Origin of the sequence: Streptomyces sp. NPDC057287 (assembly GCF_042667905.1) — a bacterium.
GTDB lineage: Bacteria > Actinomycetota > Actinomycetes > Streptomycetales > Streptomycetaceae > Streptomyces.
This window is the reverse complement of the sequence record NZ_JBHUYV010000012.1, coordinates 68963-126471: the sequence shown is the minus strand read 5'-3', so window position 1 is coordinate 126471 and position 57509 is coordinate 68963. Positions and strand designations below refer to the sequence as shown.

The following is a 57509-nucleotide window of genomic DNA, read 5'->3' as shown; positions in this document are numbered from 1 at the left end:
TCGATGACGTACGCCGTGACGTCCGTGCCCGCGGCGTCCGGGTAGGTGTACGCGTCGTCGCCGGCGGTCCCGGCCTGGTCGATCCGGTCCAGACCCCAGGACGGCGGGTTGTCCTGGGTGGCGTCGATGTGGAACTTCTTGTTCTGGACGACCTTCGAGACGGCCGGGTCGGCTGCGAGCCGCTTGGCCTCGGTCTCCGAAAGCCCGTCGGCCGAGAAGCCGTTGACGGCGGAGCGGTAGTTCCGCCGGAGCGTGCCGCCGTACTCCTCGGCCAGGTCGGCCTTGTCGGCCTTCCCGTCGAGCATGACGATGTAGCTGCCGGAGACGGCGGTCGCCGCGTCCGTGCCGTAGACGGTGCCCATCGCGGGCGCCGGGGCTGCTCCCGCGAAGGGAGTGGTGAGCAGGGTGACGCCGGCGGCGGCAGCCACCGCGGTTATCGCTGCGGTGAGCTTGACCGAACGGACACGCTTGTGAATTGCCATGAAGAGGGGGTCTCCTCGTCATTCTTTGTGGGGGGATTGACCCTCGGCCGGAATATCTCCGGGGGTTGCCTCGAAACCCTGCTCGATTGACGCGCCCAGATCAAGACCTTCATGCAGCCGTCACCCAGTCGGCAAACTTTCGTCACAGCGGACCGTCACATTCCGCCTGCAAGGCGGGATATCGCCCGGCTCCACCTGCGCATTAGGACGCACAGGGGTTCCGGACGGGTGAACTCGGCCCGACCGGACGCGGGTGCTTCCGTCCGTTACGACGGAACAGAGAAACGGAATGGCATGTTTCGTTCGTGCACATCGCCAGCAATACACCCCATGCCTCTCACCAGGACACGTGGCGGACCGCCCGTTCGACGGCCCGGGACGACGATGCGCCGGGCGGCGCCGACACCCACGCGGCCGCGCCGTCCCCGGAGCCCACGACCGCCGCGACCCTGCCTGCCCAGAGCCAGCACGAGCGCCGTGCCCACGTCGCCGTCATCGGCATGGGATATGTGGGACTTCCCACCGCCCTCTCCCTGCACGCCGCGGGCCACACCGTCATCGGCATGGACACGAGCGAGGCCCGGCTGGGCGACATCCGGTCCGGCCGGGTCGATCTGCTGCCCTCCCAGCACAGCCGGCTGACGACGGCGCTCCTCGACCCGGCCTTCCGGCTGACGGCCGACCCGGCGGCGGTCATGGACGCGGACGCGGTGATCATCTGCGTGCCGACCCCGGTCGACGGACTGCTCCGGCCGGACCTGCGCGCGCTCACCGCCGCCTGCGCGTCGGTGGTGGGCCACGCGCGCCCCGGGCAGCTCCTGGTGCTCACCTCGACCAGCTACGTCGGCACCACGCGTGACCTGCTCGTCGAGCCGCTCGCCGCACGGGGGCTGCGGCCGGGCGAGGACGTCTTCGTGGCGTTCGCCCCCGAGCGGATCGACCCCGGGAACCCCTCCCACTCCCCCGACCGGACCCCGCGAGTCATCGGCGGCCTCACCCCGCGCAGCACCGAGCTCGCCGCCTCGCTGCTGGCCGGCACCGCTCCCTCCGTCCACCGGGTGGACAGCCCCGAGGCCGCCGAGATGAGCAAGCTCTGGGAGAACACCTTCCGGGCCGTCAACATCGCGTTGGCAAACGAACTGAGCGAGAGCTGCCTGGAGTTCGCCCTCGAACCCCGGCAGGTCATCGACGCCGCGGCCACCAAGCCGTACGGGTTCATGCCCTTCTACCCGGGCGCCGGCGTCGGAGGGCACTGCATCCCCTGCGACCCGCACTACCTGCTGTGGCAGCTGCGCGCGAGGAAGGTGGCGTCCCCGCTCGTGGACGCGGCCATGACGGCCATCGCCGAGCGCCCGGCCCGGGTGGCCGCGAAGGCCCGGGAGGCCTTGGCGGCACGGGGGCTGACGACCGCCGGTGCCCGCGTGCTGATCCTGGGCATCGCCTACAAGCCCGGTGTGGCCGACCTCCGCGAGAGTCCCGCGCTGGAGATCATGGATCTGCTCACCGCCTGGGGCGCCGCCGTCGGGTACACCGACGCCCTGGTGCCGTGCCTGGACCGGCACGGCGTCGTGCGCCACAGCGTCGGAGTCCCCGGCGCACCGGACTGGGACCTCGTCGTCGTGCACACCGTGCACCCGGGAACCGATCTGGACTGGCTGGACGACGGCCCCGCCGTCCTGGACGTCACCCACCGCCTTCCCAGGGCCACCACCGGTGCCGCCGTATGAGGAGGGACCCCGCCACGGCGGGTGGCCGCACGCCGAGCCGACGGGCCCTGCTCGCCGCGGCGGTCGCCACGCCGGCCGCCGGGTTCGCCGCCGCCCTCACCGCCGACACCCCTGACACGGGGCCGGCGGGGCGGGCCGCGGACGGGAAGGCCCCGGGCGGCCCGGCCTCCGCGAGCGGGACGCCGTGGCCCCCGGAGTTCGACGGCGGCCCGGCGGACGTCTTCCGTCCGGTCTTCCCCGTGGAGGGGCTGGTCACCAACGAGTACGCCCACAGCCACCCGGACTCCGGCGACGCCCGTCTTTCGGACGACTGGGCCGTCACCAGCGGATCCCTCTTCGCACACTGGGCGTTCGGGTGGACGGGAGTGCCCGACGGGGGCTCCCCCGGCCCCGGGTCCTCCCCGTACACCGGGTCCTCGGTCTTCCGGCTCGTCACCCGCCGCCGGGACTTCGGCGACGCGACCGTGCGGTGCTGGGTGTTCCTGAAGCCGCCGGGTACCACCGGGCGCACCCCCGCACAGGACTGGGACGGCGGGCACCTCTGGCTCCGCTACCACAGCGCGCAGGAGCTGTACGCCCTGAGCTTCCGCCGCCGCGACGGGGCGGTCGTTCTCAAGCGCAAACTCCCTGCGCCCGGCCGGCCCGAGGATGAGGAGGGCGTCTACACCACCCTCGCCACCCGTGAGTACGCCGTCGAGTACGGCCGATGGCACCAGGTCTCAGCCACCGTGCGCGGCTGCACCGACGATCGCGTACGGATCACGCTCGCGCTGAACGGGCGGACGGTGCTGGACGCGCAGGACAGGGAACCGGGCAGGCTGGCCGCGCCCGGCGGCCTCGGACTGCGCGGGGACAACACCGAGATGGCCTTCTTCGGCTTCACGGCCAGGGGCGGTCCCGGGCGACGGCAGTGCGCGGACTCCCTGGACGGAGGCGACCGCCCGTGACGACCCTCCACCGGCCGGCCGCCGGCCCCCTCCCCCGCCCGTCGGACACCGCCCCCGGCGACGGCCCGCCCCGCCGCCCGCGTGGGCTCGCGCGCCGTGCGGCACCCGCCGATCCCGCACTCAGGCACGGGGTGCGCCGGCTGCTCGTCCTCCTCTGCCTGATGCCCCTGCTGATCGTCCTGGCCCATCAGGCCGCACGGCTGCCGCGCCTGAACCTGCCGGTCTGCTACGGACTCGTCGTGCTGGCCGGCACGATCGCCATGCTCTACGTCGCCTACAGCCGGTACGAGGACCCGGCCGAGGGCGAACTGCGGGTGCGGCCCGGCCCGGAGGAGTCCTTCCCCCGGCTGACCGCGAACCCCAGCGTCTCCTTCCTGCTCGCCGTCAAGGACGAGGTGGACGGCATCGAGGCGTGCGTGCGCTCCATGGCGGCCTCCGACTGCCCCGGGGTGCGGATCATCGTGGTCGACGACCACTCCCAGGACGGTACGGGCGAGGTTCTGAACCGGCTCCGGGACGAGATCGGGATCACGGTCATCCACCTGGACGCCAACGTCGGGAAGAAGAACGCGCTGGTCCGTGCCTGCGAGCTCGCCGACACCGAGATCATCGCCTTCACCGACTCCGACTGCGTGCTCGCCCCCGACGCGCTGCGCCGCTGCGTGCGCGCGCTGGTCACCCACCCCGAACTGGGCGCCGTCAGCGGTCACTGCCGTGCGCTCAACACGGACGCCGGTCTGCTGGCACGGGTCCAGGACGTCTGGTACGAGGGCCAGTTCAGGGTGGCCAAGGCCGCCGAGGCGTCCTTCGGCTCGGTCTCCTGCGTCTCGGGCCCCCTGGCCGTCTTCCGCCGGGACGCCGTCTACAACTACCTCCCCGCCTGGGCCGACGACCGCTTCATGGGCGCCCCGTTCCGCTTCGCGACGGACCGCCAGCTGACCGGATACGTCCTCGGGCAGGCCTGGACGGGCAGGGCGCTCAAACGCCGCTACGCCGGATCCCCCTTCGTCGAGGAGGACTTCGCCGAGCGCCGCTGGCGCGTCGGGTACGTGCGCTCCGCGAAGGTGTGGACCGATGTGCCCGCCCGGTTCGGGCCGTTGCTCCGCCAGCAGATCCGCTGGAAGAAGAGCTTCATCCGGAACCTGTTCTTCACCGGCTCCTTCATGTGGCGCCGCGGCCCCGGGCCCGCCGCCCTCTACTACGGACACGCGCTGTGGGTCCTGGCCGCACCGGTGATGGCGTTCCGGCATCTGGTCTGGGCGCCGCTGCACGGCGCCCTCTTCCTGACCCTGCTCTACTTCTGCGGCGTGGTCCTCAAGGGCTGCGTCTGGGGGCTCGCGTACAAGATCGACCATCCCGGCGACACGCGCTGGCGCTACCGGCCGCTCATGAGCCTGTTCTCCTCGGTGCTGCTCGCCTGGCTGCTGCCGTACTCCCTGCTCACCGTCCGGCGTGGCGTGTGGTCCAGGGGTGCGTCATGAGGGATCTGGCCCGTCTGGCGTCCAGGGCGCTGGCCGCACTGCTCAGCGCGGCGGCCGTCATCGCCGTGTACCTTCTCGTGCTCTCCCGGGGGACCCTTCCGTGACCCACTCCGCACCCAAGCGGGCGCTGCTCGGGCTGCTGGCCCTGACGATGGTCTGCGTACCCTTCTACGGCGCCTGGCGCTACGAGGAGTCCCGCAGGGCGGTGACCGCCCAGGAGGCCCCTCCCGGTTCGCGGTCCGGCGGGGCCGCGGCCGTGGGCGGCACCCCCGCGGGACGGCGGGCACGTGGCACCGCCCCCGTCGTGCTGGCGTACCACGACATCGCCCGGGACCATCGCAGCCGCAGCCGCTACACGGTCACCCCCGAGGCGTTCGACGCACAGCTGGCCGCCCTCTCCGCGGCCGGCTACCGCACCCTGGGCTCCGAGGAGTTCGTCGCGTACCTCCGAGGGGGGCCGGCACCCGGCCCCCGTTCGGTCTTCCTGACCTTCGACGACGGGACGCACGGCCTCTGGGTGCACGCCGACCGCATCCTGGCCAAGTACCGCATGCGGGCGGCCGCCTTCCTCATCACCCGCGCGGTCGGGAGCCACCGCCCGTACTACCTCTCCTGGGACGAGGTCGGCCGGATGCACCGGTCGGGGCGCTGGGACTTCCAGAACCACACCCGCGACCTGCACCGCCGTGCGGCCGTGGACGCGTCGGGCCGCAGGTCCTCCGTCCTCGCCGGCCGGCTGTGGCTGCCCGGCGAGGAGCGGCGCGAGTCGGAGCGGGAGTACCGGCGGCGCGTGGAGGCGGATCTCGACCGGGCGAACGACGACATCACCCGCCACGGCCTCCCCGCGCCCGACCTGTTCGCCTATCCGTTCTCCGAGGCGGACGGACACATCTCGGTGGGGCCGACCAACCGGATCCTGCGTGCGGCGCTCGCGTCGCGGTTCGCCGCGGCCCTGACCAACAGCTCCGCCCGGCCGCTTCCGGCCGGACGGAGGGCGGCGGAGGCCCGTGAGGTACGACGGGTGGAGATCACCGCGGGCACCGCGGTCGGGGACCTCATGGCCGACGTCGAACGCTGGACGGCCGTCACCCCGGCCGCGTGCCCCGCCCCTCTCACACAGCCGGCGCTCTGGCAGCACGAGGACCGTGCCGGCACCACCGGAGTGGGGGTGTTCACCGGCGCCGGGCCCTACCCCCGCGCCACGGGGTACATCGCTGCCGCGTACCGGCCGGAGAGTTCTGCCGACTGGAGCGGCTACACCGTGGACGCCAGGGCCGGCGGGCTGCGCGACGCCCGGAACAACGTCCGTCTGATCGTGCGCGACGGCAGTCTCGCCCCCGTCGCGGTCGGACTCAGCTACAGCTACGTGCGTCTGCTGGAGTTCCGGGGCGGCCGCTGGCACGAGACCGCCCGCCGCAGGCTGAACGACTCCGCCGGGCACCGGGTGCGCATCACCGTGGAGGAGGACCGGACCGTGGCCGTCGTGGACGGCAGGACGCGGATCGAGCAGGCCGTGCGCGCTGCCGGGGGCGACGCGACCGGAGGTCTCCGCGTGAGCGTGCGCAACGGCGGCCCCGGCGGCGCCTGGCCACGCTTCACCTCACTGGCAGTTCGGCCTCGATGAGGTCGGCCGCCCGCGCCGTGCCGCCCTCGCCCGCCATCCGCTCCCGGATCCGTGCCAGCCGGGCCGCGACGTCGGGGTCGCCCGTCAGGGCGAGGACGGCGGCGCGCAGGGACGCGGCGTCGGCCTCCTCCTTCGGCAGGTGCCGGGCCACACCGAGCGACTGGAGCATGTCGGCGTTGCCGAACTGGTCGACGGCCTGCGGGACCGCGACCATCGGCGTGCCGGTGGCGAGCCCTTCCTGGCTGCCGCCCGCGCCGGCATGGGTGATGAAGGCGTCCGCCTGCTTCAGCACGGACAGCTGCGGGACCCAGGAGTGCACCTCGACGTTGTCCGGCACGTCCCCGAGTGCGCGGGGGTCGACGTGCGTGCCGATCTGCAGCACCACGTGCCAGCCCGGGAGACCGCCGAACGCCTCGACGCACGCGCGGTAGAAGGCGGGCTCGTCGGTGTACGAGGATCCGAGGGAGACCAGGAGGACCTTCTCGGCGTCGGCCGGCCGCTTCCACTCGCCCTGGTCGGACCGCTCGCCCTGGCAGGCGCCGACGAAGGTGAACCTGTCGTGGTCCACCCGGTCGGCGTTCGGCTGGAGGGCCTCGGGGATCAGCACCAGGCCGCGGCGCGGGCGGGCCACGAAGTCGTCCGACGAGAGGTCGCCCAGACCGTTCTCGGAGAGCCAGGCCGCGAAGCGCGCGTAGTACGCCCGGCCCCGTTCGGTCTGCTTCAGGCCGGCGGTCGCGGGGTCCCCCACCTCCTTCTCGTACCCCTCCCACGGGACCAGGTTGGGCCAGAGCTGGACGGCCGGCACGCCCCACCGGTGGGCGAGGACGCGGGCCGGGTAGGAGGTGATGTCGTGCAGGACGAGGTCCGGCTCGTCCCCCTCGAAGGCGTCGGCGAGCTGCGGCAGGGCCTGGACGGCGTCCCTCAGGAACGGCTCGATGTTGTCGATGAGTTCGGTCCCCCACTCCTCCGGGTTGTCGGCGGTGGGCAGTACCGAGGTGTAGATCACCGGCTCGGCACCGGTGGCGGCGACCGTCCCGGCGAACGAGGCCGGAATGGCGTAACTGACACGGTGCCCACGGGCGACGAGCTCCCGGATCACTTCGAGGCTCGGGTTCACGTGCCCGTGGGCGGCGATGGAGAACATGGCGATGTGGGCACGCGGGGTCGCTGTCATGCCACCACCGTAAGCGAGACGATACGTCTCGTCCAGCCATTTTCCGGTTCCGGTGCCGCGACCGGATCAGCGCTGATAGCGGGCCAGAACCCGGTTCCCGTCGTCGACCAGGCGTTTCTTCAGCTCCTCGGTGTCGATGGCCCCGCTGTAGTACTCCTGCAGCGCGGGCGTGGCGACCTTGTCCTTCCACTCGGGATAGCCGCGGACCGACTGCGCGGGGGCGGGGCGCAGGTCCCGGGCGAGGGCGGTGCCCGCCGCCCAGCCGTTCTCCTCGGTGTGCAGCGCGGGATCGGCCAGCGCCTCGGTGCCGGTCGGCAGCATCCAGTCCCCCCTGGCAAGCCGCACCATGTTCGCGGGGCGCAGCAGGAAGTCGATGAACCGCACGGCCTCCTTCTTGTGCGGGCTGTCCTCGGCGACCGAGAGGGTCTGCGGGCTGACGCCCTGGGCGAGCCCACCGCTGCCGGCCGGGGCGGGCAGCACCGTCCACCCGAAGCCCTCGGGCGCCTGCTCGACGACCTGCTGGCGGTAGGAGAAGCCCAGCGGGACCATGGCGTACTTGCCGCCGAAGAAGCCCGGGAGCGTGTCCGAACCCCCCATGCCGAGCGCCGAACGCGCCGCACTGCCGTCCGCGCCGACCTGGTCCCGGACGGTTCCGGGCATGACCCCGTCGCCCTCGTCGAAGCGGATGGTCACCTTGCCGTCCGCACCGCGGTGGAAGAGCTGCCCGCCCGCGGACAGGCCGAGGTTGAGCGTGACGGAGACCGGCTCCTTGAGGGGCCAGGCCACCCCGTAGGTGCCCTTCTTGGTCAGCTTCGCGGTGACCTTCCGGAACTCGGGCCAGCTCCAGGGTTTCTCCGGGGTCGGGATCCGTACGCCCGAGGACTCGAGGATCTCCGTGTTGGCGATCAGGACCTTGGGTTCCTGGAGGAACGGGACGCCGTAGACGCCGTCGCCGAAGGTGGTCGTCTCCCAGGACCGCCGCGGGATGTCCCCGGTCAGCCGCTCGGGCAGCAGGGTCCGCAGATCGGCGAGGTATCCCCCGCAGGCGAAGTCGGCGAGGTCGTCGGAGGCGTCGTGGATGATGTCGGGCGCCTCTCCGCCCTCGAAGGAGGTGAGCAGCTGGTCGTGGACGTTGTCCCAGCTGCCCTGGACGTAGTCCACCTGGACGTCCGGGTGAGCGGCGTTCCACTCGCGCACGAGCTGCTTGTTGGCGTCGACGGACTCCTTCTGCCAGGCGAGCGACTGGAAGCTGAGCCGGATCGTGCCGTCCGCGTCCGTGCCGCGGTCGCCCTCCCCCGAGCAGCCGGCCAGCAGGAGGACGAGCGCGGTCAGCGCGGCGGCCGTCGCGGTGAGGCGGCGGGGCATCAGTGCTTCACCGCCCCGGCCGTCAGACCGCCCGTGATGCGCTTCTGGATGACCGCGAAGAGCACGAGCGAGGGAAGGGTCGCGAGGAAGGCGGCGGCGGCGAGCGGTCCGAGGTCGGCCACGCCCTCCGCGCCGAGGAAGTGGGTGAGTACGACCGGCAAGGTCTGCTTCTCCGGTGTCTTGAGCAGGACGAGCGCGAAGAAGAACTCGTTCCATGCGGTGATGAACGCGAAGAGTGCGGTGGCGACGATCCCGGGGGCCAGCAGCGGCGCGACGACCGACACGAGGATGCGCGCCCTCCCGGCGCCGTCCACCGCTGCGGCCTCCTCCAGTTCGGGCGGGACGGCCCTCACGTACCCGGCGAGCATCCAGAGCGCGAAGGGCAGCGACCAGACGACGTACACCAGGATCAGCCCCCACAGCGAGTTGATCAGATGCAGGTGCTTGAGGACCAGGAACAGCGGAATGATCACCAGGACGAAGGGGAACGCCTGGCTGACCACGACCCACCCGGTGGCGGCCGTGGAGAGCCTGCCCCGGTGGCGCGCCATCACATAGGCCATGGGCGTGGCGATGACGACGGCGATCAGGGCGGCGCAGAGCGCGGCGGTGAGCGAGTTGGCCGCCGCCCGGAGCAGCGGCTGCTCGTCGAAGGCCTGCCGGAAGTTGTCCAGCGTCGGGTCCTCGGGAATCCACGTGGGGTGCAGCGAGCCCAGCTCACGGGCCGGCTTGAAGGCGGTGGAGATCAGCCAGAGGAAGGGGAACGCCAGGAAGACGAGGTAGCACAGGAGGGCGGCGTACTGCCCGGCGCGTGCGGTTCTGCCCGTACGGAGGCTCATGCGTCCTCGCCTCCCCTGAGCCGGCCGGCGAGGTAGAGGGCGAGAAGCACCGAGATGACGGCGACCATCACGCAGCCCATCGCGGCGGCGTATCCGAACTGTCCGTACCGGAAGGCCTCTTCGTAGGCGAAGAGCATGGGCAGCCGGGTGCGGCCGCCCGGTCCGCCGCTGGTCAGGACGTAGACCAGGGCGAAGGAGTTGAAGTTCCAGATGAAGTTGAGGGCGCTGATGGCGAGGGCCACGGGCCTGATGGCGGGCCAGGTGACCGTACGGAAACGGCGCCAGGCTCCCGCGCCGTCGAGGGCGGCCGCCTCGTGGAGTTCGTGCGGGGTGTTCTGCAGGCCCGCCAGCAGCGCCACGGTGGTCTGCGGCATACCGGCCCAGACGCCGACGACTATCACCGCGGGCAGCGCGGTGGCGAGTCCGGTCAGCCAGTCCCTGCCGTCACCGAGCCCGAGGTCGCGGACGGTCTCGTTGAGGATGCCGGCGTCGGGGTTGTAGACCAGGCGCCACATGATCCCGACGACGACCTCGGGCATGGCCCAGGGGATGATCGCCAGCGCCCTGGCGAGCCAGCGCATCCGCAGGTTCGCGTCGAGCAGCAAGGCGAGGCCGAGGGCGAGCACGAACTGCGGCACCGTGACCCCGACCGCCCACAGCAGACCGATCCGGAACGAGTCCCAGAAGAGGGTGTCGTGCAGGAGGTCCTGGAAGTTGAGGACACCGATCCACTGGGTGGAGCGGGTGCGGCCCGACTGCGCGTCGGTGAAGGCCAGCGCGATGCCGTACAGCAGGGGGCCGACACTCAGGATCAGGATCGGGATCAGTGCCGGCAGCACCAGGAACCAGGCCGATCCGTCCCGTGGGCGGCCTTCACCCCGTCGACTCCGAGGGGCTTTTCGCCCGGACCGCGCCGTCGCGGTCGCCAGTGTCATGAATTCGACCCCTTTACCTGATTGGATCGGTTTCATTCCCCTATGGCCGCCCGGGCGGCCCCCGTCATCGTGCTGACGGGTCGCCCGTTCGTCAAGGTGGCCTGCGGGGATGAGAAAATCGGGCCATGGACGAAATGCGCGCGCGCGAGGTACTGACGGCCGCCGGACTGCCCGGTGGCGCGGAGCTCCTCGCGCTGGGCGAGAACGCGGTGTTCGCCGTCGGCGACGTGGTGGCCAAGGTCGGCCGGGACGCGACCCACCACCCGGAGCTGCGGGAGCGTGCCGAGCGCGAGGTGGCCGTCGCCCGGTGGCTCGCAGCCTCGGGCGTACCCGCGGTACAGGCCGCCGAACCCCTGGCCCGCCTCGTGGAGGGGCATCCGGTGACCCTGTGGCACAGGTTGCCCGAGGCCGTGCGGCCGTCCGAACCGCGCGATCTGGCCCCGCTGCTCACCCAGGTGCACGCGCTCCCCGCCCCGGAGGACTTCACGCTGCCGCGCCGCGAGCTGCTCGGCGGTGTCGAGCGGTGGCTGCGGCTCGCCGGCGACGCGATCGATCCCGCCGACGCCGACTACCTGCGAGGCCGGCGCGACGGCTTCGCGAAGGCCGCGGCGGCCCTTGCCCCGCATCTGGCACCGGGGCCCGTCCACGGCGACGCGCTGCCCCGCAACGTCCACGTCGGCCCGGACGGTCCGGTGCTGGTCGACCTGGAGACCTTCTCCGCGGATCTGCGCGAACACGACCTGGTGGTCCTCGCCCTCTCCCGCGACCGGTACGGCCTGCCCGCCCCCGCCTACGACGCGTTCACCGAGGCGTACGGATGGGACGTGCGCACCTGGGAAGGGTGCGCGGTGTTGCGCGGCGCGCGCGAGACGGCGAGCTGCGCCTGGGTCTCCCAGCACGCACCGGAGAACCCGAAGGCCCTGGCGGAATTCCGGCGCAGGGTCGCCTCACTGCGCGAGGACGACTCCGAGGTGCGCTGGTACCCCTTCTGAACAGGCCTGCGCAGGAGGAGAGCGAGACCTCCACCAGGTGAATCGCACACTCCCCCGTGCGGCGCACTTACGGGACTTCGTGCGCACGGTCCGCCCGGACACCGGCGGGACCCCGTGACGGGTCGCACGGAGACCGCCTGCCTTGCACCGGCAATCCGACCCCTCATAGGTTGACCTCATGGGACTCTTCGACACGCTGACCGGAACCAGGCGCCCCGAGGACGACGTCGAGACGCGCCCGGCCGAGGAGGTGCGGACCACCCTCCTCGGGCTCAACAGCCCGGATGTCCCGTACGTCGTCCGCGACGGGGCGGAGTACGACGCCGACCTGGTCGCGGAGTGGCGGATCGCCGAACCCGCGTGGCAGAACTTCTTCCTCTCCTCCCAGCTGACGCATGCCATCCGGATCCGTATGCGCCTGGCCGAAGAGGGCTCTGAGGTACGCGCCGTGGAGGAGCAGTGGGAGTTGACCCGCGTCGGTAACCCCCCGCGCTTCCGGACGTCGGCGGAGTACTCGCGCGGCGCGGGCAGGACCGTCTCCCGCCGCTACACGCTCAAGCGCGGGGAGAGCGGGCGCCTCGAGGCGACGGAGACGTTCAGCTTCGACAGCGCGCAGCTCACCGAACCCCTGCGGAACGCCGCTCTCACGTCGGGCTGGACCTGGCGTGGAGTGATCTTCGGTAAACTCTGACGTCGACGGGGCCCGACGAGGCGTGTCGGCCCGCGACTTCCCCCACCGCTTGCCGGACCCGTCCGCCCTGACAGGGATCTTCCCGGCATGGCCCCCACCTGCTGCCGTACGCTGTCCGGCTCCTTCCGGCAGGATCTCCGGCGCACGGCGCCACGTAGGCTACCGGCGTCCTCCTTGATCATTCGGAATTGGAGCCCCCATGGCCATATCCCGCTCGACCGCGGTGAAGTGGAGTCTCACGGCCGTGACCGCAGGTGCGCTGCTCGCCGGCTGCTCGGCGTCGGTCAACGTCGGAACCTCCGAGCCGAAGCTGTCGGCGGAGAAGCTGGCCACCACGGTCTCCGAGAAGCTCGCCCGGACGACGGGCCGGCCGAAGCCGGACATCAGCTGCCCCGAGGACCTCGCCGGGAGGGTCGGCACCAAGACCCGGTGCAAGCTCACGGCGGACGACGGCAGCACCCTCGGTGTGACGGTCACCGTCAGCTCGGTCGAGGGAGAGCAGATCAACTTCGACATCAAGGCCGACGAGACGGCATCGCCGGCTCCCGACTGATGCCCCGGATCAGCCCCTTCCGCCCGCCGGCTCCCGCCTCCGGGGGATGAGCGGCCAGGCGGGCTCGACGACGGCCGCCGGGTCCGCGGTGCGCCGTAGGTAGGCCTGCAGGGAGAGCGACTGCTCGGCGGCCGCGTGCACCTGAAGACCGTGCAGGTCGTCCAGCGGCATCACGCCGACGGGCTGGTGCCTCTCCCCCATGCGCCGCACCACGAGGGCGGCGGCCAAGGCGTCCGCCCTCGCGTCGTGGGCGTCCTCGAGCGACACCCCGTAGTGGGCGCACAGCGCGTGGAGGGCCCGCTTCCCCTTGCGGTACTTGTCGACGTGCTTGTCGATCACGAGCGGATCGATGACGGGCGAAGGCGCGTCACCCAGCCTCTCGCTGACCGACTCGACCCCGTACCTCCGGCACTCACGGTCGAGCAGCGACAGGTCGTAGCGTGCGTTCATCACCACCAGGGGCGTGCCCGAGCGCAGCCCTTCGGCGACCGCCCGGGTGATCTCCTCGATCGCCGCGGCGGCCGGCAGGCCGTGCTCGCGGGCGCGGTCCGTCGAGATGCCGTGGATCGCCGAGGCCTGTTCCGGTATGGCCACACCGGGATCCAGCAGCCAGGTCCGCTCCTCCGAGACGGATCCGTCCGCTTCCAGCCGGACGACCGCTGCCGTCACGATCCGGTCGGTCTCGACGTCCGTGCCCGTGGTCTCCAGGTCGAACGCCAGCAGCGGCCCGCTCATCCAGCTCATCCCGTACCTCCTCCTGTGGTGCTTTCCCCCAAGTGACGACCACCTTCGCACGCACCACTGACAACGCGGGAAGAGGCGTCAGGAGACGGGCCGGGAGTCCGTCCAGACCGACTCGAACTCCTCGCGGTACGTCTCGAAGAGGCCGTGCTCACTGTCCTGCCCCGCCCTGACCACCGCACGCCCTCCGCCGCGCAGCACCAGCACGGGTGCCTCCATGCCGCGTGCGCGCCGGAGATACGGCTGGACGACCCCGACCGCGTCGGACCCGTCGCCGTCCACCAGGTAGGCGGTGAAGCGCGGTGTCTCGTCGAAGACGTGGATCTGGAAGGCGCCCGGGTCGCGGAGCTTGGAGCGGACCCGGCGCATGTGGAGGATGTTCATCTCCACGGAGCGGCTCAGTTCGCCCTTCTTGAGACCCAGTTCGCGCTCGCGCCGTTTCACCGCGCTGCTCGCGGGGTTGATGAACAGCAGCCGGACGCGGCACCCCGACTCGGCGAGGCGGACCAGGCGGCGCCCCGAGAAGTTCTGCGTGAGGAGGTTGAGCCCTATGCCGATCGCGTCCAGCCGGCGCGCACCGCCGAACAGGTCCTCGGCGGGCAGCTGGCGCTGCAGCCGCACCCGGTCCGGATGGACGGAGACGACGTCGGCGTAGCGGTCGCCGACCAGCTCCTCCACCGCGTCCACGGGCAGCCGGTCGGCGGACGGGACCGCGGCACCGCTGCCGAGGATCTCCAGGAGCCGTGCGGAGGCCCGCTCGGCCTGCGCCAGGACCGCCTCGTTCAGCGCGCGGTTGCGGGAGACGACGTTGCGCGCGACCTCCAGCTCGTCCAGGGCGAGCTCCACCTCGCGGCGGTCGTCGAAGTACGGCTCGAAGCACGGCCAGTGCTGGACCATCAGCTCGCGCAGTTGCGGCAGCGTCAGGAAGCTCAGGACGTTGTCGTCGGCCGGGTCGAGCAGATAGCCCTTGCGGCGCGAGACCTCCCGGACCGCGACGGCGCGCTGCACCCACTCCTGGCCGGCGGGCCCCGCGGCGGCCACCACCCAGTCCTCGCCGTGCACCGGCTCGTAGATCGGCCGGATCACGGCGGAGACCACGGCGCGCAGCCGCTGTTCCACGAGATTCAGCCAGATGTACGCACGCCCCGCCCGCTGGGCCCGTGTGCGGACCTCGTTCCAGGCGTCCGCTCCCCAGTCCAGCTCAGCACCGATCTCCATGGGCTGCGCGAGGGAGACAGCGCCCGGCGGGGCATCGGTCGATTCCCCCTCGTGACCTGCGTCACCTGGGGGCAGCTCGAATCCTCCCGAGCTCACCCGTGTACCGCCTTCCACTCCCCCACCAACGATCAAGGAAGGGTACTCCGGCAGCGGGAGCCGGTGCAGCCGGATGCACAGGCTCCTTACTCAACTCCCCTATGTCGCAGGCCCGTTCCTTGCGGTGAGATCGGGTGGAGTGAGATGGTTCATAGCGATTGTTCACCCTCTCGCATGCCGCATACCGGACGGAGGAGCTGTCGGGAGGCCCGTGACGCCTGTCCGGGCGACACCGAGGTGTCCCAGGTTGACCGGCCCGGTGGGACCGCGTCGACGGGACCCGGCCGCACCGGCCGACGTACTAGGTACAGGACCGTCTTTCGGGGAGTATCGGGTCGAAATCACCCAGCACCCGGATCAGAAGTGGAAGAGTCCTATCTATGCAGGTCTGGCCGGGACACGCGTATCCGCTCGGCGCCACGTACGACGGCGCCGGAACCAACTTCGCGGTCTTCTCGGAGGCCGCCGACCGAATCGAGTTGTGCCTGCTGCACGACGACGGTTCAGAAACGGCGGTGGAACTCCGCGAGACCGACGCCTTCGTCCGTCACGCCTATCTGCCCGGGGTGATGCCGGGGCAGCGGTACGGCTTCCGGGTGCACGGACCCTACGAGCCGCAGCACGGGCAGCGCTGCAATTCGGCGAAACTGCTCCTCGACCCGTACGCACGTGCGATCTCGGGGCAGATCCAGTGGGGCGAGGCGGTGTACGGCTACCCCTTCGGCAAGCCGGACGAGCGCAACGACCTCGACTCGGCCCCGCACACCATGAGCTCGGTCGTGGTCAACCCCTACTTCGACTGGGGTGACGACCGCCGCCCGCGTACCGACTACCACCGCACGGTGATCTACGAGGCCCACGTGAAGGGCCTGACGATGCTTCACCCGGGCCTGCCCGAGGAGCTCCGCGGCACCTACGCGGGGCTCGCGCATCCCGAGATCATCGCCCATCTGACAGAACTCGGCGTCACCGCGGTCGAGCTCATGCCGGTGCACCAGTTCGTCCAGGACCACCGTCTCGCCGACGCCGGTCTGGCCAACTACTGGGGCTACAACACCATCGGCTTCTTCGCCCCGCACAACGCCTACGCCTCCTGGGGCGACCGGGGCGAGCAGGTGCTGGAGTTCAAGCAGGCGGTGAAGGCGCTGCACCAGGCGGGCATCGAGGTCATCCTCGACGTGGTCTACAACCACACGGCGGAGGGCAACCACCTCGGTCCGACCCTCTCCTTCCGGGGTCTGGACAACGCCTCGTACTACCGCCTGGCCGACGACCAGAAGTACTACATGGACACCACGGGGACAGGGAACTCCCTGCTGATGCGGTCCCCGCACGTCCTGCAGATGATCATGGACTCCCTGCGGTACTGGGTGACCGAGATGCATGTGGACGGTTTCCGCTTCGACCTGGCGGCGACGCTCGCCCGCCAGTTCCACGAGGTCGACCGGCTGTCCTCCTTCTTCGACCTGGTGCAGCAGGACCCGGTGGTGAGCCAGGTGAAGCTGATCGCCGAGCCCTGGGACGTGGGCGAGGGCGGCTACCAGGTGGGGAACTTCCCGCCGCTGTGGACCGAGTGGAACGGCAAGTACCGGGACACGGTGCGGGACCTGTGGCGGGGTGAGCCCCGCACCCTCGCGGAGTTCGCCGGGCGCCTCACGGGCTCCTCGGACCTCTACCAGGACGACGGCCGGCGTCCGCTCGCCTCGATCAACTTCACCACCTGCCACGACGGTTTCACGCTGCACGACCTCGTCTCGTACAACGACAAGCGCAACGACGCCAACGGCGAGGGCAACCGGGACGGCGAGAGCCACAACCGCTCGTGGAACTGCGGGGCGGAGGGTGAGACCGAGGACAAGGAGATCCTGGAGCTGCGCAGCCGTCAGATGCGCAACTTCATCGCCACGCTGATGCTCTCCCAGGGCGTGCCCATGCTGAGCCACGGCGACGAGTTCGCCCGCACCCAGCGGGGCAACAACAACGGCTACTGCCAGGACAACGAGCTCTCCTGGGTCCACTGGCCCGATCCGGATGCTGCCGCACGCACCGACGACGGCGAGGGGGAAGGGGGCGGCACGGACACGAGCCTGCTGGAGTTCACCCGGTCGATGGTCTGGCTCCGCCGCGACCACCCGGTCTTCCGGCGCAGGCGCTTCTTCCACGGCCGACCGGTGGAGGGCACGCACGACGAGCTGTCCGACATCGCGTGGTTCACCCCCAGGGGCGAGGAGATGACCCAGCGGGACTGGCAGGCCGCGCACGCCAAGGCGATGACGGTCTTCCTGAACGGCCACGCGATCTCCGAGCCGGGCCCGCGCGGTGAGCGGATCGCCGACGACTCGTTCCTGCTCATGTTCAACGCGGGCGCGGAGTCCCTGGAATTCGCCGTCCCGATGAACCACGGCAAGCAGTGGCAGGTCGTCGTGGACACGGCGATCCCGGACGGGGTGCCGCCCGGCGCGGGGCCCAAGGTGTCGGCGGGTGAGCGGGTGACCCTGCTCGGGCGCAGCCTGACGGTGCTCAAGCGTCCGGCGTAGACCGATGGAGTGACGGGCACGGTTGGGTACGTACGAACCCATGACGCCCACCGCCACGTACCGGCTGCAGCTCCAACCGGACTTCCCGTTCGCCGCCGCCGCGGACGCCGTGCCGTATATCGCCGAGCTCGGCGTCTCCCATCTGCACCTGTCTCCCGTCCTGGAGGCCGTGCCCGGTTCCGGGCACGGCTACGACGTCGTCGACCACAGCACGGTGCGGGCCGAGTTCGGGGGCGAGGAGGGCCTTCGGGAGCTGGCCCGGACGGCGCGCGCCCACGGCCTCGGGCTGATCCTGGACATCGTGCCGAACCACATGGCCGCCGCGCCCCGGCACAACCTGCCGTTGTGGGAAGTGCTGCGGGAGGGCCCGGAGTCCCCGTACGCCCGCTGGTTCGACATCGACTGGGCGGCGGGCGGCGGGAAGGTGCTGCTGCCCGTGCTCGCGGGGCGGGTCGGCGAGGAGAGCGGCGGCTTCGAGACGGGCACCCGGGACGACGGCACACCCGTACTGCGCCACGGCGACCTGGAGTTCCCCCTGCGGGAGGGCACGGCAGGGCTCCCGATCACGGAGCTGCTGGCCGCGCAGCACTACCGGCTCGCCTGGTGGCGGCTGGCGAGGACGGAGCTGAACTACCGGCGGTTCTTCACCATCTCGGATCTGATCGGTGTCCGGGTGGAGCACCCCGAGGTCTTCTCGGCGACGCACGGCAAGATCCTCGAACTGGTCCGTGACGGGGTCCTCGACGGGCTGCGCATCGACCACCCGGACGGCCTGGCCGACCCCGCCGCGTACCTCGCGCGGCTCGGCGACGCCACGGGCGGGCGGTGGACCGTGGTCGAGAAGATCCTCACCGGGTCCGAGGCCCTGCCGGCCGGCTGGGCGGTCGCCGGGACGACCGGGTACGACGCCCTGCACCGGATCGACGGCCTGTTCACCGACCCGATGGGCGCGGCGGACCTGCTGGGCCGCTACCGGGAATTCGCCGGCCCTCCCGGGGACCGCGGCGGCTACTGGACCGCGACGGTCCGCCGTGCCGCGTACCGCGTCGTCACCCATGAGCTGGCGGCCGAGACGGAGTGGCTGACCCGCCTCGCCGTCGAGGCGTGCGCGGGCGATCCGGCGCTGCACGACCACGCGCCGTGGGCGCTGCACACGGCGGTGCGCGAGCTGTTGGTGCGGGTCCCCGTCTACCGGCCGTACGTGACGGCGGGCGGCCCGCTCACGGAGATCGCGGAGTCGACGCTTCCGGCGGAGGCGGTCCGGGATGCCAAGGCGGTGTTCTCCGTCTCCGAGGAGGCGGCCGCCGTCGACGTGGTGCGGGACCTCGCGCTGGGCAGGCTCGGGGACGGACCGGAGCACGAGGCGTTCTGTGCCCGGTTCGCGCAGACGGCCTCCGCGCTGCACGCCAAGTCGGTCGAGGACACGGCGTTCTACCGCTACGTGCCGCTGATCTCCGCGACCGAGGTGGGCGGCGACCCGGGGCAGCCGGCGGTGAGCCCGGAGGAGTTCCACGCCTTCTGCGCACGCATCGCGCGGGACTGGCCGGCCACCGGCACGGTGCTGACCACGCACGACACCAAACGCAGCGGGGACGTCCGGGCCCGGATCGCGGTCCTGTCCGAGTGTCCCGAGCGGTGGTCCTCGCTGGTGGCGCGGCTGGCCAGGGCGGCTTCCGCCCCCGCCCCGGATCCCCAGCTGGCCTGGCAGGCCTGGCAGTCGGCGTTCGGCTGCGCGGGGCTGCCCGCCGGTGAGATGGCGGGGAGGCTGGAGCCCGCGCTGCTGAAGTCCGTGCGCGAGGCGGGTCTCCACACCAGTTGGACGGAGCCGGACCCGGCGTACGAGCGGGCGGTGACCGACTTCGTGGCTGCCGGTCCGGGCGGCGACGCAGGCGAGGCGCGGTCGATGCTGACCAGGTTCGCGGACACGCTCACCCCCTTCGTACGGGCCAACGTGCTGGGTGGAGCGCTGGTGCACCTGACGATGCCCGGCGTACCCGATCTGTACCAGGGCACGGAACGGGAGTACATCGCGCTGGTCGACCCGGACAACAGGAGGCCGTTCAGCCGGCCGCACGGAGGGGACGACGAGAAGGCGGCCCTGACCACGGCCGCGCTGCGCCTGCGCCGGGAGCGCCCGGAGCTCTTCGGTGAGTCGGGCACCTACGCCCCGTTGGCGGCGCGGGGCCCGGCGGCCGCGCACTGCCTGGCCTTCTGCCGGTCCGGTGAGGTGGTCACGGCGGTGACCCGGCTGGCCCTGCGCCTCGACGAGGAGGGCGGCTGGCGCGACACGGAGCTGAAGCTGCCCGACGAGGGGCCGTGGACCGATCTCCTCTCGTCCGGACGGGAGTTCACCGGATCCGTGGTCGGCGTGGCGGACCTCTTCGCCGATCGGCCGGTGGCGCTCCTCGCCAGGGCGGGGGCCGTTCCCGGCCGGGGGTGAGAGAGGCGGGTGCCGCCTGCGGCTCAGCGCTCCCCGGCGGGACCGAACCGGTGGGGAGCGAGGGTGGTCAGCAGCGAGCTGACCACGAGGTCGGTCGAGGCTGCCATGTCCACGTCCTCAGGTGACAGCAGCCACTGCACCTGAAGGCCGTCCATGACCGCGATGACGGCGTTGGCCGCGGTCCCGGCCCGGTCCGCACGGTCGGCAGGCAGGTCGCAGGCTTCCATCAGCGCGTCGGTGACGAATGCGCGCAGCCCGCTGTACCGGTCGCGGAAGTAGGACTGGGCGGGGTGGGCGTCGGTGACGGACTCGGCCGACAGCACGGCGTACAGCCGCACGATGCCTTCCCGCTCGGCGTTGCGCAGCGCGGTGTCCACCAGGTGGCGCAGGAAGTCGAGGCCCTGGGGCCGGTCGGCACCCAGCTGCTCGATGTCCGTCTGGTCGCGCAGTTCCAGGACGCTGGTGAGCAGGAGCGCCTTGGAGCGGAAGTAGTGCAGGACGCCCGCCTGGGTCAGACCGGCCTGCTCCGCGATCTCGGCGAGCGAGGCGTTGTTGTAGCCGCGGGCACCGAAGGTGTCCATCGCGATGTGCAGGATGCGCTGCTGTCGCTGCTTGGCCTCCGCACTGCGCGGGGTGCGGGGCCGGGCCGTGTGGGCGGGTCTGCGCGCTGAAGGGTTACTCACCCGCGCAGCCTAATCCCGCTCACCTGTCGGGGCGCCGGGCTCCTCACACGACCATCGATGTGTGACTCACATCACTTACTAACCACTCAGTGAGTGTGCTTTCATATGCGACGACATCTCAACTCCCCCTCGTGTAACGGCATTTGTTCAGCGGCGTCGGCACCGGCCCGAAGTGGGACCGAGGGCCGCCGGCCCCGTGCGCACCCCCGCACCGGTACGAACCGAAGGAGCCGCACCATGTCACCATTCAGTCCCGCCCGCCGTCGGAGAACCGGAGCCGTGGGCGCCGCCCTGGCTCTGGCCGTCACCGCCCTCGGTCTGTCCGGCTCGGGCGCCGCCCAGGCCGCCGACCCCACGGCCCAGGTCTGGATCACCACGCCGGACGGCGGCAGGAAGCTGGCCGCCGACGGCAGCATCCCCTTCACCGCCACGCCCCAGGCCGTCGACATACGTATCGACAGCGGCAGCAAGGGCCAGAAGTTCACCGGTGCCGGCGCCTCGGTGACCGGAGCGTCCGCGCACCTCATCAGGAGCCTCCCCCAGGACAAGCGCGACGAGCTGATGAGGTCGCTGTTCTCCCCCACCGACGGCATCGGCCTCAACTACCTGCGCCAGCCCCTGGGCGACTCCGACTTCAACGCCGCCGGCGGCTTCCACAGCTACGAGGACTCCCGGGGCGCCTTCTCCATCGACCGCGACAGGACCGAGATCCTCCCGGTCCTGAAGCAGGCCACCGGCATCAACCCCGCCATCCGCTTCATGGGCTCCCCCTGGTCCCCGCCCGCCTGGATGAAGACCAACAACTCGCTCATCGGCGGCAGCCTGAAGACCGAGAGCTACCAGGCCTACGCCGACTACCTGGTCAAGGCCGTCCGCGCGTACGGCCAGGAAGGCATCGGTCTGACCGACCTCACCGTCCAGAACGAGCCGGAGTTCGCGGCCGGTTATCCCTCGATGACCATGACGTCGGGCCAGCAGGCGGACTTCTTCAAGGTCCTCGACCGCACCCTCACCGCGGCCGGCCTCCCCACCAACCTGCTGGCCTACGACCACAACTGGGACCACCCCAACTATCCGATCGAGGTCTTCAACGGCACCCAGGGCATCAACCGGGTGATCGGTGCGGCCTTCCACTGCTACGGCGGAGCTCCCTCGGCCCAGCAACAGGTCGTCGGCGCGGGCAAGCGCGTCTTCTTCACCGAGTGCTCGGGCACCGACAGCGCCGACCCGGCGACGACCTTCGCCGACACCCTGCGGTGGCACGCGGAGAACCTCGTCGTGCAGAACATGCGCAACGGAGGCGAGACAGTCATCAACTGGAACCTCGCCCTCGACCAGAACGGCGGGCCCCACCAGGGCGGCTGCGGTACGCGCTGCAACGGCATCGTCGACATCGCGAACGGCAGTGTCAGCCGCAACGCCGAGTACTACGTCCTCGGCCACGTCACCAAGTTCGTCAAGGCCGGGGCCACCCGCATCGGCTCCACCAGCCAGGGCGGCGGCGGGGTGCAGAACGTCGCCTTCCAGAACCCGGACGGCAGCCGCGCCGCCTACGTGGTCAACACCTCCGCCGGCCCCCAGCGGCTCTCACTGACCGACAACGGCAAGTCCCTCGCCTACACCCTCCCCGCCGGGGCGGTCGCCACCTTCGTGTGGGACGGAACCGGCTCCACCACCGAACCGCCCGCCGGCTCGATCGACCCGAGCGCCTGGTACCGGGTGAGGAACAGCAACAGCGGCGCCTGCCTGGACGCCGCCGACTGGGGCACCGCCAACGGCACCGCGCTCCAGCAGTGGGCCTGCGGCACCGGCGCCAACCAGAGCTGGCAGTTCCGCCCCACCGGCGACGGCACCTACCAGGTCGTCAACCGGCACAACGCCAGGGCGTGGGACGTCGACGGCGGCCCCGGTGCCACCGGCAACGGCGCCAGGGTCCACCTGTGGTCCTACGAGGGCGTAAGCAACCAGCAGTGGAAGCCCGAGTCCGTCGGCACCGGCGGACAGTACCGCTTCGCCGCCCGCCACAGCGGCAAGTGCCTGACCGTGGACGGCTCCTCCGCAGCGAACGGCGCCAGACTCTCGCAGCAGCCCTGCGACGGTTCCCCCGCCCAGGCGTTCACCCTGGGCGGTTGACCGACCGTCCTGTGACCGGCTCGTGCGGGGCCCCGGTCCACCGGGCCGGGCCCGCACGAGCTCCGGCGCACAGGGCGTACGCCCGCGGCTGAGGAGGGGCGCCTCGTCCGCGGGCGGGACGGGCGCGGACGGCCCCCGGTCTCAGGCCGGGGGCGCGGGGAGCGAGGCGGTGAGCCGGAAGGTCATCCGGCCGAAGCTCACCTGGTCCCCCTCGCGTACCACGACCGAGCCGACGACCCGCTGGCCGTTGACGCAGGTGCCGTTCGTCGAGCCGAGGTCGCGCAGGACCCACCGGCTCCCGTGCGCGGTCAGTTCGGCGTGCAGCCGCGACACCGTCTCGTGGCTGAGCCGGAGCCCGTTGCCCGGGTCCCGGCCGATGCGCAGCGGGTGCGGGCCGGGCATGGGGAGCAGGAGTCTGGGCAGCCGCTCGGACTGCCACGCCCTGCGGACGCGCGCCGGGAAGGCGGAGACTCCTCCCACCGCGCGGAACAGGCCGCGGGACCAGCGCCCATCGGGCTCCAGGTCCGAGGTGAGCGCTTTCAGCTCATCGGAACGCCGTGCGGTCAGGGCCAGTTCCATGCGGCGCAGGAACGTGTCGTGGGAGAGCTTTCCCTGCGCGGCGCCGTCTCTGAGCACACCGAGAACACGGTCGCGCTCGGCGTCCGAGAGCCGCGCGGGGTACGTGTAGTGCTCGAAGGAGGACGTCACAGGACCGATTGTCGGGCCGAGATGCCCGGGGTGTCCAGACGATGCCCGTTTCCGGTCGCTCTGACCTGCACGGCACCGGAGAAATGCCGCACCGCCGCGTTCGCCCGGGCCCGGGCACCGCGTCATCCAGGAGCGTGTTCACCTGATGTGAGCGCCGCCCCGTGCGTGCCGCCGGTCCGCTGCGCGCGGATCACGTCGCGGTACCAGGCATAGGACTCCTTGGGGGTGCGCCGCAGGGTCTCGTAGTCGATGTGGACCAGACCGAACCGCTTGCTGGCCCCCTCCGTCCATTCGACGTTGTCGGTCAGTGACCAGGTGAAGTAGCCCCGCACGTCGACGCCGGCGTCGATGGCCGTACGCAGCGCCTCCAGGTGCCCCTCCAGGAAGGCGATGCGGCGGCCGTCGGCGACGGGCTCGTCGACCGCGCAGCCGTTCTCCGTGATGTAGACGGGCGGCAGCCGGTCGCCGAAGCGGTCCCGGAGCTGCCCGAGTGTCTCGGCCAGCCCCTGGGGCACGACGGGCCAGCCGAAGTCGGTGGTGGCGTACCCCTCGATCTCCCGGATCCCGAAGGGGAGTCCGGCGGGCATGGAGTACCCGGAGAAGGAGTCGAGCGCCTCGGGCCGGGGCGCGCCGACGAGGGTCGGGTTGTAGTAGTTGACGCCGTACCAGTCCAGGGGGGCAGAGATGATCTTGAGGTCGTCCTCGACCGGACCGGGCATCAGAGCGGCGAACCCCTCGTCGGGATAGCGGCCGGTGAGGACGGGGTCCGCGAACAGCCAGTTGGTCAGGGTGTCGTAGATCTCCGCGCCCATGCGGTCCTCGTCGGAGTCCCCCGCCGTCCAGACAGGGGTGTGCGAGAGGGCGATGCCGATGTTGCCCGCACCGGCGGCGCGCAGCGCCCGTACGGCCAGCCCGTGGGCGAGGAGCTGGTGGTGGGCGGCCGGCAGCGCGTCGAAGAGCAGGGTGCGGCCCGGGGCGTGCTCGCCGAGCGCGTAGCCGAGCATCGTCACCTCGGCCGGTTCGTTGATGGTGATCCACATGGGGACGCGGTCGGCGAGGCGCTCGGCGACGATGCCCGCGTACTCGGCGAAGCGGTAGGCCGTGTCCCGGTTGAGCCAGCCGCCGGCCTCGTCCAGCGGGAGCGGGGTGTCCCAGTGGTAGAGCGTGGGAGCGGGGGTGATGCCGTGTTCGCAGAGCTCGTCGACGAGCCGGTCGTAGAAGTCCAGTCCGGCGGGGTTGAGCGAGCCGCTGCCGCCGGGCACCACCCGGGGCCAGCTGATGGAGAAGCGGAAGGCGTCCGCGCCGAGCCCGGCGAGCAGGGCGACGTCCTCGCGGTAGTGCTCGTGGAAGCCGGTGCCGCGCCTGGTGTCGGTGCCGTCCTTGATCCTGCCGGGCTGCGCGGCGAAGGCGTCCCAGCCGGACGGTCCCTTGCCGTCCGTGTCGAAGGCGCCTTCCGTCTGGAAAGCGGAGGCGGAGGCTCCCCAGAGGAAGCCGGGTGGGAAGGGCGGCACGGTCATCTCGGCCTCCAGCAGCCGTAAGAGGGACCTTGTATGACTGCCCGGGTTCCCAGCGAATGAGCAGAACCCGGCAGGGCAATGATCAGGACCAGACCCTAATCGCCAGTTGCGGGCTCGCTCCAGTGTCCCGGGGCCGCGCGTGCGAATTCCGCCGATCATGAGGCCTCCGGCGAGGCGTCAGGTTCATGGACGAGGAGTGCTGAATGCAGTTCGAGGTGTGGGCCCCCGAGGCCGGGTCGGCCGTGCTGTGCACGGCGGGCGGGCGCCGTCCGATGGAGCACGCCCCGGGGCGCGCCGGATGGTGGACGGTGGAGGCCGAGGCGGCGGACGGCGACCGCTACGGCTTCTCGCTCGACGACGGGCCCGTCCTGCCAGACCCGCGCTCCCGCCGCCAGCCGGACGGCCCCGACGGCGAGAGCGCGGTCGTGGACCACGGGGCGTACGCCTGGCGCACCACCTGGGCGGGGCGCGGACTGCCCGGTGCGGTCCTGTACGAGCTGCACGTCGGCACGTTCACGGAGGCGGGCACCTTCGACGCCGCGGCCGGGCACCTCGGCCACCTGGTGGACCTCGGCATCACCCATGTGGAGCTGATGCCCGTCTGTCCTTTCCCGGGCACGCACGGGTGGGGGTACGAAGGGGTGTCGCTCTGGGCGGTGCACGAGCCGTACGGAGGCCCCGAGGGGCTGAAGCGGTTCGTCGACGCGGCGCACGGGCTGGGGCTCGCGGTCCTCCTGGACGTGGTCCACAACCATCTGGGCCCCTCGGGCAACTACCTCCCGGCCTTCGGCCCGTACTTCACGGACACGCACCACACGCCCTGGGGATCGGCCGTGAACCTCGACGCCCCCGGATCGGACGAGGTGCGTGCCTATCTGCTGGGCAGCGCGCTCGCCTGGCTCCGGGACTACCGGCTGGACGGTCTGCGCCTGGACGCCGTCCACGCGCTGGCCGACGGCCGGGCGCTCACCTTCCTGGAGGAGCTCTCCACCGCGGTCGACGCCCTGGCCTCGGAGCTCGGCCGGCCGCTCGGACTCGTCGCGGAGTCCGACCTCTGCGACCCGCGTACGACCACCCCGCGCACGGAAGGCGGCATCGGGCTCCACGCCCAGTGGAACGACGACTTCCACCACGCCCTGCACACCGCGCTCACCGGCGAGTCCCAGGGCTACTACGCCGACTTCGCGGCGGCCCCGCTCGGCGCCCTCGCCAAGACCGTGACCAGTGCCTTCTTCCACAACGGCACGTACTCCAGCTTCCGTGGCCGCACGCACGGCCGCCCCGTCGACGCCACCCGGACACCCGCCCACCGCTTCGTCGGCTACGCCCAGACGCACGACCAGATCGGCAACCGCGCCCTCGGCGACAGGCTCGCCGCCGGTCTCTCCCCCGGGCTCCAGGCGTGCGCGGCGGCGCTCGTGCTCACCGGACCGTTCACCCCGATGCTCTTCATGGGCGAGGAGTGGGGCGCCCGCACCCCGTGGCAGTTCTTCACCGACCACACCGACCCGGAGCTCGCCCGGGCCGTGCGCGACGGCAGACGGCGGGAGTTCGGCGCGCACGGCTGGGCGGAGGAGGACATCCCGGACCCGCAGGACCCGGCCACCCGCGCCCGCTCCTGCCTCGACTGGAGCGAACCGGAGCGTGAGCCGCACGCCCGGCTGCGCGCCTGGTACCGCGAGCTGATCGCCCTGCGCCACGCGCTGCCGGACCTCTCCGACCCGGACCTGGCCTCGGTCAGGACGGCGTACGACGAGGAGGCCCGCTGGATCGCCTACCGGCGGGGCGATCTGCGGATCGCGGTCAACCTCTCCGGGAAGCCCGCCGCCATCCCGCTGGGCGCGGGCCGGCACCGGGCGAGCGGGGGGCGCGTGCTGGCCGCCTGGGAGCCCGTCGAGGCCCCGGGTGCCGACGGGGTGCTGCATCTGCCGCCGGAGTCGTGCGTGGTGCTCGCCGACGACTGACCGCCCGGCCCTGCGGCAGGACAGCGCACCGCCTGCCGCAGGGCCGTTGCCCGCAGAGGGAGTTCGGACGGGACGACCCCGCCCCGCCCTACTCGACGATCGCCAGCTCGCGGTCGGTGGCGTTCAGCCGCCTGCCCCCGCTCTCCGTGACCGTCACGATGTCCTCGATACGGACGCCGAAGCGGCCCGGGAGGTAGATGCCGGGCTCCACGGAGAAGCACATGCCCGGCACGAGCGGCAGTTCCTCACCCTCGATCATGTAGGGCGGTTCATGGGTGGTGACGCCGATGCCGTGGCCCGTGCGGTGGATGAAGCGTTCGCCGTAGCCGAATTCGGTGACGACGGCGCGGGCGGCCCGGTCGACGTCCTGGCAGGCCGCTCCGGGTCGCACCGCCCGGCAGCCCGCCTCCTGCGCCTCCCGTACGACGTCGTGCACGCGCTGCTCCTCGGCGGTGGGCTCCCCGACGTGGACCGTGCGCGAGGTGTCGGAGCCGTAGCCGTGCATCAGCCCGCCGAAGTCGAGGACGACCATGTCGCCGCCCTCGATGGTGCGCTCGCCGGCCTCGTGGTGCGGGTTGGCGCCGTTCGGCCCGGACCCCACGACGGTGAAGTCGACCTGGGAGTGTCCGTGTTCCAGGAGGAGGGCGGCCAGGTCCGCGGCCACGTCGCTCTCCCGGCGGCCGGAGAAGCGGACCTTCAGGATCCGCTCGTAGGTCGCGTCGGCCGCGGCCCCGGCGGCGGCGAGGCGCTCCAGCTCGGCCGTGTCCTTGACCGCGCGCAGCATCGGCAGGGCTTCGGTGAGCGAGGCGTAGGAGGTGTCGGGGAGGAGCGCGTGGAGCGCGAGGAGGTGCAACGCCCAGGCGTTGTCGCTGATCCCGAAGCGGCCTTTCGCGTCCAGCAGTGCGGCGGTCAGGCCGTACGGGTTCGCGGCGTCGGTCCAGTCCCGCAGAGTCAGTGCGGGGGCGCCCGCCGCGCGTTCCGCGTCCGCCGCCTCCAGGGCCGGGACGACGAGGACGGGGTCCTGACCGGCACGGAGGACGAGCAGGGTGAGGCGCTCGGTGTCCGCGGTCGGCCGGTAGCCGGTGAGATGGACCATGTCGGGGCCGGGTGCGACGAGGACACCGGCCAGGCCCGCCTCGTCGGCGGCCTCGGCCGCGCGGATCATCCGGGCCCGGTAGTCCTCGGCGGTGAAGGGCACGGGCTGGTCGGTGCTGGGCATGGGGACCTCCTGGCGGGGCGAAGCGGCACTCCGCATCCTGCCCGTCCGCCGGGGTGGACGCGAGCGGGATTCAGGGCAGCGCCCGGGCTGCCTCAGCGAATCCGCACGACGAGGTCGGCGCGGTCCCTGTACCGCTCGACGAGCCGCGCGTTGCGCTCGTCGGAGCCGGCGACCCAGCGCTCGGCGTACGGGCGGGACTTGCCGAACCGCACATGACGGTCCACGAGCCTGCTCACCCGCAGCTCCGGGTCGGCGTCCAGGAACCACACCTCGTCCAGCAGCCCGCGCACCGGCGCCCAGGGCCCCTCGTCCAGCAGCAGGTAGTTGCCCTCGGTCACGACGAGCGGGATGTCCGCGGGAACGGACACGGACCCGGCGACCGGCTCCTCCAGGGCCCGGTCGAAAGCGGGGGCGTAGACCGGCTCCGGTCCTTCGGGACGGCGCAGCCGCCGGAGCAGCGCCGCGTAACCGGCGGCGTCGAAGGTGTCGGGCGCACCCTTGCGTTCCGTCCGTCCGAGGCGTTCGAGCTCCGCCCCCGCCAGGTGGAAACCGTCCATCGGGACGAGGACCGCGCGTCCGTCGAGCCCTTCGGTGATCCGGGCCGCCAGCGTGGATTTACCCGCGCCGGGAGCCCCCGCGATGCCGAGGATGCGGCGGTGGCCGCCCGCCGCGAGTCGTCGGGCGCGCTCCGTCAGCGCGGCGAGGTCGCTCGTGTCCATGGCGGGCATTGTCCCGCCGCGCGCCGGGTTCGCGTTAGTGTTACGTATAACTCCGTCCACCGCTCCCCCGACGACGAGGATCCCCATGTCCCACATCGCCCTGGTCACGCTGGTCGTCAGCGACTACGACGAGGCCCTCTCCTTCTACACCGGCGCCCTCGGGTTCGAACTGGTGGAGGACACGGACCGGGGCGACGGCTCCCGCTGGGTGGTCGTACGGCCGCGCGGCACCTCGGGCACCGGGCTGCTGCTGGCCCGAGCGAAGGACGACGCTCAGCGGACGAGTGTCGGCGCGCAGACGGGCGGCCGGGTCGGCTTCTTCCTGCACACGGAGGACTTCGCGGGCGACCATGCCCGGATGCTGGCCGCCGGAGTGCGGTTCCTGGAGGAGCCCCGGCACGAGGTGTACGGCTCCGTCGCGGTGTTCGAGGACCTCTACGGAAACCGGTGGGACCTGCTGCAGCCCGCCTGAGGCCACGACCGCCCCGGGTTGTCTTCCCGGGAGGCCGCCGTCCCGCCGGCCTCCGTGACGGCACGGGGCCGGCTCCCGTGTCCGCCGTGGGTCACGCCCGGCGTGCCGTGAGGCCGCCTACGGTGAGGGTGCCGTGGTCGATACGGACGCCGGTGGCCCAGCGGTACCGCGCCCGTACCGCAGGGTCGCCGAGGTCCAGTGCGCCGCCTGTGTCGGTGGTGAAGAGGAACTCCCAGCCACGCCCCTGGTCGACGTAGGCGGTGGCCCTGGTGCCGTGAAGGACGAAGGCGTAGCGGGAGCCGGGCACGGTCAGGTCGACGGTGCCGTCGAGTCCGTTGAGCGGCTCGGCCCCGGCGGTGATCAGCTCACCGTCCACACGCAGGTCCCAGCCGACTCTGTTGAGTCCGTTGTGGTAGCGGAACAGCAGGTAGTTGCGTGCGTCCTGGGCGACCCCGACGAACACCGTGTCCTGGGTTCCGGCCCCGCTGAAGGTGCCGGGTTCGAGCACCGCCGCCGCCGTGTCGGACCCGGGGGCGACGTCCGAGCGGAACACCAGGTGGGTCAAGGTGTCCGCCTGCACCGAGAGCTGTCCGCCGGCGACCCGCACGGCGCCCGCGTGCGCGGTCACCGGCAGCACGCTCCAGCGTTCCAGGCCGCCGTCGAAGGACTCGTACAGCTCGGGTGTCCGGTACACCCGGTCGTCCGGTGCGGGGGGCAGGACGCCGACCTCGGCGATGTGCGCCGCGAGCCTGCCGCCCAGGGCACGGGCGCGCCCTGGGTACCGTCCGGAGAGGTCGGTGCTCTCGCCGGGGTCGCGGGCGAGGTCGTAGAGTTCGCTGCGCCCGTCGCGCAGATACCGCACGAGCTTGTACCGGCCGGAGCGCACCGCGGCATGGGGGTGGGTCGCACCGATGAAGTGCGGGTACACCCAGTACAGCTCGTCGCGGCCGAGGCCACCGGTGCCCGTGAGCAGCGGGGCGATGCTCACACCGTCGAACTGCCGGCCGGGCCTGCCACCGGCCAGGTCCAGCGCGGTGGGGAGCACGTCGATGGTGCTGACCGGGGTGTCCACCCGGCGGCCCGGGGGCACCCGGCCGGGCCAGTGCGCGATCATGGGAACCCTGATCCCGCCCTCGTACAGCTCGCCCTTGCCGCCACGCAGCGGCAGGTTCGCGTCCCGGTAGGGCCCTCCGTTGTCCGAGGCGACCAGGAGCAGGGTGTCGCGGGCCAGGCCCAGTTCGGCGAGGGTGTCCGCGATGCGGCCGACCTGGTCGTCGACGCTCTCCAGCATGGCGGCGAGCACCGGGCGGTTGGGGGCGGTGCCGGCTCCGGGCTTGGCCCGGTACTTGGCGACGAGATCCGGTTTGCCGTCGAGGGCGGTGTGGACGGCGTAGTTGGAGACGTGCAGGAAGAACGGTTCGTCGCGGTGGCGGGTGATGTAGTCGACGGCTTCCGCGGCCAGCCGGTCGGTGAGGTGCTCGCCGGGCTCCCGGGCCTCCAGGCCCGGCAGGAAGAAGTACGGGTGGAAGTAGTCGCCGTCCGCGATGTACTTCTCCTCGGACGCGACGACCTCGTCGAAACCGTGGGCGAAGGGGTTGCCGGGGCGCTCGGCGTACGGGCCGCTGTAGGTCTCGGTGAGGTGCCACTTCCCGATCAGCCCGGTGGTGTAGCCGTACGGGCCGAGCACGTCGGGTGCGGTGGGGATGTCCGGGGAGAGGTGCGCCGCGCTCGCGGCGTTCTCGCCCCGCAGGTAGTCGGTGATGCCGCTGCGCGCCGGATAGCGGCCCGTGACGAGTGCGGCCCGGGTCGGGGAGCAGACGGGAGCGGCGGCGTACGCACTGGTGAACAGGACGCCTTCGCGTGCCAGCCGGTCGATGTTCGGTGTCTCGTTGAACGTGTTCCCGTAGGCGCCGAGCTCGTCATGGCCGAGGTCGTCGACGGAGACGAAGATGACGTTGGCGGGGCGGGTGCCGGGGCGGTCGGGGCGGGGTGGCACGGGGTGAGCGGCGGCCTGCGGACCGGCGGCGAGAAGGGTCATCGCGCTGCCGGTGGCCCCGCCGATGAATCCTCGACGGGACAGGCCTGCCGGGATGTGTCCGGGCATGGGGTACCTCCAGGTGCGGCGGGGCGGCGCCCCGGCCGTCCCGCGCACCGTGCGGTGTGCGGGACGGCCGGGGTGGGGGGGAGAGCCGATCGCGAGGACCGGGGCGCGCCGGCTCAGCCTCTGCGGGACGTCCGGGGCGTCTGCAGGACGAGAGGTACCTCGTCGCCCGGCCGGACGGTCACGGTCGCGTTCTCCCGCCGGACGATCCGGCCGTCGGCATAGGTGCTGCCTGTGACGGTGAGGCTGAGAGGGGCCTTGCCGTCGCGCAGGGTCGCCAGCGGTGCGTCGGTCTCGTCCAGCCAGCGGATCAGCTTGCCGCCCAGCTCCTGGACGAGCTCCGGCCGCGCGGCTGCGAGGTCGTGCGCCTCGCCGATGTCCTCGGCCAGGTCGTACAGCTCCCAGGAGTGGTCCTCGTAGGAGTGGACGAGCTTCCACTGCCCGGAACGGATCACCGACTGGGGGCGCTGGTCGCGGCCGCCCTCGATCAGATAGCCGGGCAGGTGCCAGTACAGGGCGTCGCCGCGCGGTGCGGTGGATCCGCTGAGCCGGCCGCTCAGATCGATGCCGTCGAGCTCCCCGCCGGACGGCGCGACCCCAGCGAGCGCGGCGATGGTCGCGGTGTGGTCGGCGACGTAGACGGGGGTGTGGTCGACCCGGTTGCCCCGCACCAGGCGGGGGTTGGTGCTCCAGGCGATCTGCGGCACCCGGATCCCTCCCTCGCGCAGTTCGCCCTTCTGGCCGCGCAGGGGCCCGTTGTCGGTGAACTGGTCCACGCCGCCGTTGTCACCGCTGAACAGCAGGACGGTGTTGTCGGCGAGCGGATGGCCCGGATTGCGGGGATCGGCTGTGGTCCGCAGGTGGTCGACGAGCCGGGCGATGTTCTGGTCGAGGCCCTCGATGAGCGCACCGTACGACGGGTTCGACGTGCCGGTGCCCGGGGCCTTCGCCCGGTACTTGCCCAGCAGGTCCTTGCGCGCCTGTTTCTCACCGACCGGGGTGTGGACGGCGTAGGAGCCGACGAAGGCGAAGAAGGGCTCGTTCTTGTGGCGGTCGACGAAGCCGAGGGTGGCGTCGGCCAGCGCGTCCGTCACGTGCTTGTCGGTGCCCACGAGGGCGTCGAGGGCGGCGGGGCTGACGCCCTTGCTGTACGGCTTGATGTTCCGGTCGACGTACGCCTGGGTGTAGTCGGCGGCGTAGGCGTCCAGTTCGGGGCCGATCTTGTTGTGGAAGCGGCCGTCGGCGGCGTGGTACGCGCCCGGGTCACCGGCGTTGGTCCCGCCGAAGTTCTCGTCGAAACCGTGCTGCGCGACGATGTCCGGGCCCGATCTGCTCACATGGAACTTGCCGACGTACCCGGTGGCGTAACCGGCGCCCTGCAACCGCTCGCCGATGGTGACCGCTTCGTCCGGCAGGACGGTGGCACCGTCCGCGCGGCCCTGGGCGGGCCCTTTCAGCAAGGTGCCGTCGCCGCCCCGGTTCAGGTCGCCGACCAGGTAGATGTTGTTCTGCGGCCGTGGCGCGTACAGGCCGGTGAGCAGCGCGGCCCGGGTCGGTGTGCAGTTGACCGAGGTGTAGCCGTTGTCGAAGGCCACCCCTTCCCGCGCGATCTCCTCCAGGGCCGGTGTCTCGTAGTAGTCGCTGGGATTTCCGGCGTTGGTCCGGCCCGTGCTCACGTCCGTCCAGCCGAAGTCGTCGGCGAGGACGTAGACGATGTTCGGCGCCGGGGTGGCGGCCTGCCGGACCGGCGGGGCCTGCCGGCCGGGTGCGGCGGCCGACGCCGGGGCGCCGAGCGTGGGCAGGGTGAGCACGACGGGCAGGGCGAGCAGGCCGAGCAGTCGGGGCCTTCTCTTCTTCATCGGGGTTCCTCCTCGGGGAGCGGGTGCTGGGATGCGGGCACGTGCACGGAGGTGGGGCGGTGGGAAGGAGCGGTGAGGAGGGGACGCGGCGTCAGCCGGCGTCGTTGGCACAGCGGAAGCCGACGTTCGCCGCCGCCGACTCCCCGGTGTTCCCGGAGCGGGCGGCGACCCGGTAGCGGTAGCAGTACGAGTCGTGGCACAGGAACGAGCCGCCCCGCATGACGCGGGGGGCATCGGAACGGGGATCGTGCCGGGGCCCACGGGGGTCGTGGACCGGCGCGTCGCCGGCGCGTGCGGCGTAGGTGCCGGAGGAGAAGGTGTCGGCGCACCACTCCCAGACGTTCCCGACCATGTTCCACAGGCCGTAGGGGTTGGGCCGGTAGGACGTCACCGGTGCGGTGTTCCTGTGGCCGTCGTCGGCGGTGTTGTCGGTGGGGAAGGTGCCCTGCCAGATGTTGCAGTTCCACCTGCCGCGCGGGCGCAGCTCGTCTCCCCACGGGAACCTGCCGCCGGCCAGACCGCCGCGCGCCGCGTACTCCCACTCGGCTTCGGTGGGCAGGCGCTTGCCGGCCCAGGCGCAGTACGCCTGCGCGTCGTTCCAGCTCACCTGCACCACGGGGTGGTTGCGCAGGGAACCGACGGAGGACAGCGGTCCGGCCGGGTGGCGCCATGATGCACCCCGGACGACGAGCCACCAGGGCGTACCGGTGGCCCGGCCCAGGATGTCGGCGGGGCCGGCCTGTACGTCGAGGTGGAACACGGCCGACAGGCCGAGGCGTTCGGCCTCCGTCTCGTACCCGGTGTCCTTGACGAACGCGGCGAAGGCGGCGTTGGTGACCGTCGTCGCGTCGACCAGGTAGGGGTCGAGGCGGACCGGGTGCACCGGTCCCTCTCCGTCCGCCGCGTACCCCTCGTCGAAGGCGTCGCCCATGGCGAAGGTACCGCCCGGGAGCCGGACCTGACCACGGGTGGCGCGGTCGGCGGGTGCGGGGCGGAAGGGCCCCGGAGGACTGCCGCCGAGGGGGCCACCGGGGACGGCCGGGACGTCGTGGAAGACGTGGTCTCCGGCGGACGGGGAGCAGCAGGACATCGGTGGGCTCCAGGGTGGGGTGGTCACCGGTGGCAGGGCCGAGCCGGACGCCGTGTGCCGCGCCCCGCCACGCCTGCCGGGGCGTCCGGGGACGCGTTCAGGACGTGGCGGGACAGGACGGCTGCGGGCGTCGGTGCTCGCGGGAAGGGAGGGCGCCGTACGACGGCGCGCGCCCGGGGCGGCTGTGCGGGGGCACACCACGCGGGAGGGGCCGCCGTACGTCGGCGGGCCTCAGGGACGGCGGCTCAGGAACACACCCGGGAACCGGGTGGGCGCCGCCTGAAAGGGGTGCTCAGCGACAGAACTGGTCGAAGTGGTCGACGCGCCGGCTGGGCCAGAACGGATCCAGCAGAACCGTGCGGACTGAACAGGCACTCCTCATGAGCCAGATGACACCATGGTGCGAAGGGATGTTCAATGCCGCGTCCGGCTGATGAGATCCACGCGGATTCTGCGGCGGATGTCCGACACGCATGCAGGCGCGGGGAGTTCGGGCCGCCCCGATGCCTCCTCCGCTGTCCGTGGGGCGAGGTGCGGGCCGCCGGGACGGCGTCGCCCCGCGAACCAGGTCACACGGGCCCCGCCGCCGCGGCCAGCGCGTCCAGGACCGGCTTGATCAGCGGATGCCCCTCGGCCCCCTGCCGTACCGCGGCGAACACCCGCCGGGTCGGGGCGACGCCCTCGACCGGTCGTACGACGACCCGGCCGAGCTCGGTGCCGCGCAGCGCCGAGCGGGGCACCAGTGCCACTCCGGCCCCCGCCCCGGCCAGGGCGACCACCGCGTGGAAGTCGTCCGACGAGTGCTCCAGCCGGGGCTCGAAGCCGGCGTACTCACAGGCAAGGACCACCACGTCGTGGCAGGGGTTGCCGGGGTACGGGCCGATCCACGCGTCCTCGGCCAGGTCGGCGACGGACACGTGAGCCTCTCCGGCGAGGCGGTGACCGACCGGCAGCACCGCGTCGAAGGGTTCCGAGTACAGCGGCACCCGGGTCAGTCTCCGGTCGTCGACCCCGGGCGCGCCCCGGTATTCGACGGCGACCGCCACATCGACCTGCCGGTCCAGCACCATCGGCACGCTCGCGTCGCCCTCGGCGTCCTGCACCCGGACCCGGATCCCGGGTGAGGTGCGGGTCAGCTCGGCGATCGCGGGGGCGAGGACGAGCCCGATGCCCGTGGCGAAGGCGGCGACGGTGACCGTCCCCGCGACGCCCGCGCTGTACTCCGCGAGCTCCGCCTCGGCCCGCTCCAGCTGGGCGAGGACGGCGTTGGCGTGGGTCAGCAGGATCTCTCCCGCGGCGGTCAGCCGGGCACCCCGCGCCCCGCGCTCCACCAGCCGGTGGCCGGTCTCCTGCTCCAGCGCGGCGAGCTGCTGGGAGACCGCGGACGGGGTCAGGTACAGCGCGGCGGCCGCGGCGGTCACCGTGCGGTGGTCCGCCACCGCACGGAGGATCCGCAGCCGCCGGGCATCGATCATGCGCTCATTGTCCCAGCTCGCGGGGTGTCCCTACGCCTCCAGCGCGGCCCGCGCGTCGACGAACGCGTCCACGGCGCGGTTGACGTCCTCGGTCGAGTGGGCGGCCGAGAGCTGGACGCGGATGCGCGCGGCTCCCTGCGGCACGACGGGGTACGAGAACCCGATCACGTACACACCGCGCTCGAGGAGCAGCTCCGCCATCCGGCCCGCCTCCGCCGCGTCCCCGATCATCACGGGGGCGATGGCGTGGTCACCGGGCAGGACGTCGAAGCCCTCATCGGTCATCCGGGAGCGGAAGAGCGCGGTGTTGGCGTTGAGCCGCTCGCGCAGCTCGCCCGCGGACTCCAGCAGGTCGATGACCTTGAGGGAGGCGGCGGCGATGACCGGGGCGAGCGAGTTGGAGAAGAGGTACGGGCGCGAGCGCTGGCGCAGCAGCGCGACGATCTCGGCGCGCGCGGCGACGTAACCGCCGGAAGCGCCGCCGAGGGCCTTGCCGAGCGTGCCCGTGATGATGTCGACGCGGTCCATGACGCCGTGCAGCTCGGGGGTGCCCCGGCCGCCGGGGCCGACGAAGCCGACGGCGTGGGAGTCGTCGACCATGACCATGGCGTCGTAGCGGTCGGCGAGGTCGCAGATCTCCGCCAGCGGGGCGACGTAGCCGTCCATGGAGAACACGCCGTCCGTGACGACCAGGCGGCGCCGGGCTCCGGACGCCTCCTTCAGCTGCTGCTCCAGGTCGGCCATGTCGCGGTTGGCGTAGCGGAAGCGCTTCGCCTTGGAGAGGCGGATGCCGTCGATGATGGAGGCGTGGTTGAGGGCGTCGGAGATCACCGCGTCCTCGGGGCCGAGGAGGGTCTCGAAGACTCCGCCGTTGGCGTCGAAGCAGGAGGAGTAGAGGATCGTGTCCTCCTGGCCGAGGAAGGAGGAGAGCCGCTGCTCCAGCTCCTTGTGGACCTCCTGGGTGCCGCAGATGAAGCGGACGGACGCGAGCCCGTAGCCCCAGCGGTCCAGTGCCTCGTGGGCCGCGGCGACGACCTCGGGGTGGTCGGCGAGGCCCAGGTAGTTGTTGGCGCAGAAGTTCAGCACCTCACCCGCGCGGCCGCCGGACGTGACGCCCACGGTGGCGGACTGGGGGGTCCCGATGACCCGTTCGGGCTTCTGGAGCCCGGCGTCGCGGATCTCGTCGAGGGTGGTGCGCAGGTCGTCGCGTACGGAATCGAACATGAGGAGTGTCTCCCGGGTGGATGCGGATGCGTACGAGTTGGTTCAGGCGGTCCAGTCGAGGAGGACCTTGCCACCCAGACCACTCGCGGCGTCGTCGAACGCGGACTCGAAGTCGCGGTAGCCGTACCGGCCGGTGATCACCGGGGCGAGATCGAGTCCGCCCTCCAGGAGCACGGACATGGCGTACCAGGTCTCGTACATCTCGCGGCCGTAGATGCCCTTGATGGTGAGCATCGAGGTGACGACCCGGGACCAGTCCACCGGGAATTCGGCGGAGGGCAGTCCGAGCATCGCGATCCGGCCGCCGTGCGTCATGTTCGCGATCATGTCGCGCATGGCCTCGGGGCGGCCGGACATCTCCAGGCCGATGTCGAAGCCCTCGCGCAGACCGAGGAGGCGCTGGCCGTCGGCGACGGTGCCCTTCCCGACGTTCAGGGCGAGGTCCACCCCGACCTTCCTGGCGAGTTCGAGCCGCGCCTCACTGACGTCGGTGATGACGACGTTGCGGGCACCCGCGTGGCGCGCGACGGCGGCGGCCATGATGCCGATCGGGCCCGCGCCGGTGATCAGCACGTCCTCGCCGACGAGCGGGAAGGAGAGCGCGGTGTGCACGGCGTTGCCGAACGGGTCGAAGATCGCGGCGATGTCGAGGTCGACCTCGTCCCGGTGCACCCAGACGTTGGACGCGGGCAGTGCCAGGTATTCGGCGAACGCCCCGTCCCGGCCGACGCCGAGCCCGAGGGTGGAGCGGCACAGGTGCCGGCGCCCGGCGAGGCAGTTGCGGCACTTGCCGCAGACCAGGTGGCCCTCGCCGCTGACGAGGTCGCCGATCTCGATGTCGACGACGTCCGCGCCGATCCCGGCGACCTCGCCGACGAACTCGTGGCCCAGGACGAGCGGGGTGCGCACGGCCTGCTGCGCCCAGCCGTCGTAGTCGCGGATGTGCAGGTCGGTGCCGCAGATGCCGGTGCGGAGGACCTTGATCAGCACGTCACCGGGGCCGGTCTCCGGCTCCGGAACGTCCATCAGCCACAGTCCCGGCTCGGCCTTGTGCTTCACGAGTGCCTTCACGGCTGCGGCTCCCTGTACCTGGTGCGTGGCGGACGACCCGGTCCCGGGCATGCCGAGGACGGCCTGCGGCCCGGGGTTGCGGGGGGATGCGGCGGACGGGACAGGGCTGATCGCCCGGCTCCGCGCTCTGCGCCGTCACCGAGAAATGTGCCGCACCTCGGCGCTCAGGTCCATCGAGACTTTCTTAAGCGCGGCCGTAGATCCGCTTCAGGCCCGGTCCGGCCCTGAGCGCGCAACGGGCCGGGGCCACGCACCGGGCCCTCCGACGCCCCTTACGTCAGGGGCGGGGCCAGGGCCGTCCGTCGAGGCTCTCGATGTCGCTGTTGAGCCGCTTCAGGTATCCGGCGAACACGGCGACCTCGTCGGGCGACCAGCCGGCCATGACCCGCTCCAGACCGCTGATGTTCTCGGCACGTTCCGCGTCGAGAGCGAGTTCGCCCGCACCGGTGATGCGGAACTTGCGGGCGATGCCTCCGTCGGGGTCCGGGATGCGTTCGACGAGGCCGCCCCGCAGCATGGCCGCGGTCTGCCGGTTCAGGGTGGAGGCGTCGAGCCCGAAGGCGTCGCTGAGCTGCCCGATGGACATCGGGCCCTCCATGCGGATCCGGCTGAGCAGGGTGTACGCGCTGCGGTCGAGAGAGCCGCCGCCCCGCCTCGACCGGGGCGCGCTCAGCTGGAGGTGCCGTCCCAGCAGCATCGTCTCGAACTCGATCAGGTGCGTCGGCTTGTCCATGGTCCTTCTCTCGACCGCCTTCGCGGTGCACTGGCGCTTCGGCTCGGAGATCTTCACGGCACATATACCACTCGGGCTCCCTCCGGCAGGACGCGACATTTAAGTATGTTGACATAGCTATTGCTCGGTACCTATGCTTCCGTCATGCCCGGCCCCGCCGCACCCCGTCAGGACACCGACCACGTAGCCTCCGCGCTCGTGGCGTCCCTGCCTGCGCTGCACCGGGGTCTGGAGCGGCAGGTCGCGCACGGGTTTCCGCACCCCCGGCTTCCGGACGGCCAGCTGGCGCTGCTCCTCCTCGTCGAGGAGCGCGAGGGGATCACCGTCAGGGAGTCGGCCGAAGCCCTGCTGATGAAGCCGAACAACGTCAGCGCGCTGGTGTCCCAGCTCACCCACGAGGGGCTGCTGGAGCGCAGGCAGGACGCGGCCGACAAGCGGATCGCCCACCTGTACCCCACAGCCACGGCCCGGGAGCGGCTCGCCGAGGCGCGGACGATCAAGGAAGCGCACCTGGCGCGCGCGCTGCACAGCCTCACCGAGGGGGAGCTCGATGCCCTCGGTGCCGCCCTGGGCGCGCTGTCGTCACTGAACCGGCACCTCCACACCCCCGCCGGCTGACCTCCGCTCCGCAGACGCCCGACCGGGCTCCGGGCACACCCGCCGCCGGCCGCTGTCCCGCGGCCGCGGGCACGGACGCCGTGCCCCGCCGCGCCCTCCCGTCATTCCGAAGTTCCACAGACAAGGCTTCCGCATGTCCTCCACCACCGTGGACACCTCCTCCCTGCCCGTGAGCGGTCCACCCGACGTGCCCGTCGGCAGGCGCGCCAACCCCTGGCTGACGCTGATCGCCGTCGCCGTCGGCCTGTTCATGGTGAACCTCGACTCGTCCGTCGTGGCGATCGCCAACCCCGAGATCGGCCGGGACCTCGACGCGTCCACCGCCGACCTGCAGTGGGTCACCAACGCCTACCTGATCGCCATGGCCGCCCTGCTGATCCTGGGCGGCAAGCTCGGTGACCGCTTCGGGCGGCACACGGTCTACATGGCGGGCACCGTCGGCTTCACGCTGGCCTCGGTCGCGATCGCCCTCTCCGGTTCCGTCGAGGGCGTCATCACCTTCCGCGCGGTTCAGGGCCTGTTCGCCGCCCTGCTGATCCCCAACACCCTCGGCCTCCTGCGCGCGGTCTTCCCGCCCCGGAGGTTCGGCATGGCCGTGGGCCTCTGGGCGATGGTGGCGTCCTGCTCCACCGCGCTCGGCCCGATCGTCGGCGGTCTGCTCATCGAGCACGTCAACTGGCAGTCGGTCTTCTACATCAACGCCCCCATCGGCGTCGCCGCACTGGTGTTCAGCCTGTTCGTCCTGCCGAAGAGCAAGGACTCCACCGGTCACCACCGCTTCGACGCCCTCGGAGTGATCCTCCTGGCCATCGGTCTGGTGGCCCTGATCTTCGGCGTGGTCAAGGGGGAGACCTGGGGCTGGACCTCCGGCGGAACGCTGGGATCGATCGCCGCCGGCCTGGCCGTGCTGGCCTGCTTCTGCCGGTACGAGACCCGCCGCGAGCACCCGCTGCTGCCGATGCGCCTCTTCCGCGACCGCTCACTGACCATCGGCACGATCGTCACCGCGATCAACTTCTTCGTGATGCTCGGTGTGATCTTCTTCGTGATGCTCTACCTGCAGAACGTGCGCGGCTTCTCCCCGGTCGAGGCAGGCGTGCGCACCCTGCCGTTCAGCCTGGCCACCGTGGTGGCCGCGCCCCTGGGCGCCGCCCTGACCCAGCGCTTCGGGCCGCGGCTCACCATGCCGGTCGGCATGCTCCTCCAGGCCGCGGCCGCCCTGTGGATGCTGACCTGGGACGCGCACTCCTCGTACGCCGCCCTGTGGCCGCCGTTCCTCGCCATCGGCCTGGGCGTCGGCATGGTGATGTCCGCGTCCTCCGACGCCATCGTCGGCAACGCGCCCGCGCGGGACGGCGGGGTCGCGGGCGGACTGCAGGCCACGTCACTGCAGATCGGCGGTGCGCTCGGCACGTCCGTGCTGGTCTCCCTGATCAGCGGCAGGGTGGGTTCCACCCTCACCGGTGAGCTGACGTCCGCCGGTGTCCCGGCCGGGACCGCCGCGGGCCTCGAAGAGGCCGCGGACGCGGTGTCCATGGGCGTCTCGCCGGTGTCGGCGGACATGCCCGCGCAGCTGAGGGCGGCCGTCGTCGAGGGCAGCGGCAACGCCTTCATGAACGGCGTGCACAGCGCCGTGGTCGTCACCGCCGTCCTGTGCGTCGCCGGCGCCCTGCTCGCCGGGTTCGGGATGCGCCGTGCCGCCGGAGCGGAGCGCGCGAAGGACTGACGACAGGCCAGGCCCCGTCCGGGTGCGGGACAACTTCCGCGCACCCGGGCGGGCTTGGTCAGGACAGGGGGACGAACTCCCTGAGGGCCTCGCTCAGCCGCTGCGGCTGGTCCTCGGGGATCAGGGTGAGGCTGTCGTCGATCAGGACCAGCTCGCCCTTGGGCAGCATCTCCGCCAGCCTCCGGCCGTGATCGGGCGGCATGACCTTGTCCTCGGAGGCCCAGACCACGAGCGCCGGGCGGTCGAAGTCGCGCAGCGCCTCCGCCCACCTCAGGAGTTCGTCCCTGGGCGGCACCCCGAGCACGTACGCCCGGAGGTCCCGCCGGATCGCGGCCGAGGTCCACAACGGCCGGAACCAGTCGTCCATCACCTCGTGCGGGACCGGCCGCCTGCTCATCCACCCCCAGGTCACCGGCAGCCGTCGCATCGGCTTCAGCTTGAGCAGGGAGAAGGCGAACCGCAGACCGCCGGGCACCTTGGCGAGGGCGAGGAGATTGGCGCCCGGAAGGCCGGGAGGGTAGTTGTCGAAGGCCTCGCAGGACGTGATCACCAGCCGGCCGATCCGCTCGTCCCGGCCGTCCGCGACGAGAGCCTGCGCCCCGCCCCAGTCGTTCATCACCAGCGTGACGTCCTGGAGGTCCAGCTCGTCCAAGAACTCCGCCACGAGGTGCGCGACCCCGGTGACCGTCAGATCGGCGTCCGGCCGCATCGGCCTGCGGTGGGCACCCAGCGGCAGCGTGGGCACGACGCACCGGAAATCGGAGCGCAGCTCCGCGACGACGTGGCGCCAGAGCGAACCGTTCATCGCCACGCCGTGCAGCAGGACCACCACGGGCCCGTCGCCGCCCGTGTCCTCGTACTCCACCACTCCTGCGGAAAGCGCCACTTCGGTCATACGGCCAACCTAGAGCGCCCTCGTGCGGCGTGCGGCCCAACGGGCCGTCAGGGCTTGATAACGTCGCCCGCACGACTGCGGAAAGCTCCCCGCCGGGGTCGTCGCTCCGCCGGGCCGGGCCGCACCGACAGGGCGGCGAGCGGCGGCCGGTGCGCGTGACGGGGACGCACGTGGCAGGGACGATGAGGGCCTACGCATGAGCCTCCCGCAGTTGCACTACACCTCCGCCGCGTCCGGGGACGGGGAGCCGGCCGGCCGGTTCACCTCCGTCGACCCCGCGATACCCGGGCCGGTGCGCGCGGAGGCCGCGCCGCTCCTGGCGTACGAGGCTCCGGAAGGCACCCCCGAGCGGCTCACCGACGCCCGGCTCCGCGCGCTGCCCGTGGCGTTCGGCTACGTCCTGCTCTCCGACGGAAGCCATCTGCTCAGCCGGACGGTGGCCGGGGGCGAGGGCGGATTCCACGCCCACGCCGTGCACCTGCCTCCCGGTACGGGGATACCCGGCCGGGTGCTCCCGGTCGCCGCGTGGGGAGCGGCGGGATGGCTCTCCGCGACCCCTGACCGGGTGCTGCCCGACCCTCTGACCGCGATGTCCACCGCGCAGGGCCCCTCCCGGGGACTCACCAGGGAGAGCCTCGGCGACTTCGCCGTGTCCCGCAGCCCGTGGCTCGCCGCCGTACTGAGCGATCTGCGCCGGGTGAGCGAGGACCCGTCCGCGCCGCCGGTCGTGCTCGTGGAGCGGCAGAGCGCGGACGTGGCCCGGTGGGTCGCGCTGGCGACCGCCGTACTGCCCCGGGAACACGCCGAGCGGCTGACCTTCACCACGTACACCCGGCATCCGGGACGCTCCGCGCACCAGGTCGTCGGGGTGCTGCCCGAGGACGCGCCCGACGCCCGTGACCCCCGCTTCCGGGTGCACGCCTCTTCGGGCCCGCGCCCTTCCGGAGCGGTGGACGATGCCTGGGCCGGTACCGCCGCCCGGATCTGGCGCAGCCGGGCCCCCGAGCTCTTCCGGGAGGCGGCGGAGCTGCCGGGCGAACCCTTCGCCGCCGGTCCGCTCGCCGTCACGGCGCTCGGCGCGGGCATCGCGCTCGGGTCCGACGAGCGGGCGGCCGCGGCGGGCTGGGCGGCCGAGCGGCCGTACGCGCTGGACGAGAAGGGCATCCGGCAGCTGACCGACGCGCTGACCGCGCCGGCGGACGACCGTACGGCCGGCGAGTGCGCGGCGGCGCTGCGGCTGCTCACCGCGCTCGACGGCCGCAGCCCCGCCGCCGTCACCGCACCGCTGGCCGCGCTGCTGGTGACCCAGGCGGTGCGGGGCGACGACGTGACCCTGGAGCCGCCGGCGCGCTCGGCGTTCGATGAGCCCGCCGGGGAGCGGGCGCTCGCCGCGCTGGTCGAGGAGCTCGGTGACGAGGTGCTGGCCGAGCTCGCCGCCGGGGTGCCCCGGGGTGTCGCCCGGACCGTGCAACTGCTGCGGATCGTGCGGCTGCTCGCCGTCGACTGCGCGGAGCTGCTCCCCGACGTCGTGGGCGGGCTGGCCCGCGCACTGCTCACCGACCCCGAGGCGGGCGCGTGCCGCGCTCTGACGGACCTGATGGACGAGCAGTTCGACGTCCGTACGGCGCTGCTGGGCGAGCTGGACCGGCTGGCCCCGGACCACCCGGGGGACACGGAACGGCTGCTCATCCGGGTGCCCCTGCCGTTCACGGGCACGCAGGCCCTGCCGCACCTGCGGATGTGCGCCGAGGCACCCGGTGCGAAGGCGCGGGGCGCGGACCGGGTGGGGATCCTGCACACGGTGCTGCGCGCGGCGGGCATGTCCCCCTTCGCGGAGCCGCTGGTGCTGAGGACCGCGGTCGGCCTGGTGTGGTCCGGGGACACCCCGACGGCGGGCGAGGCCCGGTCGCTGCTGGGCGAGACCACGTCGGACGCCCACCGGGCGGCGGGCACCTGGAAGACCCTGGTCGACGCCGCGCTCGGCGCCCCCCAGGACGACGAGGACGCCCCGGAGCTCGCCCACGACCTGCTGCGCGGCTTCCCGCAGGAGATCGCGGCCCGGGTGAGGGCGTGCCTGACGCTGCTGGACTTCGCGCGGGACATGCGGTCGGGTGCGGCGGAGCCCGGCTGGGCGGACCACGCCCGGACGCTGCGGTCCCGCGCGGAGCCGGTGGAACCCCTGGCACTGGAGCACGCCTACGGCGCCCTCGCCGAGCGGCTGCTCGCCCCGGACCGCCCGGAGGCGGAGCTGTACGCCTTCGTGCACAGCGGGGACGAGGACCTGATCGCGGCGTACGGAAGGGCAGCACGTCGGGACGCGGTGGCGGCCCTGCTGCGGGCGGATCCCGCGTACGTGGCGGACTGCTTCACCGTGTGGAACGCCCACCCGCACGCGGGCGCCGACTGGACCCGGACCCGGACCGCCCTGCTGGAGGACGTGCTGCGCCCCGCGGTGCGCGGCAGGTCCTCCGAGGAGCTCGCCGCGGTGGAGGGGGCCGTGGAGCGCGAGGGAAGCACCCGCACGGTCGAGGCGTTCCGCGCCTGGAACCGGCCGCCCCGCTCCCTGGGGCGGCTCGGCAGGCGCATAGCGGGCCGGGTGCGCAGGGGATGACGAGGTCGCTGAGGCCGCCGCGCGGCAGGTACCGTGGGACGTTCTGATCTCGTGTGCCTCCTGGTGGGCTGCGTGACACCCCAGGAGGAGACGGCATGACGACGAACCGCGGACGCAAGGACGTGATCCGGGACCGGATGGCCGCGACCGGCGAGTCGTACAACGTCGCCGCGCGGAATCTGAAGGCGATGAAGGACATGGGCGCGACCCGCGAGGCGCTGCTCGTCCAGCGGTGGAGCCCCGCGGAGTCGCTGGACGTGCCGTGCCCGTGCGGCGGTACGTGCGAGCCCGGCGAGAAGTGCGACCACTGCCACGCCCGGCACCTGCACGTGAAGCGCTACCCGGGCAGCGTCACCGACGTGGAGATCTGGGCGGACCGCTACGAGTGCATGGGCTGCTCGTCCTCGTACACGCTCACCGTCCACCTGGCGGGACGCCCGTGGGGCGTGGCCGAGACCGTGGTGCAGGGCGGCGCGGCCGAGGAGGTCGTGCGGGCCCGGGTGTTCCCCGGCGTGGCACACCCCCTGCTGCGGGCCGAGGCGACCGCGGAGTCCGCCTCCGACGAGGACTGACTGCTCTATCCTTCGCCCGGGGGACGGGCGGGGGACGGGCAGGGGACGGATGAAGACGGACAAGGTGGCGGACGGCAGCGGAACCGGTTCCGCATCCCGTGACAGCGGTTCACGTGCACCGGCGACGGCCGGTTCCGCCTCGCTGAGCGCGCGGGCCCGCGAGGCCGTCCTGCAGCGCATCGTCGACAGGCGCTACGCGCAGGGCGCCCGCCTCGTCGAGCGTGAGGTCGCCGAGGAGCTCAGCATGTCCCGGGTGCCCGTGCGCGAGGCGCTGCGGGCGCTGGTCACCGAGGGGCTCCTCGAACTGCTCCCCCACAGCGGTGTCCGTGTGCGCCGCCTCGAGTACGCCGATGTCGACCACCTGTACGAGGTCTGGGAGCCCCTGGCCGTGCAGGCGTCGCGGCTCGCGGCGCGGGCCGTGGCAGCGGGTGGCACCGGGGAGCTGGCCTCACTGGAGGCCACCCTCCGGCAGGCCGAGTCGGCCGCGGCGTCGGACGAGGGGACACGCGAGGTGGCCGCGCACACGGCCTTCCACGAGGGCGTCGTGGCCATGGCTGGCAATCCGCTGCTCGCACGCACCATGGAGCAGCTGAGCTGGCAGCTCAGGCTGCTGTTCGGCCTGCGCGAGGAGCCCGCGCACATGCGGGCCCAGCACGCGGAGATGTACCGGCACATCTCCGCGGGCGACGCAGAGGCCGCCGCGGCCAGCACGCTGCTGCACGTGCGCGACAGCCGGGCCGTCGCCCTGCGCTCGCTGTTCGGAGACAGCTGACGGCTCTTGTATACCAAGAGCGAAGAACACATCCTCGATCAAGCGGCACAATGGGATCCAGCCGCGCATTTCCTCTGTTCGCAGACATGATCCTTGCCCGTCGTCACCCCCTTGGTATACAAACTGGGTACCCATCGACCCACTCCCCCAAGGAGCCCCCATGTGCGTCGACGCCCTCCCCCCTCCCTCCGGCAGGCTGACCCGCCGCGGAGTCCTCGCCGGTGCGGCCGCCCTCGCCGGAACCGTGGCCGCGGCCGCTCCCGCGGCCGCCGCCCCCGCCGACCGTGATGCGGCGTCACCCGCCGGACGGAGCCGGAGCGCCTCCGGTGCGACACGCGGCGGCACCCTCGTGATCGAGGGCGGCACCCTGCTCGACCCCGCCACCGGCGACGTCACCGAGAACGCCGTCGTCGTCATCGAGGACGGAACCGTGCGCGCGGCCGGTCCCCGCGGCAGCGTCACCGTCCCGCGCGGCGCCCCCACCCTCGACGCACGCGGCCGCTGGGTCATGCCGGGCCTGGTGGACGCGCACATCCACCTGAGCACCGCCGCCGAGGCCCGCGACGCCCTGCGCCAGGGTGCGACCAGCGCGCGCAGCGGATCGACCTCCTTCTACCAGGACATCGCCGTCCGCGAGCTGGCCCGGCACAGCCCCGGCCTGGCACCCCGGCTGACCGCCGCGGGCATCTTCGTCACCCCGGATCTCGGGGAGACCGTGCTCGCCGACCCCGACCTCACCCCGCTCGCCCGTCTCGACGACGGCGTCCGCTCGGCGGAGGCACTGCGCCGCGTGGTGGAGGTCAACGTCGCCCGCGGCGCGGACGTCATCAAGACGCGGGTCAACGAGCGCGCCGGGCTGCCCGAGCAGGACCCGCTCACCCAGGTGTACTCGCACGAGCAGCTCTCCGAGATCGTCACCGCGGCACGGCGGCACGGCAAGGGCGTCCTCTGCCACAGCTACAGCGAGCGGGGCTGCCACGACGCGGTCACCGCCGGCATCCGCTCCCTGGAGCACGGCGTGTTCGTCGGCGAGCGGACCCTGGGCGAGATGCGCCGCAGGGGCACGTACTTCACGCCCACCCTCAGCGCCATCGCGGGCCTTGCCGACTCCGCCGACCCGGTCCTCGCCGAGCGGGGGCGCACCTACCTCCCCGTGCTGGAGCGGGCCGTGCTCGCCGCGCACGAACTCGGCGTCCCGCTCGCCGCCGGCACCGACTCGTCCGGCGGCACCGTGCGCCCGATCGGCCGGGAGGTGGAGCTGATGCGCGCGGCCGGCCTGTCCGCGCTGGACGCGATCCGCACCGCCACGACCGGCGCGGCCCGCCTCCTCGGGCTGGAACGCACGGTGGGGCGCCTGGCACGCGGTTTCGCCGGTGACGCGATCCTCCTGGACGGCGACCCGCTGGCCGATGCCGCGGTCCTCAAGCGGCCGGCACGGGTGGTCCGGGCGGGCTTCGCGCTCTGACGGCCCGGCAGACGTCCCGCCGGCCGTGCTCCGACCCCCTTCCCTCCCCCTTCTCCGCGCCGACCCCGCAGTAGGAGTGTCCATGCAGCCGTCCTCACCCGCTTCCGGTAATTTCTCCCGCCGCACGGTGCTGGCCGGTGCCGCCGCCCTGGCAGGCACCGCGGCCGGCGCGACCGGGGCCGCCGCTGCCCCGGCCCGCACCACCACACCTGCGGACCCCGCCGCCTCCGGCCGTCCGGGAGCCGGAGCCGGGACCGTCGTCTTCCGCAACGTCCGTCCGCTCGGCGCTACGGAACCCACGGACCTCGTGGTGGTCGACGGCCGGATCTCGCGCGGCCCGGCACCCCGGGGTGCGAAGGTCGTCGACGGCGGCGGCCGCATCGCGCTGCCGTCGCTCGTGGACGCGCACATCCACCCCGACAAGACGACCTGGGGAGGCTCCTGGGTGTCGCGCCGGCCGGCCGACGGCATCGCCGACTACGTCGAACAGGACGTGGAGCTCTTCCACAACCAGCGCCGCCCCGTCGCGGAGCGGGCGTACGGCTTGATGACCCATGCCGTCGCCCGCGGGACACGGGCGATGCGCGCTCACGCCGACGTGGCCCCGGCCTACGACCTGGCCGGGGTGGAGGGCCTCGCGGAGGCCCGCCGGCGGCTGAGCCACACCCTGGACGTCCAGATCGTGGCCTTTCCGCAGCACGGTGTGATCCGTACCCCGGGCACGGTGGAGCTGCTGGAGGAGGCCGCGCGCAGCGGTGCCGTCGACATGATCGGCGGGATCGACCCGGGCGGCTTCGACGAGGCTCCGGAAGAGCAGCTCGACGCCGTCTTCGGCATCGCCGACCGCCACGGCATCGGCCTGGACATCCATCTGCACGACCGCGGGGCGAAGGGGCTCGAAGCGATGCGCGGCATCATCGACCGCACGCGCGCCCTGTCCCTCACAGGCAAGGTCACCGTCAGCCATGTCTTCTGCCTGACGGGCCTGACGGACGGCGAACTCGGTCCGCTCGCCGCCGAGCTGGGCGACCTGGACATCGCGCTCACCACGGTGGCACCGTCCGACTCCCTGGTGCTGCCGATCGCACGGCTGCGTGAGCACGGCGTGCGGGTGGGACTCGGCTCCGACGGCGTACGGGACTCCTGGAGCCCCTTCGGCAACGCCGACATGCTGCACCGCGCGCACCTGCTCGGGTGGGTCACGGACGTACGGCTCGACGACGAACTGGCGGAGTGCTACCGCGTCGCCGCCCACGGGGGCGCGGACGTCATGGGCCTCGCGCACGCGGACCTCGCGCCGGGCGCCCCGGCCGACTTCGTCCTGGTCAAGGGCGAGTGCCTGCCTCAGGTCGTCGTGGACATGCCGCAGCGGGACATGGTCGTGCACGGCGGCGCCGTCGTCGCGCGCGACGGGAAGTACCTCGACCGGAGCCGGCCGACGGAGAGGTGACGCCCTGCCGGTGGCCGCACCGGCCATGAACCGGATCCACCACACGCGCGCACGGATGGCCCTTCGGATGTTCCGGAGGGCCATCTCCCGTTCGCCTGCGTCCCGCAGACGGCAGTGACCCGCGTCACGAAGACGGCCTGACCGATCGGTCAGGGCTGACCGATCGGTCAGCTACGGTGGACCCATGCCACGCCCGCCCTCCACGATGCGTCGTCAGATTCTCGATGCCGCACTGCGCCTCTTCGCCGAGCACGGCTTCAAGGGAACCTCCCTGCACGACATCGCGATCGAGGCGAACTGCTCCAAGGCGTCCCTGCTGTACCACTTCGCCGGCAAGGACGCGATCCTCACCGAACTGCTGACCCCGCCGGCCGAGAGCCTCTCCGCCATGCGGGAGGAGCTCGGAGCGCTGAAGGGCGACCGGGCCGCCGAGACGGCCGTGACGGTCTACGTCGGCCTGGCGATGCGCTTCCACCTGGAAATAAAGATCATCTTTGCCGAGCTGCCCGAGATGCTCGGTCACCCGGTCCTCGCCGTCATCCCCCAGGCGGTCGACGAGCTCGCGGACGCACTGGCCGGGCGCTCCGGGGAACCGCGTGCGCGCGTCATGGCGCAGATGGTGATCGGCGGCGTGGCTGTCACGGTCGCCGCCGACGTGGACGTCGACCGGGACACGATGCGTGCCGAACTGGTCCGCGGGGCGCTGAGAACCCTCGGCCGTCCCACCCGCTGACAGACGCTGACAGACGTCCGGAACGAAGAGAAAGACACCTCCTTCGCATGGCAATCCTTCTGTACCGGCTCGGCCGGCTGTCCTTCCGCCGCCGAGGGCGGGTCGTCGCCCTCTGGCTCCTGCTGCTCGCCCTGCTCGGAGGGGGTGCGGCGGCCTTCAGCGGCCCCACCACCAGCAAGTTCTCGATCCCGGGCACCGAGTCGCAGAAGGCCCTGGACTCGCTCGCACGGGAATTCCCGCAGGCGGGCGGTGCGACCGGGACCATAGTCGTCGCCGCCCCCGAGGGCGGGAAGCTCACCCCCGGCGCCGTGGCCCCGGTGACCGAGGAGGCCGCGAAGGTTCCCGGCGTCCTCGCGGCCGTCGACCCGTTCGCGTCGAAGGCCGTCTCGCGGGACGGCCGCTACGCGTTGGTCCAGGTGCAGTTCACGTCGGGTGTCGACGGCATCACCGACGCGCAGCGGGAGGCCTTCTCGGAGGCCGGCGCGTCCGTCCCGGACCTGCGCGTCGAACACGGCGGCGAGATCATGCGGGGCGTCCCGGAGATCGGTTCGACCGAGGCCATCGGCGTCGCGGTCGCCGCCCTCGTCCTGGTCCTCACCTTCGGCTCGCTGGTCGCGGCGGGCATGACCCTGCTGAACGCCCTGGTCGGCGTCGCGGCCGGCATGGCCGGGCTGTTCGCCCTCAGCAGCGTGGTGGAACTGACCAGCACCGCACCCATCCTGGCGCTCATGCTGGGGCTGGCCGTCGGCATCGACTACTCCCTGTTCATCACCTCCCGCTACCGCCACTACCTCACGGACGGCATGGACGGTGAGGAGGCGGCCGGCCGCGCGGTCGGGACCGCCGGTTCGGCCGTCGTCTTCGCGGGTGCCACCGTCGTCATCGCGCTGGCGGGGCTCGCCGTCGCCGGGGTGCCCTTCCTGACGGTCATGGGTCTGGCGGCAGCGGCCACGGTCGCCCTCGCGGTCCTCGTGTCCCTCACCCTGCTGCCCGCCGTCCTCGGCTTCGCGGGCGCCCGCGTCCTGCCCCGGAAGCAGCGGACGCGGGAACCGGCTGCCGCCTCCGCGCGCGTCGAGGCCGGGTCGGGCTTCGGCTTCCGCTGGGGCCGGATCGTGGCGCGGCTGCGCGTCCCCGTCCTCGTCCTCGGGGTGATCGGCCTCGGCGCTCTCGCCCTGCCCGTGCAGGACATGCGTCTGGCCCTGCCCGACGCGAGCACCGAAGCGGTCGGATCGCCCAACCGTGAGGCCTACGACCTGACCACCGAGGGCTTCGGCGAGGGCTTCAACGGCCGGCTGATCGCCGTCGTGTCCGCCGGCACCCCGCAGGCGACCGGTGCGGCGGTCGAGGAGACGGCCGCGCTGATCACGAAGACCCCCGGGGTGCTGGCCGTCGCCCCGCCGCAGACGAACGAGAAGGGCACCACGGCCCTGCTCGCCGTGATCCCCGGGACGGGGCCCACGGACGCCGCGACCGAGGACACCGTCAACGAGATCCGTGACCGCGTGGAGAGCGTCACGGGTGCCTCCGTCGCGCTGACCGGGGCCACCGCGGTCGGCATCGACGTCTCGGAGAAGCTCGCCGGCGCGCTGCCGGTCTACCTCCTGCTGGTGGTCGGACTGTCGGTCCTGCTGCTGATGCTCGTCTTCCGGTCGGTCCTGGTGCCCCTCAAGGCGGCGCTGGGGTTCCTGCTGACGATCGGCGCCACGTTCGGCATCACCGTCGCCATCTTCCAGGAGGGCCACCTGGCCGGCCTGGTCGGCCTCGACACCCCCGGTCCGCTGGTCAGCTTCCTGCCCATCCTGCTCATCGGGATCCTCTTCGGGCTGGCGATGGACTACGAGGTCTTCCTCGTCTCGCGCATGCGGGAGGACTTCGTGCACGGCGCCGACGCCCGCGAGTCCGTCGTCAGCGGCGTCGGCCACAACGGACGTGTGGTCACGGCCGCGGCGGTGATCATGACCGCCGTCTTCGGCGGATTCGTGTTCATGCCCGACCCGATCATCAAGTCCATCGGGTTCGCCCTGGCGGTCGGCGTGCTCGTCGACGCCTTCGTCGTCCGCATGGCCCTCGTGCCCGCGGTCATGCACCTGCTGGGACGCGCCGCCTGGTGGCTGCCCCGCCCGCTCGACCGGCTCCTGCCCGACCTCGACATCGAGGGCGAGCGGCTGAACCGGGAGATCCCGGTGCAGCGGGAGCCTGTGGAGCTCGTGAAGGCGTGAGCCCGCCCGTGCCCCCGGCCGGCTCACCGGGGACACGGGTTGCCGGGAACACCGGAACGCCCGCCGGGAGGATGCCTCCCGGCGGGCGTTCCGTCTGTCCTGCGGCCGGCCCCGGCAACGGGACGCAGCGGTTCAGCTCGCGTCCATCGGGACCGCAGCGGTTCAGCTCGCGTCGGGCGCCAGGGTCAGCGAGATCGAGTTGATGCAGTACCGCTGGTCCGTGGGCGTCTGGTAACCCTCGCCCTCGAAGACGTGGCCCAGGTGCGAGCCGCAGCGGGCGCAGCGCACCTCGGTGCGGGTCATGCCCATGCTGTTGTCCTGGATCAGCTCGACCGCGTCGCTGTCCTTCGGGTCGTAGAAGGACGGCCAGCCGCAGTGGGACTCGAATTTGGTGTCGGAGCGGAACAGCTCCGCCTGACAGGCGCGGCAGGAGTAGACCCCCGCCGTCTTGGTGTCGGTGTACTCACCGACGAACGCGGGCTCGGTGCCTGCCTTGCGCAGCACCGCGTACTCGGCGGGGGACAGCTCCGCCCGCCATTGCTCGTCCGGCTTCTCGACGTCGTACGACACGGTGGCTCCCTCAGCTCGACAGGTGGTCCAGGATCTGCGGGCCGAGGTCGGTGACGTCGCCCGCTCCCATGGTGAGAACCAGATCGCCCGGCTTCGCCATTCCCGCGACGGCGGCGGGAACCTCTGCCTTGTCGTGCACGGCCGTCACCTCGGCGCCCGCGGCCTTGGCGGCTTCGATGATCAGCTCGCTGGTGACGCCCGGGACCGGGTCCTCGCGGGCCGGATAGATGTCCAGGACCAGGGAGGCGTCGGCGAGGGCGAGGGCCTGGCCCATCTCCGTGCCGAGCTCCTGGGTGCGGGAGAAGAGGTGGGGCTGGAAGACCACCAGCAGGCGGGCGTCCGTCGCCGCGCCACGCATGGCCTCCAGGTCGGCGGTCATCTCCGTGGGGTGGTGCGCGTAGGAGTCGATGACCTGGACGCCTGCCGCCTCGCCCTTGAGCTGGAGGCGGCGCTTGACCCCGGTGTACTTGCCGATGGCCGAGGCCAGGTTGTGCGCGGGGATGCCGAGGGCGACACCGGCAGCGAGGGCGGCCACCGCGTTGTGCGCGTAGTGGCGGCCGGGCACGGAGACCGTGAAGGTGAGGTACTTGCCGTTGAGCACGACCGTGACCTCGCTGGTCAGGCCGCGCGGCGTGACCTTGTGGACCCGGACGTCCGCACCTTCGGACTCGCCGTAGGTGACGACCTCGACGGAGGAGAGCTCGCGGACCCGCCGGGTCAGCTCGACGGCGCCGGACTGGTCGGCGGCGACGACCAGTGTGCCACCGGGGACGACCTTGCCGACGAAGGTCTCGAACGACTCGTAGATCTCGTCCATCGACGCGTAGTTCGCGTGGTGGTCGAGCTCCACGTTGAGGACGATCGCAACCTCGGGGGCGTACTTCTGGAAGCTCCGGTCGCTCTCGTCCGCCTCGGCGACGAAGATGTCGCCCCCGCCGTGCGTGGCGTTGGTCCCGGGGCCCTCGAGGTCGCCGCCGATGGCGTACGAGGGGTCGAGGGCCAGCTCGGACAGGGCGACGGCGAGCATCGAGGTGGTGGTGGTCTTGCCGTGCGTGCCGGCGACCGCGATGGAGCGCAGGCCCTCCATCAGGGAGGCCAGCGCGTCGGAGCGGTGCACGACCGGGATGTCCAGCTCGGCGGCGCGGACGAGCTCGGGGTTGTCGGCGCGGATGGCGCTGGAGACGACCACCGAGGTCGCGTCGTCGGCCAGGTGGCCGGCGGCGTGCCCGATGTGGACGGTAGCGCCCAGCCCGCGCAGGGCGTCGGCGGTGGCGGACTCCTTGGCGTCGCTGCCCGCCACCTTCGCGCCGCGCTGGGCGAGGATCTTCGCGATGCCCGACATTCCGGCGCCGCCGATGCCGATGAAGTGCGGCCGTTCCAGGGCGGCAGGAATACCGGGTGCCATACGTGTCTCTCCCGAGGTGTGACGTGGTGCTGGGTCCGCCCCAGCCTATTCGCTGTGCGCGAAGAGCTTGAGCACCGGTACGCCGACCTTGTGACGGGCGCGGGAGGCCCAGTCCCGGTGGAAGAACTCCTCGACGTAGTGCGGCGCCGTCAGCACGATGACCTCGTCGGCCCCGGAGTCGTCGACCACGGTCTTCAGCTTGTCCAGGGGGTGGTCCTCGACCACCTGCCCGACGGCCTCCGAACCCGCCTCGCGCAGTTCCCGGAGCGAGTACTCCAGCGCCATCTCGGCGGGCTCCCTGGCCTCCTTGCCCTCCGGCTGCTCACCCTCGCGGACGGCCTCTCTGAGCTCGCCGATCGCCACGTCGTCGATCGCGCGCAGCAGCACGTCGGCCTGGTCGCTGCGGGGCTGCATCAGCACGACGAACGAGATCCGCTCCTCGCCGTGGAGGGTGGTGACGAATTCCACGTCCTCGGGGGTGAGGGGCTTCTCGATCATCAAAACGCTTGTGAACACGACACGCGCCCTTCCGCTTCATCTCGTCGGCCGCGGGGACGGCCGCTGTTGCTGAAACCATCCTTCCCCGCAATTGCACGGGGTAGCAGGACTAAGTCTGCCCACCAGGAGCCAACCGGAACGGGTAATTCCGCTAAGTGTCAGATCTTCCCGTAGCGGCTGAAGAGGAATCCGTCCTCCTCCAGCAGCGAGACGAGGGAGAAACGTTCAGGCACGGAGATGGCGGGCCCGCCCGCGATGCGCTGGGCGTCCCCGGCGGCGAGCAGCGGGGACAGGGTCAGACAGAGTTCGTCCAGCACCCCTGCCGCGACGAACTGGCCGAGCAGCCGCGGCCCGCCCTCGGTGAGGAGCCGGCCGAAGCCCTGACGGCCCAGCGCCTCCACCGCGCGCGCCGGGTCGACGGCGGCGCCGTCCCCGGCGAACAGCACCTCGGCACCCGCCTCCCGGGCCGCGTGGACCCGGTCCGAGGGGGCCGCCGCTCCGGTGACCACGAAGGTCGGGACCAGCGGCGACGCGAAGAGCGGGAGCGAGAAGTCCAGGTCCAGGCTCGCGCTGACGACCGCGATCGCCGGTGCGGGACCCTGACCGGCCGCCTCGCGCCGGGCGGCGAAGGCGTCGCGGGCCCGCGCCGGCCGGTATCCCTCCAGACGCACCGTCTCCGCGCCGACGACGACCGCGTCGGCCAGGCCGCGCAGGGTGCCGAAGATCCTCATGTCGGCGGCGCACGAGATGCCCTGGGAGCGGCCGTCGTGCTGGGCCGCGCCGTCCAGGGTGGAGACCATGTTGGCGCGGAGCCGGGGGCGCCCCTCCCCCACCGGGTAGGCGTAGGCCTCGGCCAGTTCGTCGAGCGTCCACTCGCGGCCGGCGGCCTCCGTGGACTCGGTGGTGGCAGTCAGGTCCGTCACAGGGAGCAGGCGTCGCATGGTCCGCAGTCTGGCACGGCGCCGGGGGCCGTCCGGGAGAGGCCTTAAGGTGGAGAGTTGTGTCGTCCTCCACAGCCGTGCCCGGGCAGAGCCCCATAGCCGAACCGTCCCCGCAGTCCCTGTGCGCCCTCGAGCCGCGCGTCCCCGCCGACCGGCTTGTCGCGGAGATGGTGCCGCCGCCGCGCTTCGACTCGGTGCGCTTCGATACGTACGTACCCGACCCGAACCAGCCGAGCCAGTCGGAAGCGGTCGGCGTCCTCAGCTCGTTCGCCGCGGGGCTCGGCGGGGCGCACGCCAGCGGGTCGGGCAAGCGCAAGTGGTTCGGCAGGAAGCAGGCCGCGCCCGCGGGCCCGCGCGGTGTCTATCTCGACGGGGGGTACGGAGTCGGCAAGACCCACCTCCTGGCCTCCCTCTGGCACGCCACCCCGGCCGACAGCTCGCTGAAGGCCTTCGGCACCTTCGTCGAGCTGACGAACCTGGTCGGCGCGCTCGGCTTCCAGCAGACCGTGCAGACCCTGGGCGGGCACCGGCTGCTCTGCATCGACGAGTTCGAGCTCGACGACCCGGGCGACACCGTCCTGGTGTCGTCCCTGCTCAGCCGGCTCGTCGAGGCGGGTGTCGCACTGGCCGCCACGTCGAACACGCTGCCCGGCAAGCTCGGGGAGGGCCGGTTCGCGGCGGCGGACTTCCTCCGGGAGATCCAGGGGCTGTCCTCGCACTTCCGCCCGCTGCGGATCGACGGCGAGGACTACCGCCACCGCGGGCTTCCGGAGGCGCCGCCCCCGTACTCCGACGACCAGGTGACCCGGGCCGCGTACGCGACCCCGGGTGCCTCACTCGACGACTTCCCGTCCCTGCTCGACCATCTCGCCCGGGTCCACCCGAGCCGGTACGGCGCGCTGACGGACGGGATCGCGGCGGTCTGCCTGACCGATGTGCGGCCGGTCCCCGACCAGTCGACCGCCCTGCGCCTGGTGGTGCTCGCGGACCGGCTGTACGACCGCGAGGTGCCGGTCCTCGCCTCCGGCCTCCCCTTCGACCAGCTCTTCAGCGAGGAGATGCTGAACGGCGGGTACCGGAAGAAGTACTTCCGGGCCATCTCCCGGCTGACGGCGCTGGCGCGTGACGCAAAGGGACTGGTGGCGCAGTAGGTTCGGGGGTTGAAGGACGTGCGGGTGCCTCCGGGCGCCACGCACGCCCCTACGACCGCGCACACCTCTGAAGGGATTCAGCATGGCTACCACGCGTCAGGCGCACACGGTCTGGGAAGGCAACCTGCTCGAGGGCAAGGGTGTCGTCACCCTCGACTCCTCCGGTATCGGGGAGTACCCGGTCTCCTGGCCGTCCCGCGCGGAGAAGGCGAACGGAAAGACCAGCCCGGAGGAGCTCATCGCGGCCGCGCACTCCAGCTGCTTCTCGATGGCGCTCTCCAACGGCCTCGCCACGGCGGGCACCCCGCCGACCCGGCTGAACACGCAGGCCGAGGTCACCTTCCAGCCCGGCACCGGCATCACCGGCATCCACCTCACGGTGCAGGGCGAGGTCCCCGGCCTGGACGAGGCAGGCTTCGTGAAGGCGGCCGAGGACGCCAAGGCGAACTGCCCGGTCAGTCAGGCACTGACGGGCACCACCATCACGCTCAGCGCCTCGCTGGCCTGATTCCACGCGTCCCCGGGGCCTCTTACGCCCCGGGGACACATGGGGCACCGTGGTTCGCATGGTTCCCGCGCGCCACGACGCGTGGTACACACATGCAGGTCACTTCACCTGTCCGCCAACAGGGAGTTGCCTCATGTCATCCGCACCTCGACGACTCGCAACACGACGACAGGTCCTGGCCGGCAGCGCCGCGACCGCCGCCTCGGTCGCCTTCACCGGGGCCTTCACCGAACTCTTCGCCGGCACCGCCGACGCCCGGGGCCACAGCGGCTACGGGCCCCTCCTGCCGGACCCGGACGGCCTGCTCGACCTGCCGAAAGGTTTCCGCTACCGGGTGCTCTCCCGGGAGGGCGACCCGCTCCGCTCCGGCGAGGGGCTGGTCCCCAGCAACCACGACGGCATGGCCGCCTTCGCCGGCCGCCACGGCCGGGTCCATCTCGTGCGCAACCACGAGAACCGTGTCACCGGGAAGATCGGTGTGCCCACGGTCGACGGCCTCACCTACGACCCCATGGGCAAGGGCGGCTGCACGTCCCTCGAACTCGACGGGCGCGGCGACGTACGC

48 protein-coding genes (2 of these 48 running past the window's edge) are annotated in these 57509 nt (G+C 72.2%); 24 read left to right on the top strand and 24 right to left on the bottom strand.

All coding sequences use genetic code 11. The annotated features are described in order from the left end of the window. Positions 1–482, bottom strand: partial view of a S8 family peptidase gene (locus ACFUNE_RS23450; protein WP_383571309.1) — the 5' portion only. 721 nt of this gene lie to the left of the window's left edge; 482 of the gene's 1203 nt are visible here — the first part of the coding sequence; it begins with the start codon at positions 480–482; its stop codon lies off the left edge, out of view. 305 nt (positions 483–787) lie between these two features. Here ACFUNE_RS23450 and ACFUNE_RS23445 point away from each other — a divergent pair, with 305 nt between their 5' ends. The 4 genes from ACFUNE_RS23445 to ACFUNE_RS23430 all read left to right on the top strand — a co-directional run bounded on the left by ACFUNE_RS23445 (position 788) and on the right by ACFUNE_RS23430 (position 6261). Further along, positions 788–2209, top strand: coding sequence for a nucleotide sugar dehydrogenase (locus tag ACFUNE_RS23445; protein ID WP_383571306.1), 1422 nt, complete (start codon positions 788–790; stop codon positions 2207–2209). Beyond that, positions 2206–3156: a hypothetical protein gene (locus tag ACFUNE_RS23440; RefSeq protein WP_383571303.1), complete on the top strand. Its 951-nt coding sequence runs from the start codon at positions 2206–2208 to the stop codon at positions 3154–3156. Before ACFUNE_RS23445 ends, ACFUNE_RS23440 begins: the two co-directional genes overlap by 4 nt. Next, entirely contained in the window at positions 3153–4637 is a 1485-nt protein-coding gene (locus tag ACFUNE_RS23435; protein ID WP_383571300.1) for a glycosyltransferase, read from the top strand. The genes ACFUNE_RS23440 and ACFUNE_RS23435 overlap by 4 nt, the downstream gene beginning before the upstream one ends. Positions 4638–4737: 100 nt before the next feature. Further along, the gene (locus ACFUNE_RS23430) at positions 4738–6261 is read left to right on the top strand and encodes a polysaccharide deacetylase family protein (RefSeq protein ID WP_383571297.1); all 1524 of its coding nucleotides are present in this window, start codon (positions 4738–4740) and stop codon (positions 6259–6261) included. Here the strand turns inward: ACFUNE_RS23430 and mgt are convergent. The 4 genes from mgt to ACFUNE_RS23410 all read right to left on the bottom strand — a co-directional run bounded on the left by mgt (position 6233) and on the right by ACFUNE_RS23410 (position 10574). Then, positions 6233–7435 carry a macrolide-inactivating glycosyltransferase gene (gene mgt, locus ACFUNE_RS23425; RefSeq protein WP_383571295.1) on the bottom strand — a complete coding sequence of 401 codons (1203 nt, stop codon included), beginning with the start codon at positions 7433–7435 and terminating at the stop codon, positions 6233–6235. The two genes, ACFUNE_RS23430 and mgt, sit on opposite strands and share 29 nt — an antisense overlap. Positions 7436–7501: 66 nt before the next feature. Further along, a complete protein-coding gene (locus tag ACFUNE_RS23420; protein WP_383571292.1) occupies positions 7502–8800 on the bottom strand; it encodes an ABC transporter substrate-binding protein in 1299 nt (432 codons plus the stop codon). Beyond that, entirely contained in the window at positions 8800–9639 is an 840-nt protein-coding gene (locus tag ACFUNE_RS23415) for a carbohydrate ABC transporter permease (protein ID WP_383571289.1), read from the bottom strand. Before ACFUNE_RS23415 ends, ACFUNE_RS23420 begins: the two co-directional genes overlap by 1 nt. Next, positions 9636–10574, bottom strand: a complete 939-nt coding sequence (locus tag ACFUNE_RS23410) for a carbohydrate ABC transporter permease (protein WP_383571286.1) — start codon at positions 10572–10574, stop codon at positions 9636–9638. Before ACFUNE_RS23410 ends, ACFUNE_RS23415 begins: the two co-directional genes overlap by 4 nt. Before the next feature lie 125 nt (positions 10575–10699). On the opposite strand from ACFUNE_RS23410, the gene ACFUNE_RS23405 reads away from it, so the two are divergent. The 3 genes from ACFUNE_RS23405 to ACFUNE_RS23395 all read left to right on the top strand — a co-directional run bounded on the left by ACFUNE_RS23405 (position 10700) and on the right by ACFUNE_RS23395 (position 12810). Further along, positions 10700–11566 carry a phosphotransferase gene (locus ACFUNE_RS23405; protein ID WP_383571283.1) on the top strand — a complete coding sequence of 289 codons (867 nt, stop codon included), beginning with the start codon at positions 10700–10702 and terminating at the stop codon, positions 11564–11566. 178 nt (positions 11567–11744) lie between these two features. Next, positions 11745–12257: a hypothetical protein gene (locus ACFUNE_RS23400; protein ID WP_383571280.1), complete on the top strand. Its 513-nt coding sequence runs from the start codon at positions 11745–11747 to the stop codon at positions 12255–12257. 199 nt (positions 12258–12456) lie between these two features. Further along, on the top strand, positions 12457–12810 hold the full coding sequence (locus tag ACFUNE_RS23395) for a DUF4333 domain-containing protein (RefSeq protein ID WP_383571277.1): 354 nt from the start codon (positions 12457–12459) through the stop codon (positions 12808–12810). Between the two features lie 9 nt (positions 12811–12819). Here the strand turns inward: ACFUNE_RS23395 and ACFUNE_RS23390 are convergent, their stop codons facing one another. Further along, positions 12820–13554 (bottom strand): 3'-5' exonuclease, encoded by a 735-nt coding sequence (locus ACFUNE_RS23390; protein ID WP_383571274.1) that lies wholly within the window; start codon positions 13552–13554, stop codon positions 12820–12822. 78 nt (positions 13555–13632) lie between these two features. Further along, entirely contained in the window at positions 13633–14865 is a 1233-nt protein-coding gene (locus tag ACFUNE_RS23385) for an SAV2148 family HEPN domain-containing protein (RefSeq protein WP_203183260.1), read from the bottom strand. Between the two features lie 380 nt (positions 14866–15245). Between ACFUNE_RS23385 and glgX the strand changes: the two genes are divergently transcribed. Together glgX and treY are read left to right on the top strand one after the other, a co-directional pair. Then, on the top strand, positions 15246–17402 hold the full coding sequence (gene glgX, locus ACFUNE_RS23380) for a glycogen debranching protein GlgX (RefSeq protein ID WP_383571271.1): 2157 nt from the start codon (positions 15246–15248) through the stop codon (positions 17400–17402). A gap of 40 nt (positions 17403–17442) precedes the next feature. Further along, positions 17443–19842, top strand: coding sequence for a malto-oligosyltrehalose synthase (gene treY / locus ACFUNE_RS23375; protein WP_383571268.1), 2400 nt, complete (start codon positions 17443–17445; stop codon positions 19840–19842). A gap of 23 nt (positions 19843–19865) precedes the next feature. Here treY and ACFUNE_RS23370 read toward each other — a convergent pair whose 3' ends face one another. Next, positions 19866–20525 carry a TetR/AcrR family transcriptional regulator gene (locus ACFUNE_RS23370; protein WP_383571265.1) on the bottom strand — a complete coding sequence of 220 codons (660 nt, stop codon included), beginning with the start codon at positions 20523–20525 and terminating at the stop codon, positions 19866–19868. A gap of 237 nt (positions 20526–20762) precedes the next feature. On the opposite strand from ACFUNE_RS23370, the gene ACFUNE_RS23365 reads away from it, so the two are divergent. Beyond that, positions 20763–22658, top strand: a complete 1896-nt coding sequence (locus ACFUNE_RS23365; protein ID WP_383571262.1) for an RICIN domain-containing protein — start codon at positions 20763–20765, stop codon at positions 22656–22658. Positions 22659–22799: 141 nt separating this feature from the next. Here the strand turns inward: ACFUNE_RS23365 and ACFUNE_RS23360 are convergent, their stop codons facing one another. Further along, the gene (locus ACFUNE_RS23360) at positions 22800–23366 is read right to left on the bottom strand and encodes an FHA domain-containing protein (RefSeq protein WP_383571259.1); all 567 of its coding nucleotides are present in this window, start codon (positions 23364–23366) and stop codon (positions 22800–22802) included. 122 nt (positions 23367–23488) lie between these two features. Then, positions 23489–24883: a GH1 family beta-glucosidase gene (locus tag ACFUNE_RS23355; protein WP_383571256.1), complete on the bottom strand. Its 1395-nt coding sequence runs from the start codon at positions 24881–24883 to the stop codon at positions 23489–23491. Positions 24884–25086: 203 nt separating this feature from the next. Here ACFUNE_RS23355 and treZ point away from each other — a divergent pair, with 203 nt between their 5' ends. Further along, complete coding sequence (gene treZ / locus ACFUNE_RS23350) at positions 25087–26847, top strand: malto-oligosyltrehalose trehalohydrolase (RefSeq protein WP_383571253.1); 1761 nt, start codon at positions 25087–25089, stop codon at positions 26845–26847. A gap of 88 nt (positions 26848–26935) precedes the next feature. Here treZ and ACFUNE_RS23345 read toward each other — a convergent pair whose 3' ends face one another. Together ACFUNE_RS23345 and ACFUNE_RS23340 are read right to left on the bottom strand one after the other, a co-directional pair. Continuing rightward, positions 26936–28066, bottom strand: coding sequence for a M24 family metallopeptidase (locus tag ACFUNE_RS23345; RefSeq protein WP_383571250.1), 1131 nt, complete (start codon positions 28064–28066; stop codon positions 26936–26938). Between the two features lie 92 nt (positions 28067–28158). Further along, complete coding sequence (locus tag ACFUNE_RS23340; protein WP_383571247.1) at positions 28159–28785, bottom strand: nucleoside/nucleotide kinase family protein; 627 nt, start codon at positions 28783–28785, stop codon at positions 28159–28161. Positions 28786–28870: 85 nt separating this feature from the next. Here ACFUNE_RS23340 and ACFUNE_RS23335 point away from each other — a divergent pair, with 85 nt between their 5' ends. Next, complete coding sequence (locus ACFUNE_RS23335; RefSeq protein ID WP_383571244.1) at positions 28871–29257, top strand: VOC family protein; 387 nt, start codon at positions 28871–28873, stop codon at positions 29255–29257. A 91-nt stretch (positions 29258–29348) separates the two neighbouring features. Here the strand turns inward: ACFUNE_RS23335 and ACFUNE_RS23330 are convergent, their stop codons facing one another. The 7 genes from ACFUNE_RS23330 to ACFUNE_RS23300 form a co-directional block, all read right to left on the bottom strand. Next, a complete protein-coding gene (locus tag ACFUNE_RS23330; protein ID WP_383571241.1) occupies positions 29349–31361 on the bottom strand; it encodes a sulfatase in 2013 nt (670 codons plus the stop codon). 113 nt (positions 31362–31474) lie between these two features. Further along, positions 31475–33217: a sulfatase gene (locus tag ACFUNE_RS23325; RefSeq protein WP_383571238.1), complete on the bottom strand. Its 1743-nt coding sequence runs from the start codon at positions 33215–33217 to the stop codon at positions 31475–31477. A gap of 91 nt (positions 33218–33308) precedes the next feature. Beyond that, positions 33309–34307 carry a formylglycine-generating enzyme family protein gene (locus ACFUNE_RS23320; RefSeq protein WP_383571235.1) on the bottom strand — a complete coding sequence of 333 codons (999 nt, stop codon included), beginning with the start codon at positions 34305–34307 and terminating at the stop codon, positions 33309–33311. Positions 34308–34876: 569 nt separating this feature from the next. After that, the gene (locus tag ACFUNE_RS23315; protein WP_383571232.1) at positions 34877–35782 is read right to left on the bottom strand and encodes a LysR family transcriptional regulator; all 906 of its coding nucleotides are present in this window, start codon (positions 35780–35782) and stop codon (positions 34877–34879) included. Positions 35783–35812: 30 nt separating this feature from the next. Beyond that, positions 35813–37006 (bottom strand): glycine C-acetyltransferase, encoded by a 1194-nt coding sequence (locus ACFUNE_RS23310; RefSeq protein WP_383571229.1) that lies wholly within the window; start codon positions 37004–37006, stop codon positions 35813–35815. A gap of 42 nt (positions 37007–37048) precedes the next feature. Next, the gene (tdh, locus tag ACFUNE_RS23305) at positions 37049–38077 is read right to left on the bottom strand and encodes an L-threonine 3-dehydrogenase (protein ID WP_383571226.1); all 1029 of its coding nucleotides are present in this window, start codon (positions 38075–38077) and stop codon (positions 37049–37051) included. A gap of 277 nt (positions 38078–38354) precedes the next feature. After that, complete coding sequence (locus ACFUNE_RS23300) at positions 38355–38810, bottom strand: MarR family winged helix-turn-helix transcriptional regulator (protein WP_383571730.1); 456 nt, start codon at positions 38808–38810, stop codon at positions 38355–38357. Positions 38811–38954: 144 nt separating this feature from the next. On the opposite strand from ACFUNE_RS23300, the gene ACFUNE_RS23295 reads away from it, so the two are divergent. Both ACFUNE_RS23295 and ACFUNE_RS23290 read left to right on the top strand, forming a co-directional pair. Then, a complete protein-coding gene (locus tag ACFUNE_RS23295; protein WP_383571223.1) occupies positions 38955–39428 on the top strand; it encodes a MarR family winged helix-turn-helix transcriptional regulator in 474 nt (157 codons plus the stop codon). A gap of 133 nt (positions 39429–39561) precedes the next feature. Continuing rightward, positions 39562–41154 (top strand): DHA2 family efflux MFS transporter permease subunit, encoded by a 1593-nt coding sequence (locus tag ACFUNE_RS23290; protein WP_383571220.1) that lies wholly within the window; start codon positions 39562–39564, stop codon positions 41152–41154. A 58-nt stretch (positions 41155–41212) separates the two neighbouring features. Here the strand turns inward: ACFUNE_RS23290 and ACFUNE_RS23285 are convergent, their stop codons facing one another. Further along, positions 41213–42049 (bottom strand): alpha/beta fold hydrolase, encoded by an 837-nt coding sequence (locus tag ACFUNE_RS23285; RefSeq protein WP_383571217.1) that lies wholly within the window; start codon positions 42047–42049, stop codon positions 41213–41215. Between the two features lie 196 nt (positions 42050–42245). On the opposite strand from ACFUNE_RS23285, the gene ACFUNE_RS23280 reads away from it, so the two are divergent. From ACFUNE_RS23280 to ACFUNE_RS23250, 7 genes are all read left to right on the top strand, one after another. Beyond that, entirely contained in the window at positions 42246–44660 is a 2415-nt protein-coding gene (locus ACFUNE_RS23280) for a GTPase-associated protein 1-related protein (RefSeq protein WP_383571214.1), read from the top strand. 95 nt (positions 44661–44755) lie between these two features. Next, a complete protein-coding gene (locus tag ACFUNE_RS23275; protein WP_383571211.1) occupies positions 44756–45232 on the top strand; it encodes a hypothetical protein in 477 nt (158 codons plus the stop codon). Between the two features lie 49 nt (positions 45233–45281). Beyond that, on the top strand, positions 45282–46004 hold the full coding sequence (locus tag ACFUNE_RS23270) for a GntR family transcriptional regulator (protein ID WP_383571207.1): 723 nt from the start codon (positions 45282–45284) through the stop codon (positions 46002–46004). A gap of 160 nt (positions 46005–46164) precedes the next feature. Further along, positions 46165–47469 carry an amidohydrolase family protein gene (locus ACFUNE_RS23265; protein ID WP_383571204.1) on the top strand — a complete coding sequence of 435 codons (1305 nt, stop codon included), beginning with the start codon at positions 46165–46167 and terminating at the stop codon, positions 47467–47469. 82 nt (positions 47470–47551) lie between these two features. Then, on the top strand, positions 47552–48919 hold the full coding sequence (locus tag ACFUNE_RS23260; protein WP_383571201.1) for an amidohydrolase family protein: 1368 nt from the start codon (positions 47552–47554) through the stop codon (positions 48917–48919). A 184-nt stretch (positions 48920–49103) separates the two neighbouring features. After that, on the top strand, positions 49104–49652 hold the full coding sequence (locus ACFUNE_RS23255) for a TetR/AcrR family transcriptional regulator (RefSeq protein WP_383571198.1): 549 nt from the start codon (positions 49104–49106) through the stop codon (positions 49650–49652). A 47-nt stretch (positions 49653–49699) separates the two neighbouring features. Continuing rightward, entirely contained in the window at positions 49700–51871 is a 2172-nt protein-coding gene (locus ACFUNE_RS23250) for an MMPL family transporter (protein WP_383571195.1), read from the top strand. 162 nt (positions 51872–52033) lie between these two features. On the opposite strand, the gene msrB is transcribed toward ACFUNE_RS23250, so the two are convergent. The 4 genes from msrB to ACFUNE_RS23230 all read right to left on the bottom strand — a co-directional run bounded on the left by msrB (position 52034) and on the right by ACFUNE_RS23230 (position 55285). After that, positions 52034–52441: a peptide-methionine (R)-S-oxide reductase MsrB gene (gene msrB / locus ACFUNE_RS23245; RefSeq protein ID WP_383571192.1), complete on the bottom strand. Its 408-nt coding sequence runs from the start codon at positions 52439–52441 to the stop codon at positions 52034–52036. A 10-nt stretch (positions 52442–52451) separates the two neighbouring features. Beyond that, positions 52452–53846 carry a UDP-N-acetylmuramate--L-alanine ligase gene (gene murC / locus ACFUNE_RS23240; RefSeq protein ID WP_383571189.1) on the bottom strand — a complete coding sequence of 465 codons (1395 nt, stop codon included), beginning with the start codon at positions 53844–53846 and terminating at the stop codon, positions 52452–52454. Positions 53847–53891: 45 nt separating this feature from the next. Beyond that, positions 53892–54344 (bottom strand): indole-3-glycerol phosphate synthase, encoded by a 453-nt coding sequence (locus ACFUNE_RS23235; protein ID WP_327113235.1) that lies wholly within the window; start codon positions 54342–54344, stop codon positions 53892–53894. Positions 54345–54502: 158 nt separating this feature from the next. Continuing rightward, positions 54503–55285 carry a pyrimidine reductase family protein gene (locus ACFUNE_RS23230; RefSeq protein WP_383571185.1) on the bottom strand — a complete coding sequence of 261 codons (783 nt, stop codon included), beginning with the start codon at positions 55283–55285 and terminating at the stop codon, positions 54503–54505. 59 nt (positions 55286–55344) lie between these two features. Between ACFUNE_RS23230 and zapE the strand changes: the two genes are divergently transcribed. From zapE to ACFUNE_RS23215, 3 genes are all read left to right on the top strand, one after another. After that, positions 55345–56436 (top strand): cell division protein ZapE, encoded by a 1092-nt coding sequence (gene zapE / locus ACFUNE_RS23225; protein WP_383571182.1) that lies wholly within the window; start codon positions 55345–55347, stop codon positions 56434–56436. Positions 56437–56518: 82 nt separating this feature from the next. After that, entirely contained in the window at positions 56519–56944 is a 426-nt protein-coding gene (locus tag ACFUNE_RS23220) for an OsmC family protein (protein WP_383571179.1), read from the top strand. A 133-nt stretch (positions 56945–57077) separates the two neighbouring features. After that, positions 57078–57509, top strand: partial view of an alkaline phosphatase PhoX gene (locus ACFUNE_RS23215; RefSeq protein WP_383571176.1) — the 5' portion only. Its footprint extends 945 nt past the window's final position; 432 of the gene's 1377 nt are visible here — the first part of the coding sequence; its start codon is at positions 57078–57080; its stop codon lies beyond the right edge, outside the window.

Coding starts and splice junctions, on each gene's coding strand:
- ACFUNE_RS23440 (WP_383571303.1), top strand. CDS start 2,206: ATGAGGAGGGACCCCGCCACGGCGGGTGGCCGCACGCCGAGCCGACGG.
- mgt (WP_383571295.1), bottom strand. CDS start 7,435: ATGACAGCGACCCCGCGTGCCCACATCGCCATGTTCTCCATCGCCGCC.
- ACFUNE_RS23420 (WP_383571292.1), bottom strand. CDS start 8,800: ATGCCCCGCCGCCTCACCGCGACGGCCGCCGCGCTGACCGCGCTCGTC.
- ACFUNE_RS23415 (WP_383571289.1), bottom strand. CDS start 9,639: ATGAGCCTCCGTACGGGCAGAACCGCACGCGCCGGGCAGTACGCCGCC.
- ACFUNE_RS23410 (WP_383571286.1), bottom strand. CDS start 10,574: ATGACACTGGCGACCGCGACGGCGCGGTCCGGGCGAAAAGCCCCTCGG.
- ACFUNE_RS23405 (WP_383571283.1), top strand. CDS start 10,700: ATGGACGAAATGCGCGCGCGCGAGGTACTGACGGCCGCCGGACTGCCC.
- ACFUNE_RS23400 (WP_383571280.1), top strand. CDS start 11,745: ATGGGACTCTTCGACACGCTGACCGGAACCAGGCGCCCCGAGGACGAC.
- ACFUNE_RS23395 (WP_383571277.1), top strand. CDS start 12,457: ATGGCCATATCCCGCTCGACCGCGGTGAAGTGGAGTCTCACGGCCGTG.
- ACFUNE_RS23390 (WP_383571274.1), bottom strand. CDS start 13,554: ATGAGCTGGATGAGCGGGCCGCTGCTGGCGTTCGACCTGGAGACCACG.
- glgX (WP_383571271.1), top strand. CDS start 15,246: ATGCAGGTCTGGCCGGGACACGCGTATCCGCTCGGCGCCACGTACGAC.
- treY (WP_383571268.1), top strand. CDS start 17,443: ATGACGCCCACCGCCACGTACCGGCTGCAGCTCCAACCGGACTTCCCG.
- ACFUNE_RS23365 (WP_383571262.1), top strand. CDS start 20,763: ATGTCACCATTCAGTCCCGCCCGCCGTCGGAGAACCGGAGCCGTGGGC.
- ACFUNE_RS23355 (WP_383571256.1), bottom strand. CDS start 24,883: ATGACCGTGCCGCCCTTCCCACCCGGCTTCCTCTGGGGAGCCTCCGCC.
- treZ (WP_383571253.1), top strand. CDS start 25,087: ATGCAGTTCGAGGTGTGGGCCCCCGAGGCCGGGTCGGCCGTGCTGTGC.
- ACFUNE_RS23345 (WP_383571250.1), bottom strand. CDS start 28,066: ATGCCCAGCACCGACCAGCCCGTGCCCTTCACCGCCGAGGACTACCGG.
- ACFUNE_RS23340 (WP_383571247.1), bottom strand. CDS start 28,785: ATGGACACGAGCGACCTCGCCGCGCTGACGGAGCGCGCCCGACGACTC.
- ACFUNE_RS23335 (WP_383571244.1), top strand. CDS start 28,871: ATGTCCCACATCGCCCTGGTCACGCTGGTCGTCAGCGACTACGACGAG.
- ACFUNE_RS23330 (WP_383571241.1), bottom strand. CDS start 31,361: ATGCCCGGACACATCCCGGCAGGCCTGTCCCGTCGAGGATTCATCGGC.
- ACFUNE_RS23325 (WP_383571238.1), bottom strand. CDS start 33,217: ATGAAGAAGAGAAGGCCCCGACTGCTCGGCCTGCTCGCCCTGCCCGTC.
- ACFUNE_RS23320 (WP_383571235.1), bottom strand. CDS start 34,307: ATGTCCTGCTGCTCCCCGTCCGCCGGAGACCACGTCTTCCACGACGTC.
- ACFUNE_RS23315 (WP_383571232.1), bottom strand. CDS start 35,782: ATGATCGATGCCCGGCGGCTGCGGATCCTCCGTGCGGTGGCGGACCAC.
- ACFUNE_RS23310 (WP_383571229.1), bottom strand. CDS start 37,006: ATGTTCGATTCCGTACGCGACGACCTGCGCACCACCCTCGACGAGATC.
- ACFUNE_RS23300 (WP_383571730.1), bottom strand. CDS start 38,810: ATGGACAAGCCGACGCACCTGATCGAGTTCGAGACGATGCTGCTGGGA.
- ACFUNE_RS23295 (WP_383571223.1), top strand. CDS start 38,955: ATGCCCGGCCCCGCCGCACCCCGTCAGGACACCGACCACGTAGCCTCC.
- ACFUNE_RS23290 (WP_383571220.1), top strand. CDS start 39,562: ATGTCCTCCACCACCGTGGACACCTCCTCCCTGCCCGTGAGCGGTCCA.
- ACFUNE_RS23285 (WP_383571217.1), bottom strand. CDS start 42,049: ATGACCGAAGTGGCGCTTTCCGCAGGAGTGGTGGAGTACGAGGACACG.
- ACFUNE_RS23280 (WP_383571214.1), top strand. CDS start 42,246: ATGAGCCTCCCGCAGTTGCACTACACCTCCGCCGCGTCCGGGGACGGG.
- ACFUNE_RS23275 (WP_383571211.1), top strand. CDS start 44,756: ATGACGACGAACCGCGGACGCAAGGACGTGATCCGGGACCGGATGGCC.
- ACFUNE_RS23270 (WP_383571207.1), top strand. CDS start 45,282: ATGAAGACGGACAAGGTGGCGGACGGCAGCGGAACCGGTTCCGCATCC.
- ACFUNE_RS23265 (WP_383571204.1), top strand. CDS start 46,165: ATGTGCGTCGACGCCCTCCCCCCTCCCTCCGGCAGGCTGACCCGCCGC.
- ACFUNE_RS23260 (WP_383571201.1), top strand. CDS start 47,552: ATGCAGCCGTCCTCACCCGCTTCCGGTAATTTCTCCCGCCGCACGGTG.
- ACFUNE_RS23255 (WP_383571198.1), top strand. CDS start 49,104: ATGCCACGCCCGCCCTCCACGATGCGTCGTCAGATTCTCGATGCCGCA.
- ACFUNE_RS23250 (WP_383571195.1), top strand. CDS start 49,700: ATGGCAATCCTTCTGTACCGGCTCGGCCGGCTGTCCTTCCGCCGCCGA.
- murC (WP_383571189.1), bottom strand. CDS start 53,846: ATGGCACCCGGTATTCCTGCCGCCCTGGAACGGCCGCACTTCATCGGC.
- ACFUNE_RS23235 (WP_327113235.1), bottom strand. CDS start 54,344: ATGATCGAGAAGCCCCTCACCCCCGAGGACGTGGAATTCGTCACCACC.
- ACFUNE_RS23230 (WP_383571185.1), bottom strand. CDS start 55,285: ATGCGACGCCTGCTCCCTGTGACGGACCTGACTGCCACCACCGAGTCC.
- ACFUNE_RS23220 (WP_383571179.1), top strand. CDS start 56,519: ATGGCTACCACGCGTCAGGCGCACACGGTCTGGGAAGGCAACCTGCTC.